General features: G+C 62.1%; 40 protein-coding genes and 1 tRNA gene (1 of these 41 running past the window's edge). 7 read left to right on the top strand and 34 right to left on the bottom strand.

Annotation, left to right across the window (positions count from 1 at the left end):
- On the bottom strand, positions 1-495 hold the start of the coding sequence (prfA, locus tag GRF61_RS04990; RefSeq protein ID WP_169149604.1) for a peptide chain release factor 1. 585 nt of this gene lie to the left of the window's left edge; only the first 495 of its 1,080 coding nucleotides appear in the window; it begins with the start codon at positions 493-495; the stop codon falls past the left edge of the window.
- Between the two features lie 61 nt (positions 496-556).
- Positions 557-1,810, bottom strand: a complete 1,254-nt coding sequence (hemA, locus tag GRF61_RS04985; RefSeq protein ID WP_169149603.1) for a glutamyl-tRNA reductase — start codon at positions 1,808-1,810, stop codon at positions 557-559.
- A 1,408-nt stretch (positions 1,811-3,218) separates the two neighbouring features.
- Here hemA and GRF61_RS04980 point away from each other — a divergent pair.
- On the top strand, positions 3,219-3,482 hold the full coding sequence (locus tag GRF61_RS04980) for a helix-turn-helix domain-containing protein (RefSeq protein WP_169149602.1): 264 nt from the start codon (positions 3,219-3,221) through the stop codon (positions 3,480-3,482).
- 540 nt (positions 3,483-4,022) lie between these two features.
- Here GRF61_RS04980 and GRF61_RS04975 read toward each other — a convergent pair.
- The gene (locus GRF61_RS04975; protein WP_169149601.1) at positions 4,023-5,048 is read right to left on the bottom strand and encodes a hypothetical protein; all 1,026 of its coding nucleotides are present in this window, start codon (positions 5,046-5,048) and stop codon (positions 4,023-4,025) included.
- Positions 5,049-5,148: 100 nt separating this feature from the next.
- Between GRF61_RS04975 and GRF61_RS04970 the strand changes: the two genes are divergently transcribed.
- Together GRF61_RS04970 and GRF61_RS04965 are read left to right on the top strand one after the other, a co-directional pair.
- The gene (locus GRF61_RS04970) at positions 5,149-6,078 is read left to right on the top strand and encodes a competence protein CoiA family protein (RefSeq protein WP_169149600.1); all 930 of its coding nucleotides are present in this window, start codon (positions 5,149-5,151) and stop codon (positions 6,076-6,078) included.
- Between the two features lie 375 nt (positions 6,079-6,453).
- Entirely contained in the window at positions 6,454-7,452 is a 999-nt protein-coding gene (locus GRF61_RS04965) for a replication initiation protein (RefSeq protein WP_169149599.1), read from the top strand.
- A 233-nt stretch (positions 7,453-7,685) separates the two neighbouring features.
- Here the strand turns inward: GRF61_RS04965 and GRF61_RS04960 are convergent, their stop codons facing one another.
- The 8 genes from GRF61_RS04960 to GRF61_RS04925 all read right to left on the bottom strand — a co-directional run bounded on the left by GRF61_RS04960 (position 7,686) and on the right by GRF61_RS04925 (position 29,567).
- Complete coding sequence (locus GRF61_RS04960) at positions 7,686-8,879, bottom strand: HNH endonuclease (RefSeq protein WP_169149598.1); 1,194 nt, start codon at positions 8,877-8,879, stop codon at positions 7,686-7,688.
- Entirely contained in the window at positions 8,879-10,657 is a 1,779-nt protein-coding gene (locus tag GRF61_RS04955; RefSeq protein WP_169149597.1) for a DUF262 domain-containing protein, read from the bottom strand. Before GRF61_RS04955 ends, GRF61_RS04960 begins: the two co-directional genes overlap by 1 nt.
- The gene (locus GRF61_RS04950; RefSeq protein ID WP_169149596.1) at positions 10,657-12,096 is read right to left on the bottom strand and encodes a phospholipase D-like domain-containing protein; all 1,440 of its coding nucleotides are present in this window, start codon (positions 12,094-12,096) and stop codon (positions 10,657-10,659) included. The genes GRF61_RS04955 and GRF61_RS04950 overlap by 1 nt, the downstream gene beginning before the upstream one ends.
- Positions 12,093-15,494, bottom strand: a complete 3,402-nt coding sequence (locus tag GRF61_RS04945; RefSeq protein ID WP_169149595.1) for a serine/threonine-protein kinase — start codon at positions 15,492-15,494, stop codon at positions 12,093-12,095. Before GRF61_RS04945 ends, GRF61_RS04950 begins: the two co-directional genes overlap by 4 nt.
- A gap of 141 nt (positions 15,495-15,635) precedes the next feature.
- Positions 15,636-17,459 carry a DUF4209 domain-containing protein gene (locus tag GRF61_RS04940; RefSeq protein ID WP_169149594.1) on the bottom strand — a complete coding sequence of 608 codons (1,824 nt, stop codon included), beginning with the start codon at positions 17,457-17,459 and terminating at the stop codon, positions 15,636-15,638.
- Complete coding sequence (locus tag GRF61_RS04935; protein WP_169149593.1) at positions 17,449-21,381, bottom strand: N-6 DNA methylase; 3,933 nt, start codon at positions 21,379-21,381, stop codon at positions 17,449-17,451. Before GRF61_RS04935 ends, GRF61_RS04940 begins: the two co-directional genes overlap by 11 nt.
- Before the next feature lie 27 nt (positions 21,382-21,408).
- Complete coding sequence (locus GRF61_RS04930) at positions 21,409-24,261, bottom strand: helicase-related protein (protein ID WP_169149592.1); 2,853 nt, start codon at positions 24,259-24,261, stop codon at positions 21,409-21,411.
- A gap of 2 nt (positions 24,262-24,263) precedes the next feature.
- The gene (locus GRF61_RS04925) at positions 24,264-29,567 is read right to left on the bottom strand and encodes a DEAD/DEAH box helicase (RefSeq protein WP_169149591.1); all 5,304 of its coding nucleotides are present in this window, start codon (positions 29,565-29,567) and stop codon (positions 24,264-24,266) included.
- A gap of 724 nt (positions 29,568-30,291) precedes the next feature.
- On the opposite strand from GRF61_RS04925, the gene GRF61_RS04920 reads away from it, so the two are divergent.
- Positions 30,292-32,271, top strand: a complete 1,980-nt coding sequence (locus GRF61_RS04920; protein WP_169149590.1) for a hypothetical protein — start codon at positions 30,292-30,294, stop codon at positions 32,269-32,271.
- A gap of 253 nt (positions 32,272-32,524) precedes the next feature.
- Positions 32,525-34,027 carry a Fic family protein gene (locus GRF61_RS04915; RefSeq protein WP_169149627.1) on the top strand — a complete coding sequence of 501 codons (1,503 nt, stop codon included), beginning with the start codon at positions 32,525-32,527 and terminating at the stop codon, positions 34,025-34,027.
- 117 nt (positions 34,028-34,144) lie between these two features.
- Here GRF61_RS04915 and GRF61_RS04910 read toward each other — a convergent pair whose 3' ends face one another.
- The 14 genes from GRF61_RS04910 to GRF61_RS04845 all read right to left on the bottom strand — a co-directional run bounded on the left by GRF61_RS04910 (position 34,145) and on the right by GRF61_RS04845 (position 47,141).
- Positions 34,145-34,462: a type II toxin-antitoxin system RelE/ParE family toxin gene (locus tag GRF61_RS04910; RefSeq protein WP_169149589.1), complete on the bottom strand. Its 318-nt coding sequence runs from the start codon at positions 34,460-34,462 to the stop codon at positions 34,145-34,147.
- Positions 34,452-34,700 carry a plasmid stabilization protein gene (locus GRF61_RS04905; RefSeq protein ID WP_169149588.1) on the bottom strand — a complete coding sequence of 83 codons (249 nt, stop codon included), beginning with the start codon at positions 34,698-34,700 and terminating at the stop codon, positions 34,452-34,454. The genes GRF61_RS04910 and GRF61_RS04905 overlap by 11 nt, the downstream gene beginning before the upstream one ends.
- The gene (locus tag GRF61_RS04900; protein WP_169149587.1) at positions 34,688-35,098 is read right to left on the bottom strand and encodes a hypothetical protein; all 411 of its coding nucleotides are present in this window, start codon (positions 35,096-35,098) and stop codon (positions 34,688-34,690) included. Before GRF61_RS04900 ends, GRF61_RS04905 begins: the two co-directional genes overlap by 13 nt.
- A complete protein-coding gene (locus tag GRF61_RS04895) occupies positions 35,095-36,534 on the bottom strand; it encodes a site-specific integrase (RefSeq protein ID WP_169149586.1) in 1,440 nt (479 codons plus the stop codon). The genes GRF61_RS04900 and GRF61_RS04895 overlap by 4 nt, the downstream gene beginning before the upstream one ends.
- A gap of 259 nt (positions 36,535-36,793) precedes the next feature.
- A tRNA-Phe gene (locus GRF61_RS04890) sits at positions 36,794-36,869 on the bottom strand.
- Between the two features lie 71 nt (positions 36,870-36,940).
- The gene (locus tag GRF61_RS04885) at positions 36,941-38,656 is read right to left on the bottom strand and encodes a cation acetate symporter (protein WP_169149585.1); all 1,716 of its coding nucleotides are present in this window, start codon (positions 38,654-38,656) and stop codon (positions 36,941-36,943) included.
- Positions 38,653-38,961 (bottom strand): DUF485 domain-containing protein, encoded by a 309-nt coding sequence (locus tag GRF61_RS04880; protein ID WP_169149584.1) that lies wholly within the window; start codon positions 38,959-38,961, stop codon positions 38,653-38,655. The genes GRF61_RS04885 and GRF61_RS04880 overlap by 4 nt, the downstream gene beginning before the upstream one ends.
- A 188-nt stretch (positions 38,962-39,149) precedes the next feature.
- Positions 39,150-40,637 carry a sensor histidine kinase gene (locus GRF61_RS04875; RefSeq protein WP_169149583.1) on the bottom strand — a complete coding sequence of 496 codons (1,488 nt, stop codon included), beginning with the start codon at positions 40,635-40,637 and terminating at the stop codon, positions 39,150-39,152.
- Entirely contained in the window at positions 40,612-41,298 is a 687-nt protein-coding gene (locus GRF61_RS04870; protein WP_169149582.1) for a response regulator transcription factor, read from the bottom strand. The genes GRF61_RS04875 and GRF61_RS04870 overlap by 26 nt, the downstream gene beginning before the upstream one ends.
- A 273-nt stretch (positions 41,299-41,571) precedes the next feature.
- Entirely contained in the window at positions 41,572-43,215 is a 1,644-nt protein-coding gene (gene groL, locus GRF61_RS04865) for a chaperonin GroEL (protein ID WP_133591504.1), read from the bottom strand.
- 49 nt (positions 43,216-43,264) lie between these two features.
- A complete protein-coding gene (gene groES / locus GRF61_RS04860) occupies positions 43,265-43,555 on the bottom strand; it encodes a co-chaperone GroES (protein WP_110528817.1) in 291 nt (96 codons plus the stop codon).
- A 167-nt stretch (positions 43,556-43,722) separates the two neighbouring features.
- Positions 43,723-44,313 carry a chemotaxis protein CheD gene (locus tag GRF61_RS04855; RefSeq protein WP_169149581.1) on the bottom strand — a complete coding sequence of 197 codons (591 nt, stop codon included), beginning with the start codon at positions 44,311-44,313 and terminating at the stop codon, positions 43,723-43,725.
- 68 nt (positions 44,314-44,381) lie between these two features.
- Positions 44,382-46,064, bottom strand: coding sequence for an autotransporter assembly complex family protein (locus GRF61_RS04850; RefSeq protein WP_169149626.1), 1,683 nt, complete (start codon positions 46,062-46,064; stop codon positions 44,382-44,384).
- A gap of 75 nt (positions 46,065-46,139) precedes the next feature.
- The gene (locus GRF61_RS04845) at positions 46,140-47,141 is read right to left on the bottom strand and encodes a class 1 fructose-bisphosphatase (RefSeq protein ID WP_169149580.1); all 1,002 of its coding nucleotides are present in this window, start codon (positions 47,139-47,141) and stop codon (positions 46,140-46,142) included.
- Positions 47,142-47,351: 210 nt separating this feature from the next.
- Here GRF61_RS04845 and GRF61_RS04840 point away from each other — a divergent pair, with 210 nt between their 5' ends.
- Positions 47,352-48,611, top strand: coding sequence for a D-amino acid dehydrogenase (locus GRF61_RS04840; RefSeq protein WP_169149579.1), 1,260 nt, complete (start codon positions 47,352-47,354; stop codon positions 48,609-48,611).
- Between the two features lie 20 nt (positions 48,612-48,631).
- Here the strand turns inward: GRF61_RS04840 and GRF61_RS04835 are convergent, their stop codons facing one another.
- Complete coding sequence (locus tag GRF61_RS04835) at positions 48,632-49,111, bottom strand: hemerythrin domain-containing protein (protein ID WP_169149578.1); 480 nt, start codon at positions 49,109-49,111, stop codon at positions 48,632-48,634.
- A 154-nt stretch (positions 49,112-49,265) separates the two neighbouring features.
- Between GRF61_RS04835 and GRF61_RS04830 the strand changes: the two genes are divergently transcribed.
- Positions 49,266-50,447, top strand: coding sequence for a glycosyltransferase (locus GRF61_RS04830; RefSeq protein WP_169149577.1), 1,182 nt, complete (start codon positions 49,266-49,268; stop codon positions 50,445-50,447).
- A 17-nt stretch (positions 50,448-50,464) separates the two neighbouring features.
- Here GRF61_RS04830 and GRF61_RS04825 read toward each other — a convergent pair whose 3' ends face one another.
- The 8 genes from GRF61_RS04825 to dnaX all read right to left on the bottom strand — a co-directional run bounded on the left by GRF61_RS04825 (position 50,465) and on the right by dnaX (position 57,458).
- Positions 50,465-50,911 carry a ClpXP protease specificity-enhancing factor gene (locus tag GRF61_RS04825; RefSeq protein WP_169149576.1) on the bottom strand — a complete coding sequence of 149 codons (447 nt, stop codon included), beginning with the start codon at positions 50,909-50,911 and terminating at the stop codon, positions 50,465-50,467.
- 63 nt (positions 50,912-50,974) lie between these two features.
- Positions 50,975-51,571, bottom strand: a complete 597-nt coding sequence (locus GRF61_RS04820) for a glutathione S-transferase N-terminal domain-containing protein (protein WP_133591519.1) — start codon at positions 51,569-51,571, stop codon at positions 50,975-50,977.
- 109 nt (positions 51,572-51,680) lie between these two features.
- On the bottom strand, positions 51,681-52,433 hold the full coding sequence (locus tag GRF61_RS04815) for a cytochrome c1 (protein ID WP_169149575.1): 753 nt from the start codon (positions 52,431-52,433) through the stop codon (positions 51,681-51,683).
- Positions 52,430-53,698 (bottom strand): cytochrome bc complex cytochrome b subunit, encoded by a 1,269-nt coding sequence (locus GRF61_RS04810; RefSeq protein WP_169149574.1) that lies wholly within the window; start codon positions 53,696-53,698, stop codon positions 52,430-52,432. The genes GRF61_RS04815 and GRF61_RS04810 overlap by 4 nt, the downstream gene beginning before the upstream one ends.
- A gap of 3 nt (positions 53,699-53,701) precedes the next feature.
- Complete coding sequence (gene petA / locus GRF61_RS04805) at positions 53,702-54,295, bottom strand: ubiquinol-cytochrome c reductase iron-sulfur subunit (protein WP_169149573.1); 594 nt, start codon at positions 54,293-54,295, stop codon at positions 53,702-53,704.
- Positions 54,296-54,483: 188 nt separating this feature from the next.
- Positions 54,484-55,077: a recombination mediator RecR gene (gene recR, locus GRF61_RS04800; RefSeq protein WP_169149572.1), complete on the bottom strand. Its 594-nt coding sequence runs from the start codon at positions 55,075-55,077 to the stop codon at positions 54,484-54,486.
- 4 nt (positions 55,078-55,081) lie between these two features.
- Positions 55,082-55,405, bottom strand: a complete 324-nt coding sequence (locus tag GRF61_RS04795; protein WP_133591529.1) for a YbaB/EbfC family nucleoid-associated protein — start codon at positions 55,403-55,405, stop codon at positions 55,082-55,084.
- Positions 55,406-55,454: 49 nt separating this feature from the next.
- Positions 55,455-57,458 carry a DNA polymerase III subunit gamma/tau gene (gene dnaX / locus GRF61_RS04790; protein WP_169149571.1) on the bottom strand — a complete coding sequence of 668 codons (2,004 nt, stop codon included), beginning with the start codon at positions 57,456-57,458 and terminating at the stop codon, positions 55,455-55,457.
- Positions 57,459-57,671: the final 213 nt, after the last annotated feature.

The raw sequence follows: 57,671 nt of genomic DNA, 5'->3' as shown, positions 1-57,671 counted from the left end.
ACGGGCGATAACCTCCTTGTAACCGCCAAGGTCCGACTCGCTGGCCGATACGATTTCCACCTTCCAACGCTGGCGCTCGGCGTAGCGGGTGTACATGCGCAGCAGATCTGCGGCGAACAGGGCGGCTTCATCTCCACCAGTGCCCGCGCGGATTTCGAGGAAGAGATTGCGCTCGTCGTTGGGGTCTCTCGGCAGCAGGGCTCGCTGCAGATCCTGCTCGAGGGTATCGATGCGGGTCTGCGCAGCCCGGAGCTCCGCATCGGCGAACTCGTGCATTTCCGGGTCACCGAGCAACTCACGGGCTGTCTCGCCATCGGCCTCCGCCTGTCGATAAGCGGCATAGAGCTCGACCACCGGCTCGATCTCCGAGCGCTCCCGGGACAGATCGCGGAAAGCATTCATGTCACGGGCAGCATCTTCGGAAGCCAAGGCCCGGTCGAGTTCCTGCAGGCGGGCACTCAGATATTCGAGCTTGTCGCGGATGCTCTGCTTCATGGCGTCTCAATAATGAAAAAACGCGGGCGCCGCACGGCGCCCGCGATATCCGACTGGCCGCCTACTGATGACGGGAGAGGTTGAACAGGCGCTGAACCAGCAGTCCGGCCTCGGACTGCTCTTCGCCATCAACTTGATTGAGGTAGCGGGTAGGGCCGTGCATGAGCTTGTTGGCCAGCCCATGGGAGAGGCTCTCCAACACCTGCCGGGGATCGTCGCCGCGAGCCAGCAAACGCATTGCCCGCTCCAACTCGGCCTGACGCAGCGCTTCCGCATGCTGCCGCAATGCCCGGATGGTGGGCACCGCGTCACGGGCATGCATCCAGTGAAGGAATCCATCGACACGGCTGTCGATGATCTGTTCTGCTTCCAGCACCGCCTGCTGGCGTGATTCAAGCCCGGCATCCACAACCTGCGCAAGATCGTCGACGGTATAGAGAAACACGTCATCCAGGCCACTGACTTCCGGTTCGATATCGCGGGGTACGGCCAGATCCACCATCACCATCGGGCGGTGCCGACGCGCCTTCACCGCCCGCTCCACCATACCCAATCCGACAATGGGCAAAGGCGCAGCGGTACAGGAGACCACCACATCAAAACGGGAGAGCATCTCTCCCACCAGATCCAGGCGCATGGTCTGGGCGCCGAAACGTGCCGCCAGCGTCTGCCCCCGGGCCTCGGTACGATTCGCGATGGTGATCGACCTAGGTCCCGCTCCAGCGAAATGCGCGGCACAGAGTTCTATCATCTCTCCGGCACCGATGAACAGCACATGCTGGTCAGCGACCCGCTCAAAAATGCGCTCGGTCAAATGCACCGCGGCAGCAGCCATGGAAACGATATTGGCGCCGATCGCCGTCGTGGAGCGCACTTCCTTGGCAACCGCAAAGGTGTTCTGGAACAGCTTGTGCATCAAGGTGCCCAGCGTTCCAGCCTCCTCGGCCCGACGGGCCGCCTCCTTCACCTGCCCGAGAATCTGCGGCTCGCCCAGCACCATTGAATCCAGACCACTTGCCACCCGGAACATATGCCTGATCGCATCGCGCTGCGGATAGGCATACAGATAGGGAGAGACCTCGTTGAGATTCAGGCTGTGAAAGGTGGCCAGCCAGTCGGCCGCATGCTGGGCCTGCTCGGCGGCGAAATAGACTTCAGTGCGATTGCAGGTAGAGAGAATCGCCGCCTCTCGCACCAGATCACTGCGGGTAAGATCGTGCAGCGCACGATCCAGCAGTTCGGGCTGAAACGCCACGCGTTCGCGTATTGCGAGCGGCGCAGTATGGTGATTCAGACCGAGAGCATAAAGTTGCATGCGTTGAAACGGGCAAGCGGATTGAGCGGGATTATAGCACCGCGCCTCTTCCCCAAAGTTTGAGCAAAATCAGCGGCTTCTGGGCAGAGCTACGTGAACGGAAAAAGCGGACCGACTGTTACATCGGTCCGCTTTTCTATTCTTGGTGGCCAGTCGCGGAATCGAACCACGGACACGCGGATTTTCAAGGCATAAATAGCCTTTATCCGCTGCGCAGCTACACGCAACAGGTCGTAAAATCAAGCACTTGGTCGCACTGGACCGCAGTCAAGCGCAGACGTTTTCCGTTGGCCCAGGCAGAAAAACAGCAGAAACCAGCGGTGGCAGGAGTATGCCACGACGCCTAAGCCCAATGCAAACCAAGAACGGCATAGAGCGCGCTAATGAGCACTCCCGGTTTGACATGGCCATCTTTCCACCCGGTGAAATACATCGCACGCGCTCGCCGCATGAAAAAGAGCCTCCAGGGAGGCTCTCGATCGATCATGCTCTTTCAGGCTGCTAGAAGCCGTCGCGCCGGCGGGCGTGCCAGGCGCGATTCGCCGTCCCTGGCCTTGACGGCGAGTCCGTCGCCTTCACCACCGGCGCACCTCCGACAGATCGATGATGTCCGAGCGCAAGGGGACGCCCGGAGACCGAACATCGCGCGACCATACCTTCACCTCCCGCATGCCCTTTTCCTTCTGTCGGGCACGGTAGGCCCGCTGCCGCTCGGCAGCCGACGCGTGCTTGGCCGGTCTGCCCCGCCGCGCGGGAGGGGCCTCGTCTGAACGGCAGGGAGTTGGGCTAGCGGTTTTCGTTGAGTCGTTCATTTTCGTTACTCCATCAGGGGGTGGAGTGAACGTATAGGCGGTGGGTCAGACGATGACGCCCATGCCGTCATAAAGACCAGCACCCAAGGCGCCCGTTGCCACCTACTCGCCGCTTGGCCGCAGGAGTAGCCGTTTTAGGGGGTCATCCCGCTGCGTTTCGTCACACCGTGACGCCTTAAAAGTCAGATCGTGATGAAATTCGACGCGCGTGCTTTCGTCAGTCCGTGACGAAACACCCCCAAAAATTATATTTACATAAATACGAAACTGGGACTTTCGTCACGCCGTCGTATCAGCCGAGACGTCGGGCGTCACCCGTGACGAAAAGCGCCCTCCAAAAACGCCAAGACGTCGAATGCCGGACGTCATTTCTGTCGCCCACCCAAGACTGCGGCCGGTCACCGTACACCAAGCCGCGACACCTCCGCGAACTTCACCCCCGCGTCGATGCGGCCCCTGATGTGCGTGGGGCCGTCACTTGAGGCCTGACCCGCCCTGCCCTTACGCCGCGAGTGGAACCCAAAAGCGCACCTGGCCGCATTCATCCCCCATTGATTGCACCTATACACCTGCATCATCACTTACAGGTACGCCTTATGGCCCACGCACTTACATCGAACGACAGCACCGACATTACTCCAACGCCATCACGCAACACTCAGGAACTCGCCAAGTTGCTCGACAAAGCCACCCTCTGCGAGCGCCTGAACATCTCGCCCAGGACAATCGAAAACATGGTGAAGGACGGTACCTTCCCGCCCCCGGTGAGGGTCGGGAAGCACGTCTACTGGAGTGAGGTTGCCATCCAAACTTGGCAGCGCCGGCTCTTCGCAGCCCAAGAAGCCTGGACGGGTCATTGATGCCCTGTGGCCTTGCGACTGCCATCCCGTCCGGCAGCCTGAACTGATCGGGCAACCGGCCGTTGTCATGCCTCTAACAGGGGTAAAACGCTCAGCACATAGCCAAGCCCCAAGAAATGACCATAGCCTGCTCGGCCCCCATTTCCGCTGCGCCTCCGCCCCATACCCCACTCCAACGCGGCGGCGACAGCCTCGGGTAGCAGCCCCTGACCTGCACCAATTCTTCGGACCACAAATTACTTGAGAAAAACGAGAGGAGTCCCCTCCACCAAGAGGATGAGCTCGCCTACGCCCCTGAGCCCCTTGCCAGTTTGCCGGGTGAACCAGGATCTTCGCGCCATCGGGAAAGTGATATTCCGCGATCCTGCACGAATGGGCTACAGCTTCCCGAGGTCAGTTGATCATAGAGCGACAAGGCTTTCAGTCCGAGACGGGCAGGAACCCTTCGCCTCTCATCTGGGCGCTTCACCCGAGAGCCCGCTTGTCGATGTCTGGTCACCGCAGATCACGCTCAGTACAGCCAGATCCGGAACGTCCCGACTACTGGCGCAAGCGCCCTTCTCTCAACACATGGTCGAAGGTAAAGACATGCGCGGCGGGCGCCTCCTCGCAGCGCCCCATCAAGGCCCACGCATGCCGAAGCCCGCCCGACCTCGCGATAACCCTGCCACCACATAACGGACACGTCGCGGTGTAGCGAACGGCCTTGATCGACTTGTCGGCGAACCGCGGCGGGCAGCGCCACTCGATCAGCCGATCATCATCTAAGGACTGCATCCACCACGGCGCAAGTGCAATACGCCAGCTATGGAGCATCAGGAGGTGTCCGAGGGTGCTCCAGAAGCCATACGCGAATACGCCGGCGCCAATCGCTGCGTAGGCGCTATCGGCGAGCGAGCGCTTTCCGACCATCGTCAACGCCACGAGCATGATCGATAGCGCGACGATGAGAAGGCCGCCGATGAACAAGACCTGAAGAACGCGACGACGCCACCCGAAAAGCCGGAAGCCCGCGGCAAAGGCTCGCGCCAACCATGACGCATCCTCGACATCCTCGCAGATGTATTCCACCTGGGCGATGGATGCGGGCGCCGGATCAGCACGACGGTCGTCCTCGGGAGCCGCGTCCCTGACCTCATGATCCTGATGGGACGCACCGTTCTCCTGCTGCACAGATACCCACTTCAACCGATAACGCGTCGGATTACCCTGCCCACCACCTTCAATGCGGTCAAGCGCGGGCACCGTATCGCAGCCCTTCTTCGCAAAAGCCTGCCGGATGCCCTCGCACTTGCGAGGCCACGTTTCACTGGCAAGTCGCTGCCAGTGCTCACGCACCTTGCCAGCAATTGTTTCGCGCGAATCGGCAGCCCCCCATTTGCGCCTAAGGATCCGCCCCATCTCATCGGCGACATCCCACGGATCGAATCCCACCTCGCTGTCCTGGTGCGACCGAGCAGCCAAATCTGACAGTGCACGCAACAAGACGACGTCGAGGCGCCCCGCCTCGCGCCAACCGGCCGCCAGCGCACCAAGAAATTCTGCTTTTTCTTCAATTCCTTGCAACTCTCACACCCCCCTTTGAACCCCGTTTGCGGGGTGTTCCAGAGTCTCTGCCTACGCGGTAATTCAATTCGTCAATGTCATCAACGAAGGAGCAATCAAGATGGAAGCCGGAAGTCTGCTGCAATCATTTGCCATTGCCAAGAACGGGCGCATCGTCTCTGTGGAAGAGGTCGAGCGGGGCCAAGCGTGTGAATGCACGTGCCCGTGCTGCCACGGTTCGCTGATCGCCCGCCAGGGTGACGTACGCGTCTGGCACTTTGCTCACGCCACAGGTACCGACTGCGAAGGCGGGGCCGAAAGCGCCCTCCACCTGGCCGCGAAGGCCGTCATCGAGCACGCCGGCGGCATCATGCTCCCCGGCATGTCGGTCAAGCGAACCCATACCTTAGCGGATGGGCGGCGCGCCACGGCGGACGTGTCGCGCCCCGATACGTGGGTCGATTTCGACGAAGTGCAAACCGAAGTCGATCTTGGCACAGTGATTCCCGATGTGATCGGCAGAACAGCCGATGCCGCCTATCTCATCGAGGTCGGGGTGACGCGCTTCGTCGATTCAGAAAAGCTCGCGATCCTGCAGGACTTGGGTTCGCCTGCCATCGAAATCGACCTGCGCAAGTTTGACCGCGAAGCATGGACATGGGCGACGCTCGAGGACGCCGTCGCACAGGGCGTGGAAGGCAAGCGTTGGCTCGTGTATCCCGACAGAGGTGATTTAGAGGCGCTAGCTATCGAAAAAGCCCGTCTGATCGCGATGGCACAGCCGGAACCGCTACAAACTCAACCACAGCCATCTCTGAAAGCACACCCGAGTCCCGCAAGAACGCGGTACAGGGTTCAGGGCCGAATCGTAGACCTGATTGATTTTCCGTTCGGTGTCGCGCTATGGTCACCGTACGACGCGCACTTCAATGAAGTCATCAAGGGCTGGAGCCGCGCCTATGGCGGTCGCTACCAACCGAATCACCGCAACTGGCTGTTTCCGACCGCGGCCAAGTCGTTTCTGACCGCCGAGATCGCGAAGCGCCAGTGACCTGTCGGACGGCTGCCTCCTGGCACGATGCGCACATTGCCCTGCGGGCATGCAGTCAAAACCCGCTGGGCAACCGTTGCCACCACCGTATCGCCCCTGATGCCGACTTTCCTCGACAGCGCCGCCAGAACTAGAAGAATTGGCGAAGAGTCGTCCCGCACGAAGCCCCACCTTCTGCCCGAAACGCCAACGACCGTCGGTCGGCCGACGCGAACAGCCGGTGACCTGTCCAGTCGATGTCGAAGCGCACGGGACTGTAGACGCTATACAGGGCATCATCCCCTTCAACGCTCCCCTTTGCGATGAGGACAGAGAACGAGAGCAAGACCTGAGGCTATAGCTACATGACGCAACAGGGGCCATCCGAGATGGCCCGTGACTACCCTGACCGACCTGATTCTTCCAAGACTTCCCCGCCGCCCTTATTGCACCGACAATCCTAGCCAAGGCCTCATCATCCGCGGCCCGGATGTAGCCACCACGAAGAGCCACTTGCAGCTCAACCCCTCGGCGCTTCGCCACTGGCTCCTGTTCGACATAGATGCGCCCCTTGCCGCACTGACCTGGGAGCGCGTAAACCTACCGCCGCCCAACTGGGTTGCCGTCAATCCGGAGAACTCCCACGCCCATTGCGGTTACCTGCTCGAAGTGCCGGTCATCACCAGCCCTGGGTGCCACGAAAAGCCTTTGCGCTATGCTGCAGCCATCGAAAACGCGTACTGCCGCAAGCTGCGGGCTGACCCTGGCTACGCCGGCCTGATCTGCAAGAATCCCCTACATGAGCGCTGGCGAACCTGGTTCATTCACGACCATGCCTATTCGCTCGACGAGCTCACTGAATGGGTGTCGCTCGCAAAGCCCTCCCGCGCAGTGGAGCCGCACATCGGGCTCGGACGCAACGTCACGCTCTTCGACACCCTACGCAACTGGGCCTACCGCATGGCACTCATATACAAGAGCGCCAATGCGACCCAGGACCTCTGGTTCCGGGCGCTGCTGCACGAGGCCGAAGGCATCAACAGTCGCTTCCCTACGCCTCTTTCGTTCCCCGAAGTACGGACCTTGACGAAGTCCGTCGCAAAATGGACTTGGCGGGTCTTTACTCAACACGCCTTCAGCGAGATACAGCGCGCACGGGCCCAGAGGCGCTGGAGCGAAGCCGACGCCAATTCGGTTGAGAAAGCGAAGCCGTGGGAGCAACTCGGTATCTCTCGCCGCACTTATTACTACCGCAAGAAAGCGGGACTGCTGCTTCCAGATGATTGCACTGATGCCATATCAGATAACAGCGGGGACCGGACGCGAGAGCGACGCAACCACTCACCACATCCGAGTGCAAAGCCCATCTATCACCGCTCTCATCTGAATCGGTGAGACGATACTCAAGAGGGCCCGGGGTGCTCAGCGCACATCGAACACGCGTGACGAGCCTTGCGTGCCCGACAGCCTGCGCTCCTGAGCATTGCAGCGACAACCGGGTTGCCAGGCAAGTCGGCCCCCGTACTTTCCAAAGGGCATCTCACGCGTCACGAGGAGTTCGAGCAGTTCCGAGCTCACAGAAGATTCGTCCAGGCGCCACCCACCGGATGTTGTTCAATCGGGGCCGATTACGCTCCAGTCTCTTGCGAGGCCTCTCCCCGGAACACTTTAGCGCGATGCCACCTCAAGTACTTCCGGTGACAGTCGGTAAGCGAATCCGCTCGAGCCTCCACTTCGTCAATCCCAAGTAGCAACGATTGGCGGTCGCTCAGCTGCGGTGAGCGCAAGAGTTGGCCATTATCGGAGAAGGTCACTAAGCCCCTGTCGAACAGGGCGTCCAGATGCGGCGCAAGTAACAGTCCGTTGAACACGTCCAAACGCTCAGCATCACTCTCGCAGTCGGACCAAGGTTTGATGTGAGATGCGCGTAGCACCTCGACCACGTCCAAGCCTGTCACCGCACACCGTCCCCCCCAGTATTCAATCAGCGTTCGGCGGAAGATACCCTGGCCGATGCGCTGGACCACCTCGCGGACAGCTTCCGTACTACTCGGCGGATTCCGCGTCTTGGAGACGAAATCCCGCAGTCCCTCCTCATGCAGGACTCGAGAGATGGCGGCAGCCCGAAACAAAATGCCATGCAAGCGAGGGTAACCCTCAACCCCGTCAAATCGTATCGCCCAAGCACCCGACTCCGAAGACGATGCAATGCCAAACTCAACGCTGAGTCGCTGTCCTATCACCGCATCAAATAGGCCCAGGCGGTAGATGCCAGGTAGCTGAACGGCGACGCCAACCCATGCGGAAAAGGCCGTCGAGCGGAAGATGGTCCAGCCCCCCTGGTGCTCGGGCGTCAGGTCGAACCCTGCGTCGGCTGCCGCTTTTGCGACACGTGTCTGCTCAAGGGGCGGCCCTTCCGCGGCTTGCCGGGGTGCGCCCGCATACCAGCGAAGAATCGCTCGCAGCGCAGTCTCATCCGCAATGAAACAGGAAACCTGATTGGGTGCAGCAAGCTTGGAGTCCTGCTGCTTCTTGATTCGGGAGCCCTGGTAGGGCTCCGCGCATACCTCGATGCCGGAGATTTCCGGCAATTCGCAGCGTTCAAACAGCAGGCGCGTCTGCTTGGCCGGGTGGTAGCCCGAGGAGACATCGGTATTGCCCAGGACAAGTGCAAACTGCTTGCCAAGTGGCCCACCTACTGCAAAGAGCTGCGCCTTGCTTCGACTTCGTACATCGAATCTATGGATGCCCAACTCATTAGCCAGCGGACCGTCGATGACATTCAACGCTTCCTGGGCGGGAAATCCGAGGATGGCTGCCATCAAGCCTCCGCCCCAACCAACCTCTGGTAGCCCTGCTTGATGACCTGCGCAATCATCGGCCGCCGGGCAACCAGGAAGCTCTGGTAGTCCATCTCCTGCCACCCCTCTGGCAAGGCGTGCCAATGCATCATGGCCTTCAGCTCATCCGGGGTGAACCGAGCCGCATACTTGGGCCAGTACTCCTTGGGCGGGATGTCGGAGATGGCAATGTTGTCATCCCATTCCACGAGCGCATAGTTGGCAATTTGGTTGGTATCGCGCAGCTCCTTGACGCCAATCTTGTGCAGGTAACGCTTCGGAAAGAGGTGGTGACGCTCCAGCGGCTTCTTATTGCCGATAGCCGGCGGGTCGAGAAGGTCTGCGACCTTGCCTTTGGAAAACAGCGCTTTTGCCTCGCACAGGACCAGCGCAGCGTAGTAGGCAAACAGACTGGGACCACGGCTTGCGGAGGTAGATAGCTCAAGCGGCAAGGTCTTCGCCCAGTAGTCGTCGGTGAGCGTTGCCAGTTCCACGTCCCTCAAGGCTTTCACGAAGGCGGCGGGGTCGTTGCCTTCAGGCAGCAGTTTGAGGTCTGTCTCGTAACGGGTTTCCGGCGAGCTCGTGTAACGCCCAGTCAGCAGAGACATAAACAGCCATCGGGCGACCGCCTGCTTGAGGACAAACGATTGCACACCAAACTCGGTGCGACCAAGGAGATAGAGCTGATACGCGAAGATGAGCGCCCCCTCCGAACTCACATAGCGCAGGTGCCGATAGCCCGCCGCCTTCACCACGTTCAGAAAATCCGCCCAGTGGGTGAGGTTCAGCACCTTCGACTGAGCCACCTTCAAGCGCTCGAACTGCTCTGCACGTCGCAGCGGGCAGAACTCGCCGGTGCGCAAATCCTTACCGCGCAGAATCGAATAAACGTGTTCAAGCCGGCCGCGCCGGAAGGCCACCCCAACATCGACCCGTAGCAATTGGTCCGGCTCGGGTTGAAAGATGGGATTCAGTGGACTGGCCCCGTTTCCAGCAAGCGGCTTGCGTGTCGCCACGCTGAAGCGCTCAAGGTCTGTGCGCCCTTCGTCCCAATGCACCGACATCAGCGTGAGGATGAAGTCCGACTGGTTGAGCTTTTTGCCCTCGCTGTTGATACGCACGAAAACGTCGGCCACCTGCTCTTCGTTGGCGGCCTGGGTGAGCTCCAGGGCGACAAAGGGGAAGCCGTTCAAACCCACCAAGCGACCGATGGCATCGGCCACCCGCTCCTCCTCTTCGTCGCTCAGCGTACCCCCGCTCGCTTCGCGTGCGTCCCGAAGACGCTTTACGTATTCGTTGATGGTCTTGTGCGAGGGCCGCGCAAACACTTCGGAGATATCAGCGATGAACTCCGGCTGCTTCTCGGTGGTGGCATCCGGCACTGCAAACTCGCCTTTCAAGGGATTGAACGCAATCCGGATGTACTCGTGCTCGAAGTTGTCTCGCAGGACAGGTTCCCTCATCACCACCGCGTACAGCGAGGTCAGGCGCTGCTGGCCGTCGACGATGAGCAGCGACGGAGACTTCTGCTTCTGGTCCTGGCCGATGCCCTTGGTACCGACCTCCTCCGCCCCCGTCTGCCAGAACAGGAAGTACCCGACCGGATAGCCCTTGTACATTGAGTCGAATAGGTCACGCACCTTTGCATTCGGCCACACGAACGGACGCTGAATGTCCGGCAAGCCGATGACGCCAAGCTTGATTTCGTTCAGTAGCACGCCGAGCGTGTAGTTCACCTCCTTGAAGAGACGTTCGTTCATCAGCGGCCCCCCCGTCTTCCAAAGACACCATCTACGCCCTTATCCGGGCCCGTGTATCCCTTCTCAAGCAGCGAGATGCCCTCCTGAAACAGCTGGTCGATATACTGTTTCTTGCGAATGACGACGCCGTATTCGTCGCGTGGCTTGTCCCGCGGGTCTCCCCTAAAGGACAACCAATTGAAGCTTGTCGTTACAGCAAAACTATCGTCGGACACCAAGGTCTTCCGATGAGTGTTTCCAACGTAGACGAACCGAAAATTTCGGTGTTTCTGCGAGAGCCTCTCCAAATCCCGCTGCGCTTGCTGCGTGATTGCCGGTTTCGATTGCGCAGCATTACCCCGCGCGCGCGCCTCGCCATCGTCAATTCCATAGCCGATGTAGACATCTACCCCTTTGCGCAGGAGCGCCTCGAGAGAAGCAATGAACTCCCAATTAACTACCTGGTGCCGAATCCACGGAGAAATGATGAGAAGCCGTTTCTGCGACGACAGAAGTGCTTTCTTCAATAGACCGGGGTGCTCATGACAAAGCACGGACTGCAGTGTCTCCAAGGGCGGCATCGTTACTGTTTTGCCAGCATCGGCATCGCTGTCGGTTTCAGAAACAGCAGCAACGCACGTATCAGTTCCTACGACATTTTCAGCGCCGTCTTCTGACTCAGGGGGCTGTACCGCAAGGAGTTCCGAACCAACGAGCTCTGGCCCACCGACAGCACGGAAGCTCGTTTCATGCTCAAGGGCAGGTCCGTCCTCACGCCAGAAGGCAACGGCAATTTCGCTTCGCTGCGCTTGGTTCCGATAGAAGAGCATTACGCAGGACATAAAGTGCAACTCTCGCCGCTCGACGCGTCGTATGGCAAGCAACTCCCCCTTGCCCTCAACTCCCGCTCGCTGCTGCTGCAACACCCGGTCAAAATCCTGGAGCGGGATGTCCTCGACCTCGGGACGCTTCGCGCTGCCGGCAGGCACTTCGAAATAGCCGAATTCACGCATTTCGCGGGGCTTGTTCAGCTGCTCCGGTGACACAAACAACAACTTCCGCGTCAGGGCATCGAAACACACGCGGACTGTTCGCTCCTGAGGTCGTGTGGTCGCTAAGTCTCCCAGAGTCAATCGCCCCTTTGAAGAGAGGGTTACCTTCGCCCTCTCTTCCCCGACAGCTCTCGAGTAGTTGATGAGTTCGGATGTGTTCAACCCGGCAAGAACCGGTGTTAAGACGTTCGCGGATAAACCCAAGAACGCAAGAATGTCCTCAGGGTTGTGCAACCCAGCCTGCACTGCCCGCAGGACAGCCTCCTCGATGGGACCGAGCTTCTTGCGCTCCAACGTGACAATCCGCAGGGCCAATACGTAGACTGGAAGACCAGCTTCCTTGAATGTTGCCAATTCATACCCCGGCCGAGCATGAGCGGCCTGCTCAAGAATTCTTTCGAGGCTCATGGCTGCAACTCCTCAAGCGCGCAAGTCTCCGGATTTCTTCGGATGTAGTCGATGACCCCCTTCAACGGGTTTACGACACCGGGCACCGTCTGGCAGTAGTGGTGGTCACCGACAATCGCAAGCAGTTCTTTACCCCTCGACAAGGCCACGTTGATGCGCTCCATCTCGCGTAGAAAGCCGAGACCCTTCTCCTCGGAGCGGGTCACCGAGAAGACCACCATGTCCGCCTCCCTCCCCTGGAATGCGTCCACGACGTTGACAAAGATTTCAGAGAAGCTGGACCAGTCGTGCTTCTTTGTCTGAACCGCAGTCTGCAGTCTCACTCGCTGCTCCCCATATCCGGTTAGGACTGCCACGCTAATCCGCTTTCCCTTTCCGCGCCCCTTCTGCATGAAGAAGTCGACTCGATTTAGGAGAGTGATGACAAATTCAACCTCCACGTCGTTTACGTAAGAGGTCCCAATTCGCCGTGAGGCACGGTTGGATTTCCTGCTTGTCGAGAACCAAGTTAGCGCTCGCGGCAACACTCCGGCGAGCGCTGGGTCGGGGTCACGATGAACACTCCGCAGTTCGCCACCATAGAAGCACTCCGAGACCAAATCTCCGACAGCAGGCAGCATGCGATGCTGGGTGGTGAGAGTCTTGTGCAGAGCTGGAGGTAGCCCCTCTCGAAGGTGGTTGAACAACGTTGCCTTTTGGTCCTCAACCTTCAAGTCAAAGCGTTCAAGCAGCCCCTGAGTTCTAAGGTCTGGGTCCTGGAACGGGGAAAGCTGTCGGCTGTCTCCAACCAAGACGGTACGTCGCGCCCGAGACATTGGTACGAGTGCCTCCGTAGGCGTCGCAATGGACGCCTCGTCGACAATGCACAGGTCGTAGATGATGTCGTTGCGGCCTGGAACGCTCATTACCCCAAGACAGGTTCCGGCGACCACTTGGGACGATGCAATTACCGCAGCCCTGAAATCCCTACTCCGTCCGAATCGTGCTTCCCAGTCCGCATGTGCCAACAGGAGCGCCTTCAACTGCGTGCCGGACGGGGTTCCGTCGGAATACGCCTCGGCCCATCCGCGAAGGTCCTCCGCCGAGCACTCTGAGAATTCCTTGAGTTCCTCTTTCGTGTCGACGTGACCGGCGAGGTCCTTCACGGACTCCTTCAACGCTCGCTCGAGCTCGTCTCTCTCGCGCACCAAGCCCTGATAGTGGTCATCCAATTCAGCACGTGCATCAGAATCCAGCGTCTTACGATGGTCGTCAGCCATTTGCGGTTCAATTGAGCGAAGGCTGTCATCGACCTCCTCAAGCCGAGTCTTTAGAACAGCATGCCGCTCCAGTGCCATCGCCTTCCGGACCTCCTTCAGACTCAGTCCGTGGTCCGTGGCCCATCGCTCGATAAACGCTCGACCCGAGGCGAGGGCTGCTTTTCTGAGTTCGGGCAGCTTGGCATCCAGCAGGAAGCTTCTAGTGCTTTCGGCAATACGCTCATCACCATCCTGCCCGATGCGAACGGCACCGACAGTACCACCAGACTGCTTGAGGATTCTCTCCAGCGAGTTGTCCAGAGCGACATGCGTCTGTGACGTAAGGAGAACCCGTGAATTGGGCGCGGCCCGAAGGGTCTGCAGGACAAGTTCGGTGATAAATGTTGTCTTGCCGGTTCCGGGAGGCCCCTCAACGAGCATCAGCGGCGGTCCTGCCAAGGCCGCCAATATGGCCCCTTTCTTGTCCTCGTCGACGTTCTTCTGGAAGAGTTCCACTTCGACAAGAGGTGGCACCTCGACCTGCTCTGGATTGACAATGATGCGGCCAAGGTCCGGATTGACGGAGCGCCCGTAGCGGACTGCCTCAAGAGCCGACTTCTGCTTGTCCAACGCGGAATCCGTCTTTGTTGTATCCGTCTCGACCGTACCTTGATTGGGGATTGATGCGAGGTCGACAGTGTTGCGCTCACCAGGCCGAATCAGGACTGCCGATTCGGTAGCTGAGATGACGCTCCCTTTGAACGTACCAATCTCGCCAAGGTCGATGAGAACGTCTTGCTCGACCAGCGCCCCGGAATCGCTGCCTTGCCTGGGGGTCAAGCAGAGAAACTCCCCCTTGGCCTCACGCCGCACGAAAGGGACCCTCGCTTTGCGTTGCTTCTCCAGTTCGGTCTTGGCGCTGAGAAGATTTAGCCACGTCTTGTACAGCGCCTGCTCGCGCTGCTCCAGCCTTCGCAACTTCTGGTCACCAGCGAACACCGCCAGCCGGTCCAGCAGCGCATCGATAGCCTCAGCTGAATGCTGCCCCGCCACTCCGGTCAAGGCAAATCGCAAAGCAGGTTCGCAAGCGAAAGTGCGTCGCCTCTCGATGTCTGAGGGCGGAAAGTCCAAGGCGTCGACAATCCGCAACCTAGTTCCGGCCTCATCTCGCACGACCGTGTAGCCGTACTTGTTACCGTAGAGCCGCAGGCTTCGCCCGGGACGCTCCGTTGTCGGCGGAATGTCTTCTCCTCGCGCCTCTTCCAAGTCTCGCTCTACGAACTGTTCCGCCAAGTCCCCCTTGATTCCCAAATCGTGCTCAACAATGCCCCGCACACGTTGCGTCACGCTCAGCAACACTACGGGCAGCTCTGCCGTCACAGCGACAGGGGCCGCTCGCTCCAGTTCCGCCATGAGGACAATCGCATTAGTCGGCCTTGACTCAGGTGAATCCAGAGCCAAGCATCTGCGGAGCACCTTTCGCACCGGCTCGTCGATGGTCGCTCTCTCCAAGGCCGACAGCAACTCGGAGTGTGAAGCCGGTGCTTCTCGGCTGAGAACAACGGTGCTCAGAGCAGCGAAGCCGAACACGTCTCGGCTATAGCTGTAACTCCCGTCATCGAGCTCCGGCGGTGCAAATGGTGCCGACGCGAACTGAGCCAGGGTGACACCCGGCGCCAAGAAGTCCCTGATTTTCGAGATGCCGAAGTCGCATAGCTTGACCACACCCTCGTCAGTTACTAGCACGTTGGAGGGTTTGATATCTCGATGGACCGTGGAGCGCGAATGCGCGAACACAAGGGCATCGAGTACCCCCTTTCCGATGGCTTGGTAATACGCAGCCCAATCGGCGAACTCCCGGGATTCACATAAAGACCTAAGGTCCTGCTCGACCCACTCCATAACAACAAAGTGGGCCTCATTATCGTCGTCCCGCCCCGAGTCCAGTATGCGAACGATATTCGGGTGTCTCAGGTCGGACAGCGCTTGTACTTCGCGGCGAAACGACTCCTCAATGACCTCGTCGGTTCCTTCGCCGGTGCGGAACACCTTGAGGGCCACGGTCTCCCCTGTTTCCGCGTCGGTGGCCCGGTATACCGAGGCCAGCCCGCCGCTCCTAGGATTGCCGCGAGTGATGTATCGCGCGTCGGCAAAAGACAATCGCTTCGCCTCCTTACGCTCCGCAACGGTTCCCATCGTCAGTCTGTCACCACCGCGCATGTTGCCTCACCCTCCCGTATTCCGTAGTTGCAGCCTTCTTCTTGAGTTTCCTGACCCGACCAGTCGAGTCGTTATCGCTTTTCATTGTCCGCGTTCAGCAGAACCCTCGGCTGCACGTCTCCGCTCAATCAGCAATGACGTCAGCACGCTGTAACGAAGCAGAAGCCACCACGCGTATAAGACTTCCGTGCCAAATAGTCCTGAGTCATCCAGCAGGCCGTGGGCCACCTCATTGCGCAGATTCGTACCGAGCGGGTCGACAAAAAGGTCCTGGAGTTCGAAGATGCCGGCCTCTCCAAACGCCCTCAAAGCTTCGGGCGTTTCGAGCAATGCCCCAAGAGGTCGCTCCGGCTGAAGCCCACCCGGCTCAAGCATCGACGTCGCTCCGCCTCCGGACTCCACTACGTGGCGCACCATCGCTTCGAACTGAGGCGGAACCAGATGTCCAGCCACAAGCATGTCACCCTGAAATCCCGCCACCAGAGCTCGTGAGACGCTTTCCAGGTGACCCGGAGGAATCCAGGGACTGTGCTGAATCAGCGCGACCACATCCTGCCGGTCAGGCGCGTGCTCCGCGAGGAGTTCGGCGCGCGCTGGATTCAGCTTTGCCTGTACCGTGAGGCCTCGAGCAAGTCGCGCACATTGGAACAAACGCCACCGGAGGCCGGCATCGTTCGTATCGGCCGCTCCTGGCTCAAGTCCAGGCGCTCGCGCGACGACACGCCCTCGCGAATTCAGCACATCGCTTTGGAAAAGGCTCCCCAAGACGGCTACCCGGGCCTGTTCGTGAACTTGTTGCTTGAGTTGCTCCAAAGCTGGTGGGCGCGCCAGTTCGCACAGACAAATGACCGCCTCACGCAACGTTTTGCCGCGAACCGCTGCAATGGAACGGTTCACCAACTCCGTAGCATCAATGCTGGTCGAGAGAGGTTTCAGCTCAGCAACTGCCTCCGCTTGAAACACCAAAAGGCGCTCATGAAGCTCGGCTGCCCGCGCCTTTCCACCCGGTGCCTGCCGCATCGCTTCCACCGCGTCCGACAAGACCGCAGCTGCGACCATAGCACCTCGTCCGGACTGACTCCTTGCAGACTCCGCCTCCTTGACCAGCGCTTCTGCCGAATCGCGAAGTGCGGCCGCCTCCGCGTCCACATCGCCGACTGAACGGTAACATTCGGCGGCGACCTGATAATGGTCACGCGCGCGCCAGAAGTCGCCAGCCCTCTCCGCGGCCGTCGCTGCACAACCTGTGTACTTAGCGAACCGGCGGTAATCCCCATACCGAAACTCTAGTAGCAATCGGATGAGGCGAAGTGAGAGGTACAGCGGGTCTTCGCCCCGATGTCGCGACACCATCGCATCAATCTCACCAAGTACGCGACCCTTTAGGGTCGTTCCTCCCCTGCCCAAGCTCGCTGAGAGGCGGAGGGCACGTTCAGCACGCTCAACACACGGCGGCCAGTGCTCCGGATGTTCCAGTCGACGAGCAGTCTCCAGATAGGCTTCGACCGCGCCCTGTGCTGCGACGAATGACTTCCCCTGCACCCAGAGCAGGTCCAGAAAGCGCGCTCGCAACTCGGCGTCGCGAAGAGACAACATCCAGTCTTGCAGCCTCAAGAGTTCTGGCCTTGGGAAGTCGGACGGTAAGGCGCTTCGGCGGTCGTCGATGACGAACATTGGACCGAACGGGTCAGATGGCTGGTCGGGACGCAGCATCATCGTAACGACCAGGCCGGCGAACCGTAGGCACTCGCGCTGGGCCGGAGTCCACCGTTCATTGTCTCTTTCAACGCGCGAGAGCTCGTCGCCGTACGCCATGCATTCGCGCTCCTCAACACCCGCAAGTAAGTGGTCGAAGTCCAGCGATTGGAGTGCTTCTTCGGTGACGAAGCTCCAGTTAAGTGGCATCGTCCATCTCCGAGGTTTCGACCCTGTCCCATGCTTCGAGCACCAGCCGCCGCGTGCGGTACTCGCCAAACTCCCGCATCTCGTTGTTCTTGAGCACGCGGAAGGTCTCACTGGGGTAGTCCTCGCCCATCACGTCGGCGGGGTCGAGGATGTAGCGCAGTTCGTCGCGGCTCAGGCCGTAGAGGCGGGCGTAGTAGGCATCCAGTTCAGCACGCAGTTGGGCGCGGCGTTCCGGGTTCCAGGGGAAGGGTTCGCCGTCGTAGCCGAGGTCTGCAGCCCAAGGTTTGAGGTCGCAGGCGGTGTAGGTCAGTTCGAGGACACGGGGGACGATGAAGGCGAGGTCGGCGTCGGTGTAGCGGTCGGGGGGGAGGTTCGGCAACTGCTTCTTCACGTGATACTTCAGATGCGTCCCGCCGACCTTCTGCCGGGCAACATAGTCATGCACCAGTGAGCACTGGTCGGCTAGCAGGCATGCCGCCTTTGGCCCATGTTTGGGGTCGGGAAACATCAGCAGCAGCGTGTCGCCCGTCGCCACTCTCGGCACCACCGACGCAATCACCGTTCGCTCATCCGTCGAGCGGCAGATGTCCCGCCAGCCCATCATCCAGCCCCGCTCCCAACCCTTGTCGCGCAGCCGGGCCTCGACCTCGGCGGCTTCGACCCAGTAGCGCGGGGTAACGCTGAAGGCCGGGTCCTGCTTCTGGTCGGGGGAGACATCGCCACTGCCGTCGGCCGAATAGGTAGCCCAGCGATGGTCGAACTGGTGAATCATCTTGGCTTCATAGAGCGGCAGACGGCTGGGGGCCGGGGCGTCAAAGAACAGGCCGCTGTCGTTGGCCATGTCCATTTGTCGCATAAAGCGGATGCCCCAGGGATTGACCTCGGGCGGGCCTTCGGCGATGAGCACCGGCGCGGCGCGGTAGAGTTTTTTGGTTAGCGCCGCATCCCGTTCGCTGCGGAACACCGGGCAGGTCAGGGTGTTGGGGTTGATGAGGCGGAATTCGTCCGGAGTCAGCGTGAAACGGCGGCGCAGGTCGGCCAGCTGGTGGGTCTGAGCGGCGAAGCAGACGAACTCGGCGGCCTCGGCACGGCCCAGGGTCAGCAGGCAGAACTTGTAGCTGCGATGAACCGATGGAAAGACAGCCTCCCGGTTCTCGATGTCGTACAGGCTGGCGAGCCTTCCCGCCTGCGTCAGCCCGGCAAAGAACGCCTTGGTACTGTCATCGGTGGCGATGCCAGTGGGCACGATGAAACCCGCCCGGCCCGCTTCGGCCATCAACTGCGCGAAGCTCTCGGCAAACAACGCATAGGTATTCACATCACCCACGCCGGTGAGCGGATAACGCCCGGCATCGTGGGCGAACAGGCTGGCGGCCTCGGCATTGCGCCGCGCGGCGAGGAACTCCGCATACAGCGACTGCTCCGCACCATTGGGCGGCACCAGCCCCTGGGCGGCTTCCACCTCAGGGTACAGGGTGTGCAGCAACATGCCCTCGGCCAGCAGCCCGATGCGCCGGCCGCGCTCGGCCTTGTGCTGCGCCTCGGCGACCAGCGGGCTGCGGGTGGCGAAGAACTCTTCCTCCTGCAGCTTGATGCGCTCCCACGGCGGGTTTCCCAGCAGCACATCGAAGCCGCCCCTGGCCTTGACCTGAGGAAACGCCTGCCACCAGTGGAAGGCTTGCGCGGCCTGGGCGGCAGCATGGGCCGACTCGTCGATGCCGGGGCGCGGGTTGTCACCGTTCAGCACCAGCCATAGGTCCTGGCTGGTGGGCACGCGGGCTTCCGTTTCCGCCGTCTTGGGCAGCACGAAGGCGGCGACGAAGAGGTCCGCCGCCAGCCGGGCTTTGGAGGCGGCAATGTTCGCTTCCAGCGCGGCATGGGCGGCGCGCTTGGCTTGCAGGGCTTCCAGGGTGTCGTCCGGCAGGGCCTCGAAGGCGGCGGCATCGATGTTTTCGCCCAGGTCCAGGCTCAGCATCTGGCGAGATTTTTCCCTGGCCTTGGCGATGCCTTTCGCCGCGTCGCGGTTGGCCTTCTTGATGCGTTTGACCACCTCCTTGTCGTCACCGGACAGCGCATTGAAGGCCTTGTCCGGGATACCGTCCTGCAGGATGGCTTCATCCAGCACGCCGAGCAGGGCGTCGCCGCAGCGCAGGTGGGCGTCGAGGAAGGTGAGCGGCCGGTCGGGGGTATAGGCTTCCAGCCACAGGGCGGTGCGGGCCAGTTCCACCGCCATGGGGTTCTTGTCCACACCATAGATGCAGTGGGCCACCACGTCGCGCAGGGCATGGCGGAAGTCCTGCTGGCTGGGGTTGCCTTCCGGGGCGCGCAGCAGGGCGACTTCATCGGCGATACGGCGGGCGGCTGCGAGCAGGAAATGGCCGGAGCCGCAGGCCGGGTCGCAGGCGGTGAGTGCCAGCAGGGCCTGAACCGGCGCCTGCGGGTTTTCGGCCAGGGTGCGGGCGATGACCGGTTCCAGCGCGCTCTTGATGAGTTCCTGCACCAGGCTGTCCGGGGTGTAGTAAGAGCCGGTGAGCTTGCGGGCGTTGCCTTTGGTGCTGCCCTCCTCCTCGTCGCCGACGAAGCCGAAACGGCGTGCGCCGCCGGTGAAGGTGACCTCGGGCACCAGCTCCAGCAGGCTCTCATAGACGCTGCCGAGTTCTTCGGAATCCATGTCGCGGTAGTTCACCCGCGAGAGCGCCGCGCCATCGCGGAAGAAGCAGAGGCTGAAGAGGGCCGAGAGCAGGGCTTGGTTTTCCAGGCGGCCGGTATCCAGGTCCGGGCACTGGGCTGCATCAAAAAGGCCGCCGAGCGCGGGCAGGCCGAGCGCCGGCTGGCCCCGGCCCAGGCCGGCGAAGGTAATGGTGAGCACCTGCCACAGGTCAGCGTGACGATCATAGCTGCGGCGGCGGGCGGCGAGCTGACGCAGGCGGGTCAGGCTGTAGCCGGCCAGGTAGCGTTCGCGGGCTTCCGGGGTGGCGTCCGGGGCGAAGACGACTTCGCGGTCTTCGATGGTGGTGAGGAAGATGAAGCGGTAGATGAGGCGCAGCAGTTGCTCGAAGTAGGCTTGGGTGCTGATTTCACCGGCTTCGATGCGGCGGCGCAGCTCAGCGTTGTCCTTGTGGGCGAGGAAGCCCGTGCCGAGCGCGCGCAGGGCTTCGGTGACGCCCACCCGCAGGCGGTCGCGGGCGCGAATGCCGTCCTCCTGCGCGGTGTTGCGCCAGCGCTCCAGGGCGCAGTCGGCCGGCTCGGTACCGACTTTGCCGAAGCGGGAGGCATGGGCGAGCAGCCACAGTGCAGTGAAGTCCGGGTAGAGGCCCTCGTTGAAGATGGCTTCCAGGTCGGCCTCGATGTAGGCCGGACGGGTGAGGCTGGGGTTGTCGCGCAGAATGCGCAGCTTGAGGCCGTTGCTGACCACCGCCCACAGGCAGTCGCCGCTGGCGTTGAGGTATTCCTGTGCGAGCAGGAAGGGCGAGCGGCGGCGCACGCCATCGCCGTGGCGGGTACTAGGTTTGTCCAAGCCCTGGTCGTGGGCGGCGAAAACCAATGGCACCCTGCCTTCACCGGCGGCGAAGCCAATTGGGAAAATGCGCTCATCGAGGGTCACTTGCCCCACTGCACGCGAGTCAGCAAAGCCCAGCACTTGTCGGCAGAAAGGCTCAAGGAAATCGCGTGCTGTTACCGCGTGGCTATCCAGGTCGGCACGCACGCGCCGGACCGAGAAGTCCTGCCAGAGGTTCTGGGCAATCTTCCAGTAGCGCCCGATTTCGTCGCGCAGCTTGAGCCCGCGGGGGATGTCGTAGTCGGCCTCCGACTGCTCGGCGGCATCGAGGTGCGCAACCTTGTTGAGGAAGTCCGGTGCGAGCAAAGCGCCTTCAATGGACAGGGCAGCAAAGGCGAGTTCGTGGTTGTTACGGCGAGCCATCTTCTTGTCGATTCCTGTTTGCTGGCATCAGGCCGGGATGAGAACGAAGACACCCATGATGTCTACCGGCAAGCTGGGCGTGACGCGGTATTCACCGCGCGCATCGGACGCCACCCGCACACGGCGGTGGTCTTCGAGCAGTTGCTGGGCGCGGGCACGGGCGAGTGTTTCCAGCGTGGGTTGAAGCTCCGGCAATTGCGTCAGCGCGCGCTGGATGTGTTGGTCCCGCAGCGGCGGTGGCATGTTGCGGGCAGGCTCGGCCGCCATCAGCGAGCGGGCTGCTGTATCCGCAAGCGGGTTCGATTCGCTACCTGCCTCCAGCCCGACTGTGACGGTCTCCTCGCACAACAACAGGCGGGACTGACCCCGGTGGCTGACGGTGAGCTGGTGACGCAGGCGGACCAGCAGGACGGTGGTGCGCGTCTCAACGGCCTCGGTGAAGATGGCGCCCGCGCGGGCGACGGCATCGAGTGCGGTGTCGGCCTCGACTGATGCATCATCCAGCGCAGTTTCAAGCAGGAAGTCCGCGAGCACCGCGACGAGCGGATGGGTGCGCTGGATGAACTGCGTTCCCGGCGCCGGCGGCTGATGGAAGTCGATGCGCAGCGTACCCGAGAGTCCCTCGCCTTCCAGGCGCTCGCGCACTGCCAAGGGCAGGCTGGAGGCGTGGAGTTTCCAATGCGACACACCGGCCTTGCTGGTTTCTTCCATCGGGGCGCCGAGCTGCTGTGCGGCCCGTTTGACGAAGCGCGCCACGTCGGCCTCGCCACCGAGTACGGCCAGCGTCTTCTGCCATTCGGGCAGCACATCCTCGGGCTTGAGGCGGCGCTGAGCGAACAGGGTGCGGTTCTTGGCAGCCTTTTCGCGCGCCGATGTCCACGCGGTGTCGATGGAATGCTCTGGGTCGCCGAAGTCGAGCCCCAGTTGCGGCATGCGGGTAGTCGTCGTGCCCTTGCGCAGCAGCACCGCGCCGACCAGGGCCTGGGTGAGTTTGCCCTCATCGTCGGGCATGGGCACCAGCACGCCAAGTTCCTTGCGGATGCTCTCAGCCTTGCGCAGGATGACCTGCAGCACGGCACCATCGACCGGGTTGTCCTGACCGTAGAGCATGGTGGTGCGCACTTCGCGCGCCTTCTGGCCGAAGCGGTCTACACGGCCTTCTCGCTGCTCGTGGCGGGTAGGGTTCCACGACAGGTCGTAGTGCACTACGGCGGTGAAGAGGTTCTGCAGGTTGATGCCTTCGGACAGGCAGTCGGTCGCGACCAGGATGCGCTGTTCGGCTTCACCCATTGCTTCGACGGTCGCTTCCCGTTCGGCGGGTGCAAACTGGCCTGTCACCGGTGTTACCTGATGGCTGCGGAACACAGTGCGCAGATGCTCAGCCACGTAATGCGCCGTGGCGATGTAGCGGCAGAACACCACCGGCTGGAACCCGGATTCGGTGAGCTCCTTGAGGTGGTCAATGAGTTTCTTGAGCTTGGGGTCCTTGGATGGACCGGCCAGCCCCTCGGCACGCTCAATCAACTCGGTAAGCCGGGCGCCGTCTTCGGTGCGGGCACCCGGTTCGATGTCCTGGGTGGAGAGGTCGTCCTCAACACCATCGAGCACCCGCTCGCGGCCCTGCTCTTCTGCCTCCTCCAGCGTGAGTTCGACGGCCGAGGCGTCTGTGTCCTCAGTCGGCCCTGTACCCTGCAGCCGTGTCCGCAAGGCGTTGACGGCGGCTGCTGGCGAAGAGGAGATGCAGCGCAGCAGGGCGAGCGCGGCCCACCAGCTCATGCGTTGCTGCAGGAGCCCCTTGCCCTCGGCGCGCTCGACCAGGTCGCGGGCGTAGTCGAGCACTTCGTCGAACAGCCGCCCCCACTCGCCGGTGAGCTTGTAGGTGATTTCAGCCGAGAAGCGCTCGGGAAAGACGTTGCGGTCATTCCACTCCTCGATGTCCGGGCGGCGGCGCTGTACGAAATGGTTAGCGAGTTGCTCACGCAACGGACGACGGGCGTCCGAAGGGATGTCCTTCAGTTCGCGGAACGCCGGATGGAGCAGCCCAAGCAGGTTGTAGAAGGCCTCTTCGTCGCCTGAGTGCGGGGTCGCAGTGAGCAGCACCATGTGGCGCGACGTGTCGTCAGCCAGCCCCTTCAACAGGGTGTAGCGCTTCTGCTTGCCCTGGCCGCTGAAGGTGCAGGTATGCGCTTCATCGACAATCACGCACTCCGGGCAGGCGCGTTGAAACTCGTCCCGGCGCCGGTCGGACTTGATGTAGTCCAGGCTGACCACGGTAAAGGGATAGGCCTCGAACACCGACTGGTTCGCTGGCAAGCCGCGCTCCAGGCGATTGGCGGTGGTGTTGCGAACCACAACCGCATTGATGTGGAAGCGCTCCTTAAGCTCGCGCTGCCATTGCTCGCACAGGTGCGGTGGGCAAAGCACGGCCATGCGATTGATTTCGCCACGGTCGAGCAACTCACGAACGATGAGCGCCGCTTCGATGGTCTTGCCGATACCCACGTCATCCGCAATCAGCAGGCGTACCACTTCCTGCTTGAGCGCCATCAGCAAGGGGACGAGCTGGTAAGCGCGTGGCTCAACGGCGATGTTGCCAAAGCTGCGGAAAGGGCCGGCGCCGGTGCGCAGCTTGAGCTGTAGTGCATCGCGCAAGAGTTGGCCAGCGGCGAAGTTCGAGGCCTGCTCAGCCGTGGGCCAGGGGAATGTAGCCGGCCCTACCGGCCCGGGTTCGATGGGCAAGTAGATAAGGGTAGCGTCGTCGTCGGTGGCGCCGAGTGGACGAAGATGGAGTGTGTCGCCTGAGGACTGCGGCAGGACAATCCACTCACGGCCGCGGGCAGAGACGAGGGAGCCCGGTTGAAAAGAAGCTTGAACCGTCATGGTCAGGTGTTTCCAGTTCCGAACAGGCCAGCATGGGTCTTGAAGACCTCAGGCCAGCGGTGGGTGTCTTTGGGGAAGCGAACAACGTAGTAACCGACGGCTTCCAGACATGCGTTGATGACGGCGTCGCGCTCGGCCTGAACTTCGGCCTCATGATGCGGCCCGTCGATGAAGACGGCCGCCTTCCAGTCCTCGTAGAAGTAATCCGCCGACGCCTGACAGCGCTCGATGGTGTGCTGCCCCTTGTCGGGCAACCGATAGCCATGCTCACGGACATAGTTCAGCCACGACAGCTCGAGAGAACTTCCGGAAACGCGTTCCAACTCACCGAGCTGCGCCTCGGCCGTACGACCGAAACTGCCAGCCTCGCCCCTCGCGTGCGACAGCTGACACAGGATGTCGAGTACCTTGCCCTCGTTGTCGGCATCCTGCCGGTCAATGTTCACGTGGTCGGGCTGGTTGTAGTAGGAGAGCAAGCAGCGGTAGCAGCCCGCCTCGCAGATGGGCTTGCCGTCGGCGTCGAGCTCTTCGACCAATTGCGCTCGGGTCCAGACGCCCGAATCAGGGCGGCGGAAGTGCATGATGGCGAGTGCTTCGCCAGCGACCCTGGCCAGGGCTTCAGGCTCAGTCGCCAGGCGGGTCAGCACCCCTGCGCCACCTTCGGCAGATTCGTAGAACAGGATGGAACGGCGCAGGTCGGCCTTCGGCAGGGGTTCTGCCATCAACTCGCTCTCTTCGAGCTGATAGACCGCTTCGATGCCGCGCTTGAGGGCGTACTGCAGCGTCGCCATGGTCTTAACGTCGAGCTCTTCGAGCGGGCGCACGATGAGTACGTTACGGCGGTCCTCCACGTAGGGGACGATGCGCTGCGGTGGGGTCTTATCGGGTGGGGTGTCGGCTTCGGCCTCGCCAGACTCTTCCGCACCACCGACCCAATGCCCGGTCACCGGGTTAATCATGAAACCGAGGAGGCTTTTTTCCTTGCGACGCCGCCAGCCAAGATTCATTCGCCACACGGTCGCGGCGGGACCGTACTGGAGCTCGAGCACCGGCGTGTCGCCTTCCTTCATAACTGCGTGCATGACCTGAAGGCGTCCGTCCTGTTCGCCGAACTGGATGGTGGTCTGCATCTCGTAGCCCTGGCGGGTACGCTCTTCCTCGTTGGCGGTAATGCGCTCGGCACGTTTGGTCGAGACGTTCTCGATGCGGTAGAGGTTCTGCACCGCAACGGAGTCGGCCAACGGAGCGTTGCACGAAACGCAACGGTCGGCATCACGCTGGTTGCGGAAGTGGCCGTAGCCGCATGCTGGACAGATGCGCGCTACTTCGGTGCTGAGCTTGGCACCAACCGAGACCTGGTCTTCCGCGCCGACCGAGAGCATGGCGCGCACGACGCGGTACTGGCTGCCCTCGTGGTAGATGAGGCTGTAAGGACCGAACTCGGACAGGGCCAAGAAGCGCGGGCGCGAGAGAAAGTTCTCGCGGCCAATCTTGCCTTTGCGCGCCGGGATGTAAGCCATCAACGGCAGGCGTGGGAAGTTATAGCCTGGCAGGAAGCCCTGACTCGCCAGATAACGGTAAGTGTAGAAGTCGGAGTTGGCAGAGCCCGATTCTTGCAGAAGCAGGGTCTGCTGGCGGAAGGCTTCATCGTGGCGCTGCTTAGCATCCCGCCGGTCGCGCTCGCTCGCCGCAGGGTTATTCATCACCTTCTGGTTGATTTCCATCTGCCGCTTAGTGGCGGCAAAGAGGTCGCGCCAGCGGTCGAGCGCCCGGTCAAACGACAGGAAGGCGCGACGGAACACCTCATCGGCGAAGGTCGGCGTATGCCAGGGGGCTTTCTCTTCAGTGAGCTCATCGTTAAGCATGGCCAGCACACGCAGTCCGCGCTCGTGCGCGCGCTTTTGTGGCGCGTCCGCATCCATCTGCTGCTGGTAGTCGTCGGTCAGCGGTGCGGCGGGGTCGTTCATGTCAAGCAATCCACGCACGCTGTTGTCGAGCTTCTTGCCGGTTTCGGCCAGCCAGATGGCGTGCAGGTGGCTCTGGATGAGTTCGCGGTTGGCAAGGTCGAGCGTGGGCGGGTTGACCTGGCCGTGGACCATGCGCACCGGGTCACGGAAAAAATACTGGTCATGCGGCGACTGAGCGGCGCAATAGGTGATGACCAGCGCAGGCTGGCCCGCGCGCCCTGCCCGGCCGCTGCGCTGCGCGTAGTTGGCCGGCGTGGGCGGGACATTTCGCATGTATACGGTGTTGAGCGAGGAGATATCGACGCCCAGTTCCATGGTCGGCGAACAGAACAGCACCGGCAGCCATTCCAGCGGCTTGTTGTTCGCGGCCTGCCAGTCGTCGCGGTCCTTCTGGGTGAAGCGGAAGCGAGCCTCGCGCTCCAGCCGTTCGTCCTGCTCGACCTGGGCAGTGTGTTCGCGCGCCTCGAAATCGAAAAGACGATGCACAGGGTCCGCGAGCATGCCCGCGATATTGCCGTACAGGCTCCGGAAGAAGGCGTTGTCATCCGCGCTCTTCTTGCTCTTGCCCTCACCAAGCGTCCATAAAAGACCCGTGCCGTTGAGCTGGTAGCCGGTGATTCCGAATTCGGTCTCTTCCGACACCACCAGGCCATAGGACTTGGCCGCCTTGAGCAGCGCCCTGATGACCTCCTCGCACTGCTCATCCCTGAGCTTGGCGGTGTGTGGATTGTCGCTCTCGTCTGCTTCGCGCCAGTTGCTAGGGCGCTTCAACTCTCGCCCAAGCTTGGAGCGGGCACTGCCGGAGACGAGATACTCGACGTTCCTACGGTCTTCATCGCGCGGCTTTGCGCCGACGATGAACCAGTTCGAAGAGATGGGGTTTTCGTCCTCGGAGAAGCCCCAGGGTTCGCGAAGGTTGGCGTAGCTGGAGGTCTTGAGGCGGTCCAGCTCGCTGCGGTCAAGGTAGCGCGACGCAAGACACAACCCCTGGCGCATGGCATCGAAAAGCATGACCAGGAGCCGCTTTCGGACTTCGGGCGACGCCGCCTGCAAGGCAATCGGGGCTTCTGACCATTCACCAGTGTCAGCCGCGAGGTTATCGAGGTCCTGATATTCAATGTGGACCAAGCCAAGCTGTTCGAGATTGGGGTTGTTGTAGCGCCAACCACGGCGCAAGTCGAAATAAACCCTATAGCCAAGAATGGCACGCATGATGTCCTGCACCTGGCGCCGGGCGTTGCCCTTGATTTCGGGCTCTTGCATGTACTCGGCGCGCACACCGGAGTCGTCGCGGTCGAAGCCGAGTGACTTGAAAACGGCCTCCGCGACTTCGCCCTCGGTCAGGCTACCGCCTGCCTTCTGAACCGCTGCGAAAAGTGCGGCACGCTGCAGGAGCACCTGCAGGAAGTCGTTGAAGTGGCCGACCTGCAGCGCAGCATCCTGCCGATTGTCCGTGAAGCCCAAGACTTTCTTGGCTTCTTCCTTGAGCTGGTCGTCTTCCTCGTAGAGGTAACGCAACGCCGACAGCGTAAGCATCGTGGTCGCTGAGCTTCGTCCCTCGCCTGACAGGCCAGTCAACCGCAGCGATTCCTTGCCCGCAGTCGGATGTACCACTCCGCAGCGCAGGCAGAAGCCGAAATTGCCGGGGATGTACCAACCGGTCGTCCCGTCGCTGGTATGCCGGCCTTCTGCATCGACGCGGACGTGATGGGGCTGACGCTTCTTGTAGTTGGAGCGCAGCTTCAAGTCGCCGTCTTTTTTGGGCTCCAGCCAGGTTTCGGGATAGCGGTCGAGCGTGTCATTCCAGACGCCCGTGGTGTCCGGCATGAAGTAGCCATTCTTGACGTCCTCGTCCTCGTGGCTGCGTTCCTCGATGCTACGCGGGTTGAACACCCGACCGCCCGAGTTATTCTCGTCCCAGACCGGGATGTACTCCTGCCCGCACTCACGACAGAAGTGCAGTGCGAAGAGCCTACGTGCACGGTCACCGGGGACAAACTGACTACCTTCCAGAGTGAGGTAGCGCCGCCCGGCAGGTTCGAGGGTGCCATAGACCTTGCTGCCACCCGAGATGAACTGATGGAGCTTGAAGGCGAAAAGGCTGCGCCCGCCCTCCGAGGGCGGCTTGTCAGTTGTACGGTATGCGAGCAGCAGGAAGTCCGCCAACACCTTTCTGGCCTGCTCGACATCAACACCGGCATCCGCCGCCAGCTGGTCGGCGGCAGCGTCCAGGGTGATAGGACGGGCGCGACGCCATTTTCCTTCGTCGCGGGTCAACCCCAACGTGAGCTCCACCCAGACGGCAAGCGGGTTTTGGGCGAGCGCCGTATAGGAGGCTGACTCGGGGACACCAGCACGGATGGCTTCAGCAAGTTGCGACCGTACATGCTCGACCAGCAACTGCTCCGTCGTGACCCGCTGCAAAGTTTCGGTGATGACACTTGCGGCCGTGATGCGGGTGCCGAACAAGCGACTGGCAACCTCGGCCACTTTCTCGTTCTTTGCTTGTTCGGTGCCTTCGGTGGCCATCGTCGCCGAGGTGCCGATGCACTGCAGTTTATCGGCAAGCGCCTCGCGCACCCGACGCACCAGCAGTGCGACATCCGCCCCTTGGCGACCACGATAGGTGTGCAACTCATCCAGCACAAGGAAGCGCAGGCCCTGAGCGTTGCGAATGAGCGCCTTGTCCTTGTCGTCCTGCCGCGTCATGAGCAGTTCGAGCATCATGAAGTTGGTGAGGAGGATGTCCGGCGGGTTCGCGGCCAACCGCTGGCGCTCCTCGTCGTTTTCTTGGCCGGTGTAGCGACCGTAGGTCACGGGCGGATGGTCACCATAGTCGCCCAAAAACTTGCCAAGCTCCTCAAGCTGGCTATTCGCGAGCGCGTTCATTGGGTAGATGACGATGGCCCGGGTGCGAGGCGTCGGGTCGGCTGCCTTAGCCTTGAGGATGGCGTCTACGACCGGGATGAAGTAGGCCAGCGACTTGCCCGAACCGGTACCCGTGGTCAGGACATAGCTCTCGCCGCTCTGGGCAAAGCCGATGGCCTCCTCTTGGTGTTTGAAGAGGGTAAGCGAGACGCCCATGCTCGAAGCCGACTTGCCAGCGCGGAAGATGCGTCCGCACTCCGGGTACAGCGCACCCGCGGCTACCAGAGCTTCAACGGTACCGCCCACCTTGAAGTTGGGATTGACCTGGACCAAGGGCGCAGGCCAGTAGCGCCCCGAGTTGTAGGCGTCATCAACGAAGGCTTTGATGTCCTCGGCGTGGATACGGGTAAAGCTACGTGTAAACGCAGCGTAGTCACGAACCAACTTTCCACGAAATTCAAACACATCCATTTGGCTTACCCATCGCTTTTCACCACGGCCCAAAAACATCCTCGTGGCGGGCCGTGCTTCCTCAAAAACGGCCTCACCGTTGTGTTGTGATTCTACTTTCTGAGCTCGAGTAAATGCCGATCAAAAGCACTGCGTACAAGGCTTCTCGTAACGTCAACCCCGCAAAATTCATATGACAGCGCCTCAAAGTTGTCCAAGGAGCCACACTCCCGGCGCCGAGGCCGTGCGAATACAGACCTTACAGCTGACCTCGCTCAGTGACGAACGTGCTCTGCGAGCTTTTATTTGAGACATCACGGCTCCGTCCCGTAGTGGAGCAACGTCAAGACAAAGGAGCTTGACTCACTCCGTTACGACAACGCCTTCTGCCCTGAGGACGCCATCTGCGCGATGGCCCTGGCCGACTCACTCGCGAACAGCCGGAATCTGGTGAAGATCTCCTAGCCTAGAAATGCCAGTACTACAGAGGGGAGTGGGCCAAGATCCTCCTGCACTGGCGTGCTGATGGCAACGCTGAGCACGGCAATTACGGCGGCGTTGGGATGCAAGCACCTCCCACATCGCTGCTTACCAACTTCATTCAGTCCAGTGCTGCCAGTCGCCGCCACAGATTTTCTTGATCAGCAACGGGTTCATCGTCCCCATCGCGCGCTATACGCCCTTACAACCCTGGCCCGCGATAACGCTACTCAGCCCTCCTGCCTTCCAAGCAGGGGAGTGAAAAATGAAAGGAAATTATTATGGATTCAGCAACTTGGAAAACTCACGTTATTCCGTCGTTACTGGCGATAACGTCATCGAGGTCACACAGTTCAGCAGCGTGTTTGCGGGCTCCAACTCACCGGAGCTCTTCATGGCATTTCCTTACCTCGACCTCGTCAACAAACTGAAGCAGAGCTTCTCCGTCGCCGACAATCCGACCGCCTCGGCAGTCCAGCAATACCGCAACCACCTGAGTACCCTGAATGGATACCTGGCGTTCTGCGGAAAAACCATCGAGTCGAACGTCGGCACGGAACTGGCCGGAAGCTTCGACGCCAAGGTCCGGGACTATCTCGAAAGCATCACCGTAGCGCCCCGGACACGCCGCGACCGAAGGCTGCACCTTCAGGCAATTCAGAAGCTCTACCAAGCCTCGCTCACTGCTCGTGACACACCGCCACCCAGCAAGCATTGCAGCCTCGGGGCTACGCTCCGGCTGCGTATCGCGGAAACCGGCGTTGCTCCCAAGACTTTGGCAAAGCAAGCGGGGGTAGATCCGACCACCCTGTGGCGCTGGCTGAAAGGCGCCACACCGCGTGCCGACACGCTGCCCGCTTTACGACGGCTGGAGGTAAGGCTCGGCCTTACCCGCGATGCCCTAGTGAACCTCATAGAGAAGCCCATCAATGAGCAGGAGACGGCTGTGGCGTTGCCTTCTCACCGCCTGCGGATGGCAGAACGTCCAAAGCACAATCTGCCGCTTCCCGAATCCGCCTTGGGTGTCTCCTTCCTGCAAGAATGGCGCGCACTCTTCGACTACAAGATCAGCGATTTCCCAACCCTCGAGCGTCAACCTCGTGGCCATTGGCGCCTCATACCACAGACCGTCGCTTCGTCCGTAAGTCCCTTGGCCCAGCGCGGGACGATGGTCTGTCCAACCGCCAGCATGTTCATGCAACGCATACGCACCTTTCTTGGGGTTCTGACCAACCTGCCCCCGGAGAACGGGGGCATCACGTGGTATGAACCGCCGCCACAAACGCTAGCCTGGTGTGCCCATCCCCAGGCGCTTGAGTGCTTCCTGCAATGGATAACAAGTCAATCCGACGGCATTCGACACAACGGACAGAAGGTGTTTGCCCGCGCAGTCTCCAGCCTGCTCCGCCCTCAGACCGGGTTCTTGTGGCAGCAGGCCGCCGTTTACCGGGTGCGATTACCCGAGGGATTTCGGCCCGCAAGTGACGATGCCTGGCGGGAAATGTGTGCGAAGAGCCATAAATTCCTGCGCGACTATATCCGCAGTGCAACCAGTGTCAGTCGCAACCCCGCAGAGCCCATTGCGAACCTTCTGAACTCGCCTAATCCACTCAAGCCGATTCGGGACGCGATCGTTCGCATCGACACAGATGCCGCCAACTCTCCCCCTGGAAGCATCAGCGAAGCCAGACATAAGCGGAACGCACTTGTCCTCGCACTCTTGCTGTCCAACCCGATGCGAGTGCGAACCCTCGCCTCACTCACCTGGATGCCAGACGGCCACGGCACGGTCCGCGGAAGTCCTACAGAAGGTTGGCGTATCCAACTGCAGCCAGTGCACCTGAAAACCGGCAACAGCAAGCAGTCCCGGGGATATTCGGTCAAAGTTGCGGATTGGGTCAAACCAATGATGGACGAGTACATTGAGGAGTACCGGGAGACCTTGCTGGCAGGTAAGGCCAGTACTTACCTGCTGGTCGGTGACGAGGACGGCGGAATCTGGGAAGGATTGAGCCGAACAGTGCGGCATCTGACGCGACGCTACATCCCTGGCTCGCCTGGCTTCGGTCCGCATGCCATGCGCCACCTCGTCGCCACGGACTGGCTTCGCAAACACCCTGGAGACTTCCTCACGGTGGCCGAACTGCTGAACGACAATTTGACGACCGTGCTGGAGAACTACGCCCACCTGCGCCGAGACGACTCGTTCTCGCGCTACGAGGCTTATCTCGACACACTGAAATGAGCCTTTCCGACCCTGTGCCTGAACGCGGCAGCACTGCGTAGCCCGCGTTATGAGGTGACCCTACGTTCTAGGTGGCGGTGAGCGCGCGCAGCCGAGACTCACAACTTGTCACGTAATGCAGCCTGGAGAACACGACTGAGTCCTCCAGGCTGCATTCCAACGAATCCGACATCCCGCGCGCGAGAATTGAACAATTTTCAGACAAAAATCTGTCGAATAATACAAACAACAGACACATCATCAGGGCTTGAACGTGACAATCAAGCATAAAACCGACATCTCGCTGCCAGAGATCCTTCTCACCGGTGAAGGGAACCCCACCGCAGACCGTCAGGTTCTTCGGCTTCTCGCCGAGGGGCGACTGCTGAAGCTGTACCAGGGGGTCTACACCAGCAATCTGACCAGCCCCCCGGAAACGATCGTACTGCGCCACTGGGCGAAGATTGCGAGCCACCTTTTGCCCGGTGGGGTCCTCAGCTATCGGAGCGGGCATGACGCGAAGCCGGTTGAGGGGCGCCTCTACGTGACGCGTGGCAATCGACCGCGAACCCTGGAGCTGCCCGGCCTCGCCATCAAGATCATTCCGGGACAAGGCGCGGTGGAAGGCGATACACCCTACAAGCGCCTGTTCCTCGCCAGCCAACCTCGCTGGTTGCTGGAGAACTTGGCGACGGGCCGTGGTGTGAGCGAGCGCGTGCTTCCCCAGGACGTGCTCGAGGCGGCGCTCGACAAGATGCTCTCGATCCGCGGGGAGGATCGGTTCAATCAACTCCGGGATGCCTGTCGCACGCGGGCTGACACCCTGGGTCGAGAAAAAGAGTTCAAGCGACTGGACGCCATCATGGGCGCCCTGCTGGAAGCCGACGAGAACAAGAAACGATATGGCAAGCAAGTGCTGGCACGTGCCGCCGGTCGCTCCTCTGACCCGGACCGCCTCGCCCTGTTCGACACGCTATTCAGCCGGCTGCGCTCGGAGGCCTTGCCGGAAGTGGCCGCCACGGCGGAAGCTGGCGTCGCGCGCGAGAACTTCTCGTTCTTCGAAGCCTACTTCTCGAACTACATCGAAGGCACCACGTTTCTGGTCAGCGAAGCCGAAGAAATCGTCTTCGAAGGCCGGCTCCCCCCGAACCGGCTGGAAGACGCCCACGACCTTCTGGGGACCTTCCAGAGCGCGATGCATCCGCCATGGCGCAATCAGCCCGCGAACACGGCGGACGACTTCCTGCACTGGCTCAAGAGTGTCAATGCGCTGGTCATGCAGTCCCGACCGGACAAGCACCCAGGAGAGTGGAAAAGCCATAACAACCAGGCAGGAGCGACGCCATTCGTGGCCCCCGAACGCGTGCAGGGCACGCTGCGGGAGGGGTTCGAGCGGATTCAGGCGTTGGAAGCCCCGCTCGCCCGTGCCCTGATGACCATGTTCGTCGTCTCCGAGGTGCATCCCTTCCTGGACGGGAATGGGAGAACGGCACGCTTGGCCATGAACTGTGTCCTGAGCGCTGCAGGCCGGTCCCGCATCATCGTACCGACGGTTTCTCGCGAGGATTACCTGCTGTCGCTGAGGCGCCTGTCGGGCCACGCCGACGCCACGCCTTACCTCCGCACGATGGTCCGCCTCCATAACTGGACGGCAGCGTTCGACTACACCCAACCACGACACCTGCTCTACGAAGCGTTCAAGCGGAGTAATGCCTTCGAGACGGACTTACGAAACTTCCGGTTGGTGTTTCCAGAGCCCAACGCAAGAAGCGCATGAATCGATGGTCGAGCGCCTTCATGGCCGCAGGGCAGACTGACGGGTTCGCTTTCGCAGCCAGACATGGAAGAAGCCCGGGAAGGCATAGGCTCTCCCGGGCTTCTCTTGTTTCCTGCGCTAAGTTCCTGCGCTAGAGCCTTGCGTCAGCGTTCCGTTGGGCAGCGTCCGCCCCGCCTTGAACACCGCATTGCGATCCCGCTTGCCGCCCGCGATAACCACAACCAGTTGCTGGCCCCGCATCTCATAGACCAGTCGGTGCCCACCCCTGCGGAGCGCAATTTCATAGCGATCCGGATGCCCCCCGAGCGTTGCTGCCGGCACGGGCAGCTTTTTCAGACGCTCGACCAGCAGCCTCTTGAACTGCGCCCGGACGCTGCCGTCGAGTTCTCGCCACTCGGCCAGGGCCTCATCGATGAATCCAAGCTCATAGTTCATCGAGCGTCTCCCGGGTAACGCGCTGGCTGGCACGCATATCGGCAAGGAGATTGAGCTCCAGGTCCTTCAAGCGATCCATCAACGCTACGTAGGCCTTTGCGGGAACACAATAGAACACCGGCGCGCTGCGATTCAGAATTGCAACGGGCATGCCCGCCCCCGCTGCAACCGTACCCATGGGGTTGCGCTTCAGTTCGGAGACGGTCGCAGTGGTTTCCGCCAGAATCAGGTGAGCCATCTCGGCCTCCAGGACGCGCTAAAAGGGGAGTGCTTACTCAGCATGACTGCGTCGCCGGGCACGGGCACAAAGCCGTATCCGATGAGCGCATCACGCACTGGCCCGTGCAGCTCATCGACGATCAGAGCCTCGCCACAGAGCAACCCACACAGCTTGAGGTAGGCCCGGAACCAGCCGCACCGGCGATAACGCGGCGGGACGTAGACGTCCGTAATCACCAACACGTCCTTGAAGATGCCAACGCCTGGCACCGGCAACTCGGGCTCGTACTCGAGCGACACCCGAAAGCCGTGATGGCGAAGATGCACAGCACGGGATGCTGGCGCTTCCGAGGCGCCCAGGATGAACTCAACCGTCTTCAGTTCGACCGAAGGTACATGCGCACCGCCTGCCATCATGCGGCCCTCCTACGGAAGTCGACCGGGATGATGGTGCCCGAGCGAGCGCCAGCCGCCGGCCTGGGTGCCGAAGTGATCTCCGCCACACGGGCGCCTCCCAAGCCCTCGGCGCCGACAGGCGCTTCCGGCTCCAGACTGCGAGGCCCCTTGGGTGTTTCAAGCGAGGCGTGTGCTCGCGCCTCGAGCGCCGCGTCCATCGCTGCCGTCACCCCCATTTCGTAGCCGGCCGCCGTGTGCGCCACGGGCAATGGCTCCTTGTGCATCATCGTCGCGACCTGCGTCGCCTGGATGTTCACGTACCGCATCGCCATCTGGGCCGTCTTGTGACCCGTGATGACCATCAGCACCGGCAGATTGCCCTCGAACTCAAGCGCAAAGCGGGTCGCCGAGGTGTGCCGCAAGTCATGCAGCCCGACGTCCGTCAAACCCGCCTTTCTGCAGGACACCGCCCAGGCTTTCTTGACCGCCTCGTAGGTCGTCGGAAACACCTTGTCGTCGGGCAGCGGAGGCGTGGGCGCATACTTCTTCAGTTGCGACAGGACGTGCAGGGCACCCGGCCCCAGAGGCACCTTACGACCGCCGGCTTTCGCATCCTGCAGCGTGAGCACACGCTGCCGCCAGTCGATGTCGCCCCAACGCAGGTGCACCAGCGGTTCGCACGAGCGCATGGCGGTCTCGAGCATCAGACAGGCGAGCGGTGCCGCGTAAGGGTTGGGATAGGCCGCCAGGTGCACGGAGACCTTCTGCCACTCTTCGTTTGTGACGACACGGTCGCGCCCCGCCTCGACCGCGGGCATATCAAGTTCGGCACCGGCAGGATTCCCCCCCAGCCGTCGCCATTTCCACACGGCGCTGGCGTGCTTGAACAACCGGCGCAGCTCGGAACGCTCGAGGTGAATGGTCGCCGACTTCTTCCCCTCTGCACGTAACGCGTTGATGAGGGCCTGGACGTGGTGCGTCGTCACATCGGCCATCATCGTGCCGGCCAGCTGTTTGCGGGCCCGATCGCTCTGCGCGCTCTCCTTGCCCAAGCGATGCCGGTGCGCGGTCAGCGACGCCGGGATGACCCGTACGGGCTCTTCAACGAAGGTGACGTCCCAATAGACACGCTTGCCCTCTTTCACAAGCGTCACCGGGGCGAGCTCGATGACGGGCAGCCTGAGCGCCCGCAGGTAGCGATTGATGCGCCGAACGTCCTGACTGGCACCCTTGAGGTACGGCAGGCGCTCCCTCGCATAATCCGAGAACGCCACCCCCACGCTGGTGCGATGCGCGCCGCGTCCGGACTGGGCGGGCGCAGCGCAGCGCTCGGCCTTGAGCGCATCCATCGCACGCGCAGCCTCGGTCTTGCTCTTGAAACCGGATCGGTACAGGGCTTCGCCCCGGATCCGTATCCGGAAGGCCCAGCCGACGCCTTCCTGGAAAGGCTTAGCCATGGCATCCGCCTTTCGAGGCGAGTGCCTCGGAAGGGGTCATGAAAAGGGCTATGAACAGATACATGAGCAACTCCACGAAGGTTGGAGTTGCGTATAGGTGCACACGGTGGGGATGAACCGTCGACATGCGCTGCAAGTGCGCACTGGGGCGCATGCAAACGCCATCGGCCACCGGCCCGTTTGACAGAAAAACGTCAGAACGAGGCACAAAAAGCACTTAGCCCAGCTTTATGGGCTGGGCTAAGTGCTTGATAATTCTTGGTGGCCAGTCGCGGAATCGAACCACGGACACGCGGATTTTCAATCCGCTGCTCTACCAACTGAGCTAACTGGCCTAAGGAGCGCGCATTATAGCGAATCGGCTGCTGGAGTCAAACATTTCATCACCAGCGCGCCCCATTTCTTCTTAGTGGCTGGACGCAGCAGCGGCGCCGATGCCGGTCTCGGAACGCACCTTCTGCGCCAAGTAGCCGGCACGATCCTCAGCAGCACGTTCGCTGCGATCCAGGATCGAGAACAGCCAGATGCCCACGAAACCTACCGCCATGGAGAACAGCGCCGGCGACGTATAGGGGAACAGCGCGGAACCCTTGGGGTTGCCGAGCGTCGCTTCCCATACCGACGGGGAAACGATGGTCAGGCCCACCGCGGTGATCAAGCCGAGGAAGCCGCCCCAGCATGCGCCACGGGTGGTGCAATCCTTCCACAGCACGGACATGAACAGCACCGGGAAGTTGGCGGATGCAGCGATGGCAAAGGCCAGCGAAACCATGAAGGCGATGTTCTGCTTCTCGAAGGCAATGCCAAGCACAACCGCAACGACGCCCAGCGCGATGGTGGTCATCCGAGACACACGCAGTTCCGAAGCCGAATCCGCATTTCCCTTCTTGAACACCGTGGCGTAGAGATCGTGCGACACCGCGGAAGCACCCGACAATGTCAGGCCAGCCACCACCGCTAGGATGGTAGCGAAGGCAACCGCAGACATGAAGCCGAGGAATACGTTGCCGCCCACCGCGTTCGCCAAGTGAATCGCTGCCATATTGTTGCCGCCGATCAAACCGTTGGCATCCAGGAACTGCGGGTTGGTGGAAACGAACACGATGGCGCCGAAGCCGATGATGAAGGTCAGGATGTAGAAGTAGCCGATCCAGGTGGTCGCCCAGAACACCGACTTACGTGCTTCCTTGGCATCCGGCACGGTGAAGAAGCGCATCAGGATGTGGGGCAGCCCCGCCGTACCGAACATCAGCGCCATGCCGAAGGAGATGGCGGAGATCGGATCTTTGATGAAGGACCCTGGTCCCATTATCGCCTGGGCAATCACCCCGGCCTCCTCCGGCGACTTGCCGGCAGCCAGCGCGGCATCGGCCTTAACCTTCACCGAAGCGGCGAAAAGTTGTTCAGGAGAGAAGCCATAGTTCCACATGACGATGAAGGCCATGAAGGAAGCCCCACCGAGCAGCAGGCAAGCCTTGATGATCTGCACCCAGGTGGTGGCAGTCATACCGCCGAACAGCACGTAGACCATCATCAGCACACCGACGATGACCACCGCCATCCAGTATTCCAGGCCGAACAACAGCTTGATCAACTGACCGGCACCCACCATCTGCGCAATCAGGTAGAAGGCGACCACGACCAGCGTGCCTGAGGCCGCAAAGGCGCGGATCGGGGTCTGCTTGAAGCGGTAGGCCGCCACGTCGGCAAAGGTGAACTTGCCCAGGTTGCGCAGGCGCTCGGCCATCAGGAAGGTGATGACCGGCCAGCCGACCAGGAAGCCGATGGAGTAAATCAGGCCGTCGTAGCCACTGGCCATGACCGCGGCGGAAATACCCAAGAAGGAGGCCGCGGACATGTAGTCACCGGCAATTGCCAGACCGTTCTGGAAGCCGGTGATGCCACCGCCGGCGGTATAGAAATCAGCCGCAGACTTCGTCTTGGCCGCCGCCCATTTGGTAATCCATAGAGTGAAAAGCACAAAGGCGGCGAACATGGTGATGGCGGTCCAGTTCGTCGCCTGCTTCACCGTTTCGCCAATATCGCCACCAGCAGCAAACGCGCCTGCCGACAGCGCGGCCAGCGCGAGGCCGCCAGCAACTCTCAGGTTACGACCGCTCATTTGCCGCTCTCCTTGACGATTTCCTGGGTCAGCGAGTCGAACTCGGAGTTCGCACGCCGCACATAGAGCCCGGTAATGATCACGGTGAAGAGGATCACCCCAAGGCCCACCGGGATGCCGTAGGTCATGACCCCGGCTCCCAGGCGCTCCGCGAAGAGTTCCTTGTCGAAGGCGATGATGGCGATGTAGCCGTAATAGACGACCATCATGATGGCCGTGAGCGTCCAACCGTAGCGCGAGCGCGTACCGACGAGCTGCTGGTACTTCGGGTTGGCTGCAATCTTTGCTGCCAGATTCTCTTGCATGTCTCCCTCCTTGTTTTGCTATGGACAGCCGGGACGAAGCCCCCCGGGTCGCATCAGCAAAATATTCCCGAAGCCTTACGACCTGCTTACGGGGAGAAGAGCGAATGCAAAAAAAGGTGGAGCAGGCGACCGTTTGTCAAAAAAATTAATTGAATTTTCGCAATCAATTAACTTATGGAACTCGGGATCTAGCCCAGCGGAAAGTAGGTGCTCTGCAAGGCAGGCGGCGCAGTTTGGTGCTGGCCGCGTGGAAAAACCACCCTGGCCATGGTGCCCGCACCTGCCGGATTAGGGTTGAGGGTTACAGAAGCCCTATGCAACTCGGCGATCTCCCGCACGATGGGCAAGCCGAGGCCGGATCCGTCCGCCCCGCTGCCCAACACCCTGTAGAAGCGCTCGAATACCCGCTCCCGGTCTGCCTCCGGAATACCGATGCCACTGTCCTCGACTTCCAGGATGGGCGCCCCAGCCAGTCTGGTCCGCGCGGTGACGCTGCCGCCCCGCGGCGTATATTTGATGGCGTTATCGACCAGGTTCTTGATCATCTCCCGCAGCAGCACCAAGTTGCCGTCCACCTGCAGGGGCCGCCCTGCCCCTTCGACCCCAAGGTCTATGCCCTTCTCCAGCGCCCGCGGAAAAAGATCCTGAGCCACCTCCCGGACCACCGCATTCAGGTCCACCGGCTCCACAGCGTAGAGCTTCTCGAAACTGGCTTCCGCCCGGGCAAGCGACAGCAACTGGCTAATCAGGTGGCTGGCGCGGTCGGTGCTCTCGGCAATGCGGGCGAGAGACTCGCGCAACTGCTCCGGATCACTCTCCCTCAAGGCCAGGTCCGTCTGCATCTTTAGTCCGGTCAGCGGGGTCCGCATCTGATGAGCCGCATCCGCGATGAAGCGCTGCTGGGCGTGGAGGTTCTCTTCCAGCCGCGCCATCATGTCGTTGAAGGCGACGATCAACGGCCGGACCTCCTCCGGTACGCTGGCCGGGGGAACTGGCGACAGATCGGTAGGGCGGCGGCGGCGGATCAAGCTCTGCAGCCGGTTCAGCGGCGCAATACCGCGGCTCAGGCCGACCCATACCAGCACCACCGCCAACGGGATGATGGCGAATTGGGGCAGCAGCACGCCGGTCACCACCCGCGACGCCAGATCGGAGCGCTTGTTGCGAGTCTCCGCGACCTGTACCAGCGTCAGCGGACTGTCCGGCTCCAGTTCCGGCCGCAGATAGAGATAGGCGATGCGCACCTCCTCGCCGTGGATGACGTCATCCCGGAACAACACCTCTTCCGCCAGTGGCCGTGGCGGCGCCTGCACCCAGGGAATCTCGCGATCCCCGGTAATCACCGCGCCGGCGCGATCGGCCACCTGGTAATAGACGGTGTCGTCCTGGTCGGCGCGGAAGAGCGCGCGCGGCGGCGCCGGGAAATGGACGGTGACAGCCCCACCCTCCATCGTGACCAGCCGCGCCAGCGAGCGAGCGCTGTCGGCGAGCGCTCTGTCATACGGCTGGTTGGCGATGTTGTCGGCAACGTTATGGGTGACGATGATGGAGATCGGCCACAGGAACAGCAGCGGCGCAAGCATCCAGTCCAGGATCTCGCCGAACAGGGAGTTCGGCTGGTAGCGCGCGCCCGGCGTTCTCGCCGGCTTTTCAGACCTTCGTCGCCGGGGGCGCATCCGGGTTTTCCAGGCAGTAACCGAGACCGCGTACGGTAACGATGCGCAGGCCGCTGTCTTCCAGCTTCTTGCGCAGCCGATGAACGTAGACCTCGATGGCGTTGCTGGAAACCTCCTCGCCCCAGCCGCAAAGGTGGTCCACCAGTTGATCCTTGCTTACCAGCCGGCCGACGCGCAGTGCGAAGACTTCCAGCAAACCGACCTCCCGCGCGGAGAAGTCCACCACCTGACCATTGATTTTCACCACCCGGTCCGCCTGGTCATAACTCAGCCGGCCGATCTCGATGCAACGCGGCTGGCCGGTGCCACGCCGGGTCAGCGCACGCACCCTGGCCTCCAGTTCCGGCAGCGCAAAGGGCTTGGTCAGATAATCGTCCGCCCCGGCATCCAGCCCGCGCACACGGTCTTCCACCCCATCCTGGGCAGTCAGGATCAGTACCGGGAGCGCCGACTTGCGCCCCCGCAACCGCTTCAGCACTTCAATGCCGGGCACGCGCGGCAGGCCAAGATCCAGGATCAGCAAATCGTAAGGCTGCGACGCCAGCGCAGCATCGGCATCGGCGCCGTCGCCCACATGGTCCACCGCATAGCCATTGCGCCGTAGCGTACGGCCAATGCCATCGGCAATCATCGCATCGTCTTCAGCCAGCAGAATGCGCATAGGATGTGGATGTAAGTTGCACGTAAGCGGCCAGCCCTAGAGTCGCAACCGCTGTTCTCCTTTTGCTCGGTCTTCGGGAACACGACGGCCTACGCCGACGGGTTCCGGGGAGTGTCCGGCTTCCGCAACGGACGCTCCCTGCCGCTTTTTTCCCTCTGCAGATCATGGATTATCCCACGCTTCCATTCCGTCGGCGTGCGCATCCATGCGCCGTAAACGGCAAACGGCCCCGCCATGGCGGGGCCGTTTCTGGTCTGGGAGACCGGACGGGTATTACATACCCATGTCCATGCCGCCCATACCACCCATGCCACCCATCGGCGGCATGGCCGGCTTGTCTTCAGCCAGTTCACCAACCATGCAGTCGGTGGTCAGCATCAGGCCGGCCACGGAAGCAGCGTTCTGCAGCGCGGTGCGGGTGACCTTGGTCGGATCCAGCACGCCCATCTCGACCATGTCGCCGTACTCGCCGGTCGCGGCGTTGTAGCCGAAGTTGCCCTTGCCTTCGACAACCTTGTTCACCACCACGGAAGGCTCGTCACCCGCGTTGGCGACGATTTCACGCAGCGGCTGCTCCATGGCGCGCAGCACGATCTTGATGCCGGCATCCTGGTCGTGGTTGTCGCCCTTCAGCCCGCCCAGGTTGGCGCGGGCACGCAGCAGCGCAACGCCGCCCCCCGGGACGATGCCTTCTTCCACCGCAGCGCGGGTGGCGTGCAGCGCATCTTCCACACGAGCCTTCTTTTCCTTCATCTCGACTTCAGTGGCGGCACCGACCTTGATCACCGCAACGCCGCCGGCCAGCTTGGCCACGCGCTCTTGCAGCTTTTCACGGTCGTAATCTGAAGTGGCTTCTTCGATCTGCACGCGGATCTGCTTCACACGAGCTTCGATGCGGGAAGCGTCGCCGGCGCCATCGATAACGATGGTGTTCTCCTTGCCGACTTCGATGCGCTTGGCCTGGCCCAGTTCGGCCAGGGTGGCCTTTTCCAGGTTCAGGCCGACTTCTTCGGCGATCACCTGGCCGCCGGTCAGTACGGCGATGTCTTCCAGCATGGCCTTGCGGCGGTCGCCGAAGCCCGGAGCCTTGACGGCGCAGGTCTTCAGGATGCCACGGATGTTGTTCACCACCAGGGTAGCCAGCGCTTCACCATCGACGTCTTCGGCGATGATCAGCAGCGGGCGGCCAGCCTTGGCGACTTGCTCCAGCACCGGCAGCAGATCGCGGATGTTGGAGATCTTCTTGTCGAACAGCAGGACGAACGGGTTTTCCAGAATGGCAACCTGCTTGTCCGGGTTGTTGATGAAGTAGGGCGACAGGTAGCCGCGGTCGAACTGCATGCCTTCGACCACATCCAGCTCGTTGCTCAGGCTCTTGCCGTCTTCAACGGTGATGACGCCTTCCTTGCCGACCTTGTCCATGGCGCTGGCGATGATGTCGCCGATGTCGCTGTCGGAGTTGGCGGAAATGGAGCCGACCTGAGCGATTTCCTTGTTGGTCGAGCAGGGCTTGGACAGCTTCTTCAGCTCGTCGATGGTGGCGATGACAGCCTTGTCGATGCCGCGCTTCAGGTCCATCGGGTTCATGCCGGCGGCCACATACTTCATGCCTTCGCGGACGATGGACTGGGCCAGCACGGTGGCGGTGGTGGTGCCGTCACCGGCGATGTCGGAAGTCTTGGAAGCGACTTCCTTGACCATCTGGGCGCCCATGTTCTCGAACTTGTCCTTCAGTTCGATTTCCTTGGCGACGGACACACCGTCCTTGGTCACGGTGGGGGCGCCGAAGGAACGCTCCAGCACCACGTTGCGGCCCTTCGGGCCCAGAGTCACCTTGACCGCGTTGGCCAGCACGTTGATGCCGGCAACCATGCGTTCGCGGGCGGAATCGCCAAACTTGACTTCTTTAGCAGCCATTCTTCAGAACTCCTTGAAATTCGATTGCGGATGAGGATGGGAGGGAGGCTCAGGCCTCGACCACGCCCATGATGTCTTCTTCGCGCATGACGAGCAGTTCTTCGCCATCGACCTTGACGGACTGGCCGGCGTACTTGCCGAACAGCACCTTGTCGCCAGCCTTGACGGCCATCGGGCGAACCTTGCCATCGTCCAGGATCTTGCCGTTACCGACGGCCAGCACTTCGCCCTGGTCAGGCTTTTCGCCAGCGGAGTCGGGGATCACGATACCGCTGGCGGTCTTGCGCTCGGCTTCCAGACGCTTGACGATCACGCGATCATGCAAGGGACGAATCTTCATCGAGTTTTCTCCTTCTTACGGATTCAACTTGCGCGGGCCAAACCCGCTGGGATGTTCTCAAGGTCCCCGGAGTTGCCCCGGGGTGCGTTAGCACTCACTGCCAACGAGTGCTAATAATAGGGACGCACTTGGGCGATTTCAAGAGCACAGCTTTGAATCGCTGCAAATCAGAAAAGCTCGATGTCGCCCTTACGCCGGCGTTGCGCCAACTCTTCGGCGTAGGCGCGCTCAGCACTCTCGATGCGGCGGGCGACGGCCAGCGAGCCGCCGCCCCGCCTACAGAACACATCGCCACTGGCGGGATCCACCACCACCTTGCGCGACCAAGGGCCGAGGAAATCCGAGGCGCGTAGCGGAATCCCCTCGCGCGCCAGCCACTCCCGGGCGAATTGGACATTGCGCTCGCCAATCGGCGAGCGGTCCAGCGAGGACACCACCGCCCCGCCGCCAAAGGCCTTGGCGAACAGCCGTGCCTTCTTCGCTCCTCGCGCCAGCATGCCGTTGAGCAGGGCCTCCATCGCATAGTCGCCGGCCAGCAGCGCGTCTTCTTCTGCACGTTCGGCCACACGATCGAAATGCGGCAGCATGAAATGGTTCATGCCGGCCAGGTGCAGATGGGGGTCGTAGAAGGCTACCGCCACACAGGAACCCAGCAGCGTGGCGATCGGCAGTTGCTGCTCGACGGCCCAGCCCCCCGGCAGAATGACGCGGGCGCGTCGTTCCAGTTCGCGGCCGGTGAGATTGGATTCGGTACTCATTGAAGGACGGCCAGAATGCACGCCAACGAAGATCGGCGATGCCCCGCCAGCATAGTCCAATCCCACCTTCAGAAAGCGATGGCGACACCGAAATGGAGGCGTAGTCGACGGTCTTGCTGCCCCCAGGCCAGGTCAACCGCCAGCGGCCCGGCCGGGCTACGCCAGCGCCCGCCCACCCCGTAGCCGGTGTGCAGGCGGAAAGACTCACGCGAATCAGCCGCGTCGCCGCTGTCCACGAAGAAGGCCGCCCCCCAGGCCGGGCGGAACCAGCGCACATATTCCGCACTTGCGATGCCGAGGTAGCGGCCACCGACGGTTGCATCCCCCTCGGACACGCCCAGGCTCTGGTACGCATAGCCACGCACGGACTGCGCGCCGCCGGCGCGGAAGAGGAAATCCTGCGGGATGCCCTCACGGGTCTTCGCCAGCGTGGCGCCGCCTTCCAGCCGCAGGATCAGGCTATCGGTCTCGCCCATCGGCCGGTAATGGACGTAACGGCTATAGAGGCGGACGAAATCCTGTTCGGCCAGCGCAATGCTGGAGCCCCCACCAACCTGGAATTCCAGCACGTTGCCGGCACGCGGGTCGAGCAGGTCATCCACTGCGCGCTGAACCCAGGTCCAATTCAGTGTCAGCGCATTCTGTGTGCTCTTCTCCGCACCATCCGGCTCCAGGATTTCGTGCTGCAGCCGCAAGGCCAGCTTGGTTTCGATGTCGCCCCGCACCGTGGTCCGCGCCACACCAACGGCGCGGTTCTCCAGCTTCAGGCCTTCGAGGTCGCTACGGTCGACCAGGGCGCCTATGCTGTCGCGGTGGCCTCCCTCGGGTGGCAGGAAGATGTCCGCATAGGCGGACTGGCGGCGCTGCTCCAGGCGTAGCCCGGAGGAGAGTTCCCAGCCGCGCCGCCACAGGTTCACGTCACGATAGGTCGTCTCGACGCGGTAGCCGGTATTGCTGGAGAAGCCGGCACCAAACCCCAGTCTGCGCGACCTCGCTTCGACCACCTGCACATTCACCGGCACCGCGGCGGCTTTGGCCGCATCCCGTTCCACGTCTACGACCACCGAGGCGAACTGCGGCGCATTCTGCAGCGTGCGCTGCAAGGTCAGCAGCGCGCTACGGTCATACTCGTCGCCAACCTCCAGGCCACTGAAGCGGGCGACGAAGTCTCCCGGCAGCGCCTGCAGACCACTGACTTCGAGGGGGCCGAGGAAGAACGGCGGGCCGCTGTCTACGGTCACGCTCAAATCCACCGTGGCCGCCTCGGCATCCACCGTCGCCCGGCTCTGCACCACCCGCGCCGCGGCATAGCGACGGGCGCCCACCTCGTCCATCAGCGCCTGCTTCGCGCCGTCCCAGTCGCCCTGGCGGAAAGGCTTACCGGCCGGCAAGCGCCAGCCCTTGCGCAGTTCTGCGACCCGCGCTGTACGCTCCGGAGCCCCGTCGGCGAGTTCGCCTTCGAAGGACAGGGTGACGTTACGTACCGTCGTTCGCGGCCCCGGCGTTACAAGCAGGCGCCAGCGCTCGCGCTCCTGCTGGTCGATGTCGATCTCCGGCGAAAAATAACCTTCGGTCGCCAGCAGATCGGTGACTTCCCGCTGCGTTCGGCGGATCAACGCCCTGCGATCCGGCCCCGCTGCCGGCAGCACCTTCTCGTCTTGCTTGAGGAGACGCACATGCTGCATCAACAAGGCGCGCAGTTCGCTCGGCGCCTCCAGCACGACGTCGAAGGCCGCCGCCTCGCCTGGCATGAGCGCCGCGCCACACAGCAGCGCCAGGAGGCTGTTGCGCGCACCGTGCAGGAAAGCGGGTCTGTGCAAACCGCGTCAGCCTTCCTGGTGATAGGCGGTGACGCGCTCGACCTCCCGCTTCGAGCCAAGGATGACCGGTACCCGCTGGTGCAGCCTCTCGGGCTGCAATGCCATGATGCGCTCTCGGCCGGTAGTCGCCGCGCCGCCAGCCTGCTCCACCAGCATCGCCATCGGGTTCGCCTCGTACATCAGGCGCAGCTTGCCGCCCTTGTCACGGCACTTCTCGTCCATCGGATACATGAAAATGCCGCCGCGGGTGAGGATGCGATGCACGTCCGCCACCATGGACGCCACCCAGCGCATATTGAAGTCCTTGCCACGCGGGCCGGTCTTGCCTTGCTGCAGTTCTTCCACGTAACGCTGCACCGGCGGCTCCCAGAAACGCTGATTGGAAGCGTTGATCGCATATTCCTGCGTCTCTTCCGGGACGGTCATGAAAGGCGTGGTATAGACGAAGCTGCCCATTTCCCGATCCAGCGTGAAGCCATGCACGCCGCTGCCCACGGTCAACACCAGCAGGGTGGAGGGGCCATAAAGCGCGTACCCCGCAGCGGCCTGGCTCGTGCCGGGCTGCAGGAAGCTCTGTTCAGTGGCCTCACCAGCCTCCTTGTCATGGCGCAGTACCGAAAAAATGGTGCCTACCGAGACGTTCACATCGATGTTGGAGGAGCCGTCGAGCGGATCGAACAGCAGCAGATACCCCCCCTTGGGGTAGTCGAAGGGGATGTGATGTACTTCCTCCACTTCTTCCGAGGCCATCGCAGCCAAGTGGCCACCCCATTCGTTCGCCTGCAACAGGATCTCGTTGGCGATCACATCCAGCTTCTTCTGCGCCTCGCCCTGAACGTTGTCGGTGCCCGCCTCGCCAAGGATGCCGGCCAGCGCCCCCTTGGACACATTCACGCTGATGGCCTTCACCGCGCGGGCCACGACCTCGATCAGCAAGCGAAGGTCGGCGGTGATGCGGCCGGCGCGCTGCTGCTCGATCAAAAACTGGGTGAGGGTGACTCGACGCATGAAACAGCTCCCTGGAGTGATTGGATGGCGGAGCTGCGGATTATCCCGCTTCCTGCACGACGGCGCACCACTCCGAAACAGCCGGTATCAGGACCGTGCCACGCCCATTACCCCCGAAGCCGATCCAGCGCTTATCATCCCCCCTCCGGTGGAACTACTACTTACCGCTAGTACTCGTACCGGAGCCTCCGCGGACAAGATACCCTTTCTATGCATGTGATGGTCCTCGGCGCCGGTGTCACCGGCGTCACTACCGCCTGGTTTCTCCACAAGGCGGGCTTCGAAGTCACCCTCGTTGATCGCCAAGCGGAAGCCGGGCTCGAAACCAGCTTCGCCAACGGCGGACAGATCTCGGTAAGCCACCCGGAACCCTGGGCCAACCCCTCAGCGCCCCTGCTCGCCCTGCGCTGGCTGGGCCGCGAGGACGCGCCGCTGCTGTTCCGCCCCCATGCGCGCATGGCGCAATGGCGCTGGGCACTCTCCTTCCTGCACGAGTGCCTGCCCTGGCGCAGCCGCCGCAACACCCGCGCCATCGCCTCCCTGGCCATCTCCAGCGCAAACCATCTGCGGGCACTGCGGACAGAAACCGGTATCACTTACGACCAATTGCAGCGCGGCATCCTGCATCTCTTTTTCTCGGCGGAAGAGTTCCGCCAGGTGCCTGCCCGCGTTGCCGAACTGAATCACTTGGGTATCACAGCCCGCGCGTGCAGGGCCGACGAGTGCTTCGAGGTAGAACCGGCGCTGCAGCGCCTGGCGGGCCGGCTGGCGGGCGGCATCTACGCACCCGACGACGAATCCGGCGATGCCTTTCGATTTACCCAGGCTCTGGCGGCGCACTTGCGCGACGTGGGCGTCCGCTTCCACTACGGCACGACGATAGAGCGACTGGATCGCAGCGGCGAACGGATTAGCGGAATCGAGGTGCGGGACTCAGCTGGCCGCACGGGCACCCTCTCCGCGCAGGCCTATGTGCTCTGCCTCGGAAGTTTCAGCCCGGCCCTCGTGGCGCCGCTGGGGCAGCGGCTACCCATCTATCCGGTGAAGGGCTACTCGGTCACTGCGCCTATCGTCGATGAGGATCTTGCGCCCGGGGTCAGCCTCACTGACGAATCCCGCCGCATTGTCTGCTCGCGCCTCGGCGACCGCCTGCGCATTGCCGGCACGGCCGAGCTGAATGGCTTCGACGCCAGCGTAAGGCCGGAGCGCGGCCGCGCCATCCTCGATTGGGTGAACGACAGGCTGCCAGGCGCCATCGACCCCGCCCAGGCTCAACTCTGGGCCGGTCTGCGCCCGGCTACCCCGGGCAACATCCCGCTCATCGGCAAGGGCTGGGGCAAGAACCTCTGGTACAACACCGGCCACGGCACCCTGGGCTGGACGCTCTCCTGCGGTTCGGCCGCCGCGCTGGCGGAGTTGATGCAGGGCAGGCGCCCTGCGCCGGACTTTCCCTTCCGCCCAGGCGCCTGACTGTCCGCGCCAATGCGGCCTCAAGCGGCCGCGCTCTCCTTGGAAGCAGCCCCACCGCAGGTGCAAGAAGCTGGCCCACAGCCTCCGGGCGCGATCCCCCCGCCCTCCTTCTCCACGTCGAAGCCAATGCTCTGCAGGTGGAAAGCCAGCGCGGCATCCATTCCGCCTGCGTGATTCTCGAACCAGGGTGGCAATTCCTCCACCAGACGCGTCCCCAGCGCCTTATCGCCCTTCTCTACCCGCGCCCTCACCTCATGCATCACCGCCAGCACCCGATCGTGCTCGGCACGATGGCAGCCTGGGAAATCCACTTGCTCCATCCAGCGGTTCTCCTGGTCGAAATGGCCAATCGTGTGCTCGATGAAGGCGTCGAGCTTTTCCAGGAAAGTCTCCGGCGATGCCGAAGCCAGCGCGTTGTAGTACTCGACGAACTCGCGGTGGGTGTCGTCCATCCTGCCCAAGCCAAGCTCGAGTTGCTCGCTCCATTGCATCACCGGCATTTCTGTCTCCATGAATATCCGGAAGAGGGGTTTCGCGCTTATAGCCGACCGGCCCAGGCGTAGCCCTGATCCTGATCAATTCTGCGGATGGGAGTGAAACGAAACCGTCACCCCCATCCCCTAGATTGGCGGCATTGTCCAGCCTTGGCCGCCCATGAACATCCTGATGATCTCCGATGTGTACTTCCCGCGCATCAACGGGGTCAGCACCTCGATTGAAACCTTCCGCTGCGCCCTAGCCGAGCGCGGCGTCCGTTCCACCCTCATCGCCCCCGCCTATCCCGGCGCCGAACAGGACGATACGGGGTTGCTGCGCATCCCTTCCCGCTACATTCCCTTGGACCCGGAGGACAGGATGATGCGCAGCGGGGCCATACGCCTCCGTCATGCAGACCTGCAAGCGCGAAACTTCGACGCGGTGCACATCCACACCCCTTTCGTCGCCCATTACGCCGGCCTGGAAATCGCGCGCAAGCTCAACCTGCCTTGCCTCGCGACTTACCACACCTTCTTCGAGGAATACCTCTTCCATTACATTTCCGTGCTGCCGAGATCCTGGCTGCGCGCTCTCGCCCGCCGCTTCTCCCGCGGGCAGTGCAATGCGATGGACCGCGTGATCGTTCCATCGCGCGCCATGGCAGATGCGCTGGCCCATTACGGGGTCAGCCGACCGCTGCAAGTCCTGCCCACCGGCATCCCGGACGAACAGTTCCATGGCGGCGATGGCTGTTACTTCCGCAACCGCTACGGCATAGGCAAGGACAGGCAATTGCTGCTCTACGTCGGACGGGTCGCCCACGAGAAGAACATCGGTTTTCTGTTGGACATGGTGGATCAACTGCGCCACCGCAATCCTCGCGCCCTGCTGCTCGTTACCGGCGAGGGGCCGGCGCTGCCCGGCCTGCAGGCGGAAACGGAACGCAGGAACCTAGGCCCCCATGTGCGCTTCCTCGGCTACCTGGACAGAGGCAGCGAGCTTCACGACTGCTACCGCGCCGCAGATCTCTTCGTCTTCGCTTCGCGCACGGAAACCCAGGGCTTGGTGCTACTTGAGGCAATGGCGCTGGGTACTCCGGTAGTCGCCCTCGCGGACATGGGCACGCGCGACATCCTGAGCGGCGAACGCGGATGCCGCATCGCCCCTCCCGACGCCAGCCTCTTTGCTGACCTTGTCGGCGGACTGCTCAGCGACGGCCCCACCCTGCAACGACTGGGCGAAGAAGCACGGGAGACCGCATTGCAATGGAGAGCGGAAGAAATGGCGGCCCGGCTGGAAGGCGTCTATGCGAGCACCATCGCCAGCCACCTTCCCGCCCGCAGCCTACGCCCAGCGTAAAACCGTCGGCAAGAGGCTTACTTCACGACCTTGAGATGGCCACCACGCGGCGGCGGCTTGTCATCGTTGCCGCCGCGATCGGCATCGGCCCCATCGTCCGGCAGCGCCTCCACCAGTTGCTCATCGGCACCGGCATTGGCTGAGATCTCCGCCTTCTCCAACTCGAAAGCCATGCCTTGGCCGTTCTCGCGGGCGTAGATCGCCACCACGTTGCCGACCGGCACCAGCAGGGAGTGCGCAACACCGTTGAAGCGCGCCTGAAACGAGATGAACTCGTTGTCCATCACGAGTTGATGCGTCGCATCAGCACCAACGTTCAGCACGATCTGGCCGTCGCGCGCATAACCTGGCGGAACGCGCGTGTGCTCGTCGACCATGGCGGCGATGTAAGGGGTGAACCCCTGGTCCACGCACCACTCGTAGATGGCACGGATCAAGTAGGGCTTGGTCGATACGGTCGTCATGGGAATCCTGTTGCCGGCACCGGCTGGCCTGAATCCAGGCCAGCCGGACCGCCGGGCACCGCATTAGCGGCGCATCACCTTCTCGGACGGCGTCAGGGCATCGATGAAGCCCTGCCGGCTGAAGATACGCTCGGCATACTTCGCCAGCGGCGCAGCCGCCTTCGGCAGTTCGATGCCATAGTGCTCCAGGCGCCACAGCAGCGGCGCGATGGCCACATCCAGCATCGAAAACTCTTCGCCCAGCATGAACTTCTGCTTGGTGAAGATGGGCGCGAGCTGGGTCAGGTGATCGCGCACGTGAGCGCGGTTCTTGTCCACCCCCTTCTGATTGGCTTCCAGCGCTTCGATATGGGAGAACAGCTCATGCTCGAAGGTATGCAGCAACTGGCGGGCGCGGGCGCGCATGATGGGATCAGGCGGCATCAACTGCGGATGCGGGAAGCGCTCGTCGATGTACTCGTTGATGATGTTGGACTCGTAAAGAACGAGATCACGGTCCACCAGTACCGGCACCCGGTTGTAGGGGTTGATGACGGCGATGTCTTCAGGTTTGTTGTAGAGATCGACATCGATCACTTCGAAATCCATGCCCTTCTCGTAGAGCACGATCCGGCAACGGTGACTGAAGGGATCGGTCGTGCCGGAATACAGGTTCATCATGTGTTACGACTCCCGATACAAAAGCAAAAGCGCACCACGCGGCAAAGCGCGTGGTGCGTCTGGGGAGGAAAGCGGTGCTAGGCCTTGATGCGGCCGCTCACCTGTTCGTTCAATGAACGTCCTTCCAGTAGTTCTTCTTCAAGGCGTAGGAGAGCACGAAGAGGCCGGCAAGGAAGATCAGCACTACGCCACCGATGGCCTTGCGCTTTTCCGCGACCGGCTCGCCCATCCAGACTAGGAAGGATACGAGATCAGCCACCGACTTGTCGAATTCCTCCGGCGACAGCTTGCCCGGCTTGGCAAGGCTCAGCTCGACCTTCTTGCCGTGTTCACCATCGGAGATCTTCGCCACCTGCTCGCCCTGAAGCTCCCACAGCACGTGGGGCATCCCCACGTTCTCGAACACCACGTTGTTCCAACCCGTCGGGCGGGCCGGATCGCGATAGAACTGGCGCAGGTAGGTGTAGAGCCAGTCGGCCCCGCTGCCGAACTCGGATGCACGCGAGCGGGCGATCAGCGACAGATCCGGAGGCGCAGCCCCGAACCAGGCCTTGCCATCTTCTCGATGCATCGAAATCTTCATCAGATCGCCGACCTTGTCGCCGGTGAACATCAGGTTGTCACGGATCATCTGCTCCGACAGGCCGATGTCCTGCAGCCGGTTGTAGCGCACGTAAGAAGCACCGTGGCAGTTCAGACAGTAATTGACGAACAGCTTGGCACCGTGTTGCAGGGCCGCCGGATCCTTGCTGACCGGCGCCTTGTCCAGGTGCAGCTCCGCCCCGGCGGCGAAGGCCAGCGCCGGAGCGAGCAGCAGGACGGCAGCAGCGCGCTTGATTAGCTTGATTACACGCGAGTTCATTTGAAAGTCACCCTTTCCGGTTCGGGTTTGCACTTGTCGAGCTTGCTGTACCACGGCATCAGCAGGAAGAAGGCGAAGTAGAGCACCGAGCAGATCTGCGACACCAAGGTACGACCGGCGGTCGGCGGCAGCACACCCAGGTAACCGAGGATGAAGAAGCAGACGAGGAAGATGGCAATCGCGCCCTTGAAGACCGGACCCTTGTAGCGGATCGACTTCACCGGGCTGCGGTCCAGCCAGGGCAGGAAGGCGATGATGACTACCGAAGCGCCCATCGCAACCACACCCCAGAACTTAGCATCGAGTCCGAACAGCGGGTAGGTCACTGCACGCAGGATCGAGTAGAAGGGCGTGAAGTACCACACCGGTGCAATATGCGGCGGAGTCTTCAGCGGATCGGCCGGAATGAAGTTGTTGAACTCAAGGAAGTAGCCACCGCCTTCAGGTGCGAAGAACACCACTGCGCTGAAGAAGAACAGGAAGCCGACGACGCCGACGATGTCCTTCACCGAGTAGTACGGGTGGAAAGGAATACCGTCCAGCGGAATGCCGTTCTCGTCTTTCTTCTTCTTGATTTCGACGCCATCCGGGTTGTTCGAGCCCACTTCGTGCAGCGCGAGGATGTGCGCCACGACCAGGCCGATCAGCACCAGCGGTACCGCGATCACGTGGAAGGAGAAGAAGCGGTTCAGCGTCGCGTCCGAGACCACATAGTCGCCGCGGATCACCAGGGACAGATCCGGACCGACCAGCGGAATGGCGGAGAACAGGTTCACGATCACCTGCGCGCCCCAGAAGGACATCTGGCCCCAGGGCAACAGATAGCCCATGAAGGCTTCGGCCATCAGCACCAGGAAGATCAGGGTACCGAAGATCCAGATCAGTTCGCGCGGCTTACGGTAGGAACCATAGAGCAGGCCACGGAACATGTGGAGGTAGACCACGATGAAAAAGGCCGAGGCGCCGGTGGAGTGCATGTAGCGGATCAGCCATCCGCCCGGCACGTCGCGCATGATGTACTCGACGCTGGCGAAGGCCACCGGCACACCGGCCGCGTTCAGCGAGGCATCCGGCTTGTAGTGCATCACCAGGAAGATCCCGGTGACGATCTGTATCACCAGCACCAGCAGCGCCAGCGAACCGAAGAAGTACCAGAAGTTGAAGTTCTTGGGCGCGTAGTACTCGGAGAGGTGCGCCTTCCAGTTGGACGTGAGCGGGAAGCGCTCGTCGATCCAATTCAGCAAAGCCTGTGATTTGGTCGTCATCGCTTAGGCCTTTCCGTCTTCACCGACGATGATGGTGGTGTCCGCGAGGTACTTGTGCGGCGGCACCTCGAGGTTGTCCGGGGCCGGCATGCTCTTGTACACACGGCCGGCCAGGTCGAACTGCGAACCATGGCAGGGGCACAGGAAACCGCCCACCCAGTCCGGACCCATGCCGCTTTCAGCACCCGCCTTGAACTTCTCCGAAGGCGAACAGCCGAGGTGCGTACAGATACCGACGGTGACGAGGTACTCAGGCTTGATCGAGCGGAACTTGTTCTTGGCGTACTCCGGCTGCTGAGGCTTCTGCGATTCCGGATCGCTCACCAGATCAGCCGTCTTGTCGAGGGATGCCAGCATTTCCGGCGTGCGGCGCAGGATCCACACCGGCTTGCCCCGCCACTCCACCGTCATCATCTCGCCCGGCGCGAGCTTACCCACATCCACCTCGACAGGCGCCCCGGCAGCCTTGGCACGCTCGGACGGCGTGAGGCTGGCAACGAACGGCACCGCCGTTGCTACCGCGGCGACTCCTCCCGCGGCGGACGTCGCCACCAGCAACTGCCGGCGGCTACTGTCCATTTTATGATCAACGCTCATGACCCTCTTCCCAGAAAGGAAAACGAAAGACCCGAATGCAAAAAACCTTTTGATTATAGCGGATTCACTTAGTCGGAGGAAAGCCAAAACCAGCGCCGACCAAGCGCCACAAGGCTTTCACCCCGATGACCTCAGAAATAATACGGAAATTCAAGCCCGGTTTTTATGCGATGCACAATCGGGCTGTTTTATACCGTTCGGCGCTCCACCAAGGCCTGGGCGATGGTGCCGGTATCGGTATGCTCCAGCTCACCGCCGACCGGGACACCGCGGGAGAGGCGGCTGATGCGCAGGCCGCGGGGAGAGAGCAGCGAGGCGACCGTATGGGCTGTTGCCTCTCCTTCGTTGGTGAAATTGGTCGCCAGGATGACCTCCTGGACGATGCCGTCGGTCGCCCGCGCGATCAGCTTGTCGAGCTTCAGTTCGCGCGGCCCGATCCCGTCCAGCGGCGAAAGACGCCCCATCAGCACGTAGTAGAGGCCATTGTAGGACTGCGTCTGCTCGATCATCGCCAGGTCGGCCGGCATCTCGACGATACAGAGCTGTGCTGGGTCGCGCCGGGGGTTGGCGCAGCGCTGGCATATCTCGGTCTCGCTGAAGGTGTTGCAGCGCCCGCAATGCTGCAGGACGTCCAGGGCATGCCCCAGCGCACCGGCCAACCGCGCCGCGCCTCGCTGGTCACGCTGCAGCAGGTGATAGGCCATGCGCTGCGCCGACTTCGGGCCCACGCCCGGCAGGCAACGCAGGGCTTCGATCAGCTCGTCGAGACTGGAAGGCTGCATGGACTCAGAACGGCAGCTTGAAGCCCGGCGGCAGGTTCAGGCCGGAGGTGAAGCCGGCCATCTTTTCCTGGGTGGTCGCCTCGACCTTGCGCACCGCGTCGTTCAAGGCCGCGGCCACCAGGTCCTCCAGCATTTCCTTGTCGTCCATCACCGAGTCATCGATGGCGACCCGGCGCACGTCGTACTTGCAGGTCATTACGACCTTGACCATGCCGGCACCGGACTGGCCTTCCACTTCGACGCTGGCCAGTTGGTCCTGCATCTTCTTCATGTTGTCCTGCATCTGCTGGGCCTGCTTCATCAGGCCCGCGATACCGCCTTTCATCATGATCTTTCTCCAAGAATTGAATTGAATACAGAGGTCCGCCAACGGCGGATCAGAGCGGCTTGACCGATTCCTCGACCAGGGTGGCATCGAAGCGTTCGATCAGCTCACGGACAAAAGGATCACTCTCGAGCGCGGCAACCGCGGAAGCATGGCGGGCACGACGCTCGATCTCGTCGCGCTGTGCCGGCGTCTCCCCTTCGATGGCGCCAATGTCGATGCGCAGCCGCATCGGCCTGCCCAGCACGGTGGAAAGCTGTTCTTGCAATCGGTCCACCGCGCCGCGATTCATCTCGAAAAGATGCTTATGCGTGCTGGACAGGCGTAGCGACAACACCTCGCCGTCGCAGGCCGCCCACTCGCAGTGCTGCCCCAGTTCGCGTACTAAACCGCCCACGCCCAGCGCCCGCAGCAGACTTCGCCAGTTCCGTGCCGCCAGCGCGGCCTCCGCAGCCGCAGAAGATGCGGGCGCATCTGCAGCGGAGTCGTCCCCGGCAGCCTCAACAGCCGCTGGAGATAGAGCGGCCGATGCGGCACGTTGAACCGCGGGGGTGGCAGCCGGAGCAGGAGCCGGATCGATGAAAACCGGTTCGTCGTCCATCCGGCCGGACGGCGCCATGTCGGCATCGTCCAGCATGGCCTCGGGCGGCAAAGCCTCCCAGGGCGGCACGTCGCTCTGGGGGCGGGGGGGCGCCTGGACTGCAGCCGGCGGATCCACTATGGCCGGCTTCGCTGCGGCGGGCTCCTTGACCACCTCTCCCCGGGTCGGTGGCGCTGCCGCGGCAGTTGCTGCCCGCAAGGCTTCATTCGCGGGCGCTGCCTGGACGGCCGTGCCGGAGGCCACCGCCGCGGCCGCCGCCGGCACTCCAGCAGGCAGAACAGGCGCCGGTCGCGCGAGCGCACCTCCCGCCGGGATCGCACGGGCAATACCTCCGCCGCCGCCTTCCGCAGCCGGGCTGCCCAGCGCCGGCGGCTGCTCCGGACGGAAGGCATGGAGCCGCAATAAGGTCATCGTGAAGCCGCTGTACTCGTCCGGCGCCAGGGCAAGCTCATCCCTGCCGTGGATGGCAATCTGATAGGCCAGTTGCAGATACTCGGCATCGAAGTGGGCGATATGCGGCGCCAGCCGCTGACGTTCCGCCTCGTCGTCAATCGCCGCCGGCGCAAATTGCGCCAGCGCCAGACGCGTAAGCAGCGAAGCCAGGGATTGCAGCGCCGCGTCGAAGGAGAGGCTGCGGGCCTCCATGCCGTCCGCCACGGCCAGCAAGCCGGGAACGTCGCCGGCGGCCAGCGCGTCCAGCACCGCATATAGATGATCGTCGCCCACCGTCCCCAGCATGTGGGTGACCTGCTCCTCCTCGACCTTGCCAGCGCCGTGGGCAATCGCCTGGTCCAGCAGCGACAGCGCATCCCGCATCGAGCCGCTGGCGGCCTTTGCTAGGTGGCGCAGCGCGCCCGCCTCGAAAGGCACCGCCTCCGCCTCCAGCACCCGGGTGAGATGCTCGACGATATGGCCCGGCGGCATCTGCTTCAGGTTGAACTGCAGGCAGCGCGACAGCACCGTCACCGGGATCTTCTGCGGGTCGGTGGTGGCCAGAATGAATTTCACATGCTCGGGCGGCTCTTCCAGCGTCTTGAGCATGGCGTTGAAGGCATGACCGGTGAGCATATGCACTTCATCGATCATGTACACCTTGTAACGCCCCTGCACCGGCGCATAGACGGCCTTGTCCAGCAGCGCCGCCATGTCCTCAACCCCGCGATTGGAGGCAGCGTCCATCTCCACGTAATCCGGGAAGCGGTCGGCATCTATCGCCCGGCAGGCGTCGCAGACACCACAGGGCTCGGCGGTGATTCCGGTCTCGCAATTAAGGGCCTTGGACAGGATGCGGCTGATGGTGGTCTTGCCCACCCCGCGGGTGCCGGTGAACAGATAGGCGTGATGCAGCCTGCCGGTGGCGAGCGCGTGGCTCAGGGCCCGGACGACATGCTCCTGGCCCACCAGCGTGCCGAAGGATTTGGGTCGCCACTTACGCGCAAGGACTTGATAACTCATGCGCGGATTCTAGCAGAGGCGCACCGCTTCCCTTTCCGTCCGCCAAATGCAGTTCATTGCTCAAACCAATTGCATTGATTCAATCAATCAATTAGCCCTATCAAACCCCAACATCTACGCTAGCCACATCGAGTGTTCGCCAAGCGCGACTGGAGACCGCCATGCAAACCCCTCCACCTTCCTTCACCGCCACGCTGATTGCTGTATTCGCCG

The sequence above is a fragment of the Azoarcus sp. TTM-91 genome, assembly GCF_012911025.1.
In the GTDB taxonomy this organism is placed as follows: domain Bacteria; phylum Pseudomonadota; class Gammaproteobacteria; order Burkholderiales; family Rhodocyclaceae; genus Azoarcus.
This window is presented reverse-complemented; position numbering and strand designations above follow the sequence as displayed.

Bases quoted from the DNA above. Each gene is read 5' to 3' on its own strand.
- hemA (WP_169149603.1), bottom strand. From the start codon at position 1,810: ATGCAACTTTATGCTCTCGGTCTGAATCACCATACTGCGCCGCTCGCA.
- GRF61_RS04980 (WP_169149602.1), top strand. From the start codon at position 3,219: ATGGCCCACGCACTTACATCGAACGACAGCACCGACATTACTCCAACG.
- GRF61_RS04970 (WP_169149600.1), top strand. From the start codon at position 5,149: ATGGAAGCCGGAAGTCTGCTGCAATCATTTGCCATTGCCAAGAACGGG.
- GRF61_RS04960 (WP_169149598.1), bottom strand. From the start codon at position 8,879: ATGGCAGCCATCCTCGGATTTCCCGCCCAGGAAGCGTTGAATGTCATC.
- GRF61_RS04955 (WP_169149597.1), bottom strand. From the start codon at position 10,657: ATGAACGAACGTCTCTTCAAGGAGGTGAACTACACGCTCGGCGTGCTA.
- GRF61_RS04950 (WP_169149596.1), bottom strand. From the start codon at position 12,096: ATGAGCCTCGAAAGAATTCTTGAGCAGGCCGCTCATGCTCGGCCGGGG.
- GRF61_RS04940 (WP_169149594.1), bottom strand. From the start codon at position 17,459: ATGCCACTTAACTGGAGCTTCGTCACCGAAGAAGCACTCCAATCGCTG.
- GRF61_RS04935 (WP_169149593.1), bottom strand. From the start codon at position 21,381: ATGGCTCGCCGTAACAACCACGAACTCGCCTTTGCTGCCCTGTCCATT.
- GRF61_RS04930 (WP_169149592.1), bottom strand. From the start codon at position 24,261: ATGACGGTTCAAGCTTCTTTTCAACCGGGCTCCCTCGTCTCTGCCCGC.
- GRF61_RS04925 (WP_169149591.1), bottom strand. From the start codon at position 29,567: ATGGATGTGTTTGAATTTCGTGGAAAGTTGGTTCGTGACTACGCTGCG.
- GRF61_RS04920 (WP_169149590.1), top strand. From the start codon at position 30,292: ATGAAAGGAAATTATTATGGATTCAGCAACTTGGAAAACTCACGTTAT.
- GRF61_RS04910 (WP_169149589.1), bottom strand. From the start codon at position 34,462: ATGAACTATGAGCTTGGATTCATCGATGAGGCCCTGGCCGAGTGGCGA.
- GRF61_RS04905 (WP_169149588.1), bottom strand. From the start codon at position 34,700: ATGGCTCACCTGATTCTGGCGGAAACCACTGCGACCGTCTCCGAACTG.
- GRF61_RS04900 (WP_169149587.1), bottom strand. From the start codon at position 35,098: ATGATGGCAGGCGGTGCGCATGTACCTTCGGTCGAACTGAAGACGGTT.
- GRF61_RS04895 (WP_169149586.1), bottom strand. From the start codon at position 36,534: ATGGCTAAGCCTTTCCAGGAAGGCGTCGGCTGGGCCTTCCGGATACGG.
- GRF61_RS04885 (WP_169149585.1), bottom strand. From the start codon at position 38,656: ATGAGCGGTCGTAACCTGAGAGTTGCTGGCGGCCTCGCGCTGGCCGCG.
- GRF61_RS04880 (WP_169149584.1), bottom strand. From the start codon at position 38,961: ATGCAAGAGAATCTGGCAGCAAAGATTGCAGCCAACCCGAAGTACCAG.
- GRF61_RS04875 (WP_169149583.1), bottom strand. From the start codon at position 40,637: ATGCGCCCCCGGCGACGAAGGTCTGAAAAGCCGGCGAGAACGCCGGGC.
- GRF61_RS04870 (WP_169149582.1), bottom strand. From the start codon at position 41,298: ATGCGCATTCTGCTGGCTGAAGACGATGCGATGATTGCCGATGGCATT.
- groL (WP_133591504.1), bottom strand. From the start codon at position 43,215: ATGGCTGCTAAAGAAGTCAAGTTTGGCGATTCCGCCCGCGAACGCATG.
- groES (WP_110528817.1), bottom strand. From the start codon at position 43,555: ATGAAGATTCGTCCCTTGCATGATCGCGTGATCGTCAAGCGTCTGGAA.
- GRF61_RS04855 (WP_169149581.1), bottom strand. From the start codon at position 44,313: ATGAGTACCGAATCCAATCTCACCGGCCGCGAACTGGAACGACGCGCC.
- GRF61_RS04850 (WP_169149626.1), bottom strand. From the start codon at position 46,064: ATGCCAGGCGAGGCGGCGGCCTTCGACGTCGTGCTGGAGGCGCCGAGC.
- GRF61_RS04845 (WP_169149580.1), bottom strand. From the start codon at position 47,141: ATGCGTCGAGTCACCCTCACCCAGTTTTTGATCGAGCAGCAGCGCGCC.
- GRF61_RS04840 (WP_169149579.1), top strand. From the start codon at position 47,352: ATGCATGTGATGGTCCTCGGCGCCGGTGTCACCGGCGTCACTACCGCC.
- GRF61_RS04835 (WP_169149578.1), bottom strand. From the start codon at position 49,111: ATGCCGGTGATGCAATGGAGCGAGCAACTCGAGCTTGGCTTGGGCAGG.
- GRF61_RS04830 (WP_169149577.1), top strand. From the start codon at position 49,266: ATGAACATCCTGATGATCTCCGATGTGTACTTCCCGCGCATCAACGGG.
- GRF61_RS04825 (WP_169149576.1), bottom strand. From the start codon at position 50,911: ATGACGACCGTATCGACCAAGCCCTACTTGATCCGTGCCATCTACGAG.
- GRF61_RS04820 (WP_133591519.1), bottom strand. From the start codon at position 51,571: ATGATGAACCTGTATTCCGGCACGACCGATCCCTTCAGTCACCGTTGC.
- GRF61_RS04815 (WP_169149575.1), bottom strand. From the start codon at position 52,433: ATGAACTCGCGTGTAATCAAGCTAATCAAGCGCGCTGCTGCCGTCCTG.
- GRF61_RS04810 (WP_169149574.1), bottom strand. From the start codon at position 53,698: ATGACGACCAAATCACAGGCTTTGCTGAATTGGATCGACGAGCGCTTC.
- petA (WP_169149573.1), bottom strand. From the start codon at position 54,295: ATGAGCGTTGATCATAAAATGGACAGTAGCCGCCGGCAGTTGCTGGTG.
- recR (WP_169149572.1), bottom strand. From the start codon at position 55,077: ATGCAGCCTTCCAGTCTCGACGAGCTGATCGAAGCCCTGCGTTGCCTG.
- GRF61_RS04795 (WP_133591529.1), bottom strand. From the start codon at position 55,405: ATGATGAAAGGCGGTATCGCGGGCCTGATGAAGCAGGCCCAGCAGATG.
- dnaX (WP_169149571.1), bottom strand. From the start codon at position 57,458: ATGAGTTATCAAGTCCTTGCGCGTAAGTGGCGACCCAAATCCTTCGGC.